58 protein-coding genes and 3 pseudogenes (2 of these 61 cut by a window edge) are annotated in these 54,624 nt (G+C 61.2%); 29 read left to right on the plus strand and 32 right to left on the minus strand.

The window, feature by feature from the left end:
• Positions 1–236, minus strand: partial view of an aldo/keto reductase gene (locus tag NKJ35_RS17175; protein ID WP_352648685.1) — the start only. 781 nt of this gene lie to the left of the window's left edge; only the first 236 of its 1,017 coding nucleotides appear in the window; its start codon is at positions 234–236; the stop codon falls past the left edge of the window.
• Between the two features lie 156 nt (positions 237–392).
• On the opposite strand from NKJ35_RS17175, the gene NKJ35_RS17180 reads away from it, so the two are divergent.
• The 3 genes and pseudogenes from NKJ35_RS17180 to NKJ35_RS17190 all read left to right on the plus strand — a co-directional run.
• The gene (locus tag NKJ35_RS17180) at positions 393–536 is read left to right on the plus strand and encodes an acyl-CoA dehydrogenase family protein (RefSeq protein ID WP_352648687.1); all 144 of its coding nucleotides are present in this window, start codon (positions 393–395) and stop codon (positions 534–536) included.
• Complete coding sequence (locus tag NKJ35_RS17185; RefSeq protein WP_352648689.1) at positions 533–1,297, plus strand: electron transfer flavoprotein subunit beta/FixA family protein; 765 nt, start codon at positions 533–535, stop codon at positions 1,295–1,297. The genes NKJ35_RS17180 and NKJ35_RS17185 overlap by 4 nt, the downstream gene beginning before the upstream one ends.
• Positions 1,293–1,850: pseudogene (locus NKJ35_RS17190) on the plus strand (acyl-CoA dehydrogenase family protein); the annotation flags it as partial. The gene NKJ35_RS17185 and the pseudogene NKJ35_RS17190, both read left to right, overlap by 5 nt.
• On the opposite strand, the gene NKJ35_RS17195 reads toward NKJ35_RS17190, so the two are convergent.
• Both NKJ35_RS17195 and NKJ35_RS17200 read right to left on the minus strand, forming a co-directional pair.
• Entirely contained in the window at positions 1,792–2,313 is a 522-nt protein-coding gene (locus tag NKJ35_RS17195) for an NAD(P)H-dependent oxidoreductase (RefSeq protein WP_352648691.1), read from the minus strand. The pseudogene NKJ35_RS17190 and the gene NKJ35_RS17195 sit on opposite strands and share 59 nt — an antisense overlap.
• A gap of 335 nt (positions 2,314–2,648) precedes the next feature.
• Positions 2,649–3,209, minus strand: a complete 561-nt coding sequence (locus tag NKJ35_RS17200) for a hypothetical protein (protein WP_502904645.1) — start codon at positions 3,207–3,209, stop codon at positions 2,649–2,651.
• Between the two features lie 80 nt (positions 3,210–3,289).
• On the opposite strand from NKJ35_RS17200, the gene NKJ35_RS17205 reads away from it, so the two are divergent.
• On the plus strand, positions 3,290–3,415 hold the full coding sequence (locus NKJ35_RS17205; protein ID WP_023722890.1) for a hypothetical protein: 126 nt from the start codon (positions 3,290–3,292) through the stop codon (positions 3,413–3,415).
• A gap of 62 nt (positions 3,416–3,477) precedes the next feature.
• On the opposite strand, the gene NKJ35_RS17210 is transcribed toward NKJ35_RS17205, so the two are convergent.
• Both NKJ35_RS17210 and NKJ35_RS17215 read right to left on the minus strand, forming a co-directional pair.
• Positions 3,478–3,936 carry a hypothetical protein gene (locus NKJ35_RS17210; protein ID WP_352648693.1) on the minus strand — a complete coding sequence of 153 codons (459 nt, stop codon included), beginning with the start codon at positions 3,934–3,936 and terminating at the stop codon, positions 3,478–3,480.
• Positions 3,937–4,061: 125 nt separating this feature from the next.
• Positions 4,062–4,664 (minus strand): hypothetical protein, encoded by a 603-nt coding sequence (locus NKJ35_RS17215; RefSeq protein ID WP_352648695.1) that lies wholly within the window; start codon positions 4,662–4,664, stop codon positions 4,062–4,064.
• 96 nt (positions 4,665–4,760) lie between these two features.
• Here NKJ35_RS17215 and NKJ35_RS17220 point away from each other — a divergent pair, with 96 nt between their 5' ends.
• The gene (locus NKJ35_RS17220; RefSeq protein ID WP_352648696.1) at positions 4,761–5,333 is read left to right on the plus strand and encodes a helix-turn-helix domain-containing protein; all 573 of its coding nucleotides are present in this window, start codon (positions 4,761–4,763) and stop codon (positions 5,331–5,333) included.
• Positions 5,334–5,444: 111 nt separating this feature from the next.
• Here the strand turns inward: NKJ35_RS17220 and NKJ35_RS17225 are convergent, their stop codons facing one another.
• Genes NKJ35_RS17225 through NKJ35_RS17240 form a run of 4 tightly spaced genes read right to left on the minus strand, consistent with a single transcriptional unit; the run spans position 5,445 to position 8,628 of the window.
• Entirely contained in the window at positions 5,445–6,761 is a 1,317-nt protein-coding gene (locus tag NKJ35_RS17225; RefSeq protein WP_352648698.1) for a sensor histidine kinase, read from the minus strand.
• Positions 6,758–7,303 (minus strand): putative pterin-binding protein, encoded by a 546-nt coding sequence (locus tag NKJ35_RS17230; protein WP_352648700.1) that lies wholly within the window; start codon positions 7,301–7,303, stop codon positions 6,758–6,760. Before NKJ35_RS17230 ends, NKJ35_RS17225 begins: the two co-directional genes overlap by 4 nt.
• Positions 7,293–7,985, minus strand: a complete 693-nt coding sequence (locus tag NKJ35_RS17235) for an FkbM family methyltransferase (protein WP_502900018.1) — start codon at positions 7,983–7,985, stop codon at positions 7,293–7,295. The genes NKJ35_RS17230 and NKJ35_RS17235 overlap by 11 nt, the downstream gene beginning before the upstream one ends.
• A gap of 13 nt (positions 7,986–7,998) precedes the next feature.
• Positions 7,999–8,628 carry a response regulator gene (locus NKJ35_RS17240; protein ID WP_352648702.1) on the minus strand — a complete coding sequence of 210 codons (630 nt, stop codon included), beginning with the start codon at positions 8,626–8,628 and terminating at the stop codon, positions 7,999–8,001.
• A 141-nt stretch (positions 8,629–8,769) separates the two neighbouring features.
• Between NKJ35_RS17240 and NKJ35_RS17245 the strand changes: the two genes are divergently transcribed.
• Positions 8,770–9,126, plus strand: a complete 357-nt coding sequence (locus NKJ35_RS17245) for a hypothetical protein (RefSeq protein ID WP_352648704.1) — start codon at positions 8,770–8,772, stop codon at positions 9,124–9,126.
• On the opposite strand, the gene NKJ35_RS17250 is transcribed toward NKJ35_RS17245, so the two are convergent.
• The 3 genes from NKJ35_RS17250 to NKJ35_RS17260 are packed head-to-tail and all read right to left on the minus strand — an operon-like array spanning position 9,109 to position 10,417.
• Positions 9,109–9,273 (minus strand): hypothetical protein, encoded by a 165-nt coding sequence (locus NKJ35_RS17250; protein WP_352648706.1) that lies wholly within the window; start codon positions 9,271–9,273, stop codon positions 9,109–9,111. The two genes, NKJ35_RS17245 and NKJ35_RS17250, sit on opposite strands and share 18 nt — an antisense overlap.
• Positions 9,270–9,818 carry a thermonuclease family protein gene (locus NKJ35_RS17255; protein WP_352648708.1) on the minus strand — a complete coding sequence of 183 codons (549 nt, stop codon included), beginning with the start codon at positions 9,816–9,818 and terminating at the stop codon, positions 9,270–9,272. The genes NKJ35_RS17250 and NKJ35_RS17255 overlap by 4 nt, the downstream gene beginning before the upstream one ends.
• Positions 9,815–10,417, minus strand: a complete 603-nt coding sequence (locus NKJ35_RS17260; protein WP_352648710.1) for a hypothetical protein — start codon at positions 10,415–10,417, stop codon at positions 9,815–9,817. The genes NKJ35_RS17255 and NKJ35_RS17260 overlap by 4 nt, the downstream gene beginning before the upstream one ends.
• Positions 10,418–10,484: 67 nt before the next feature.
• Between NKJ35_RS17260 and NKJ35_RS17265 the strand changes: the two genes are divergently transcribed.
• From NKJ35_RS17265 to NKJ35_RS17320, 12 genes are all read left to right on the plus strand, one after another.
• Positions 10,485–11,150, plus strand: coding sequence for a lytic transglycosylase domain-containing protein (locus tag NKJ35_RS17265; RefSeq protein ID WP_352648712.1), 666 nt, complete (start codon positions 10,485–10,487; stop codon positions 11,148–11,150).
• A 12-nt stretch (positions 11,151–11,162) separates the two neighbouring features.
• Positions 11,163–11,477 (plus strand): TrbC/VirB2 family type IV secretion system protein, encoded by a 315-nt coding sequence (locus NKJ35_RS17270; protein WP_023720448.1) that lies wholly within the window; start codon positions 11,163–11,165, stop codon positions 11,475–11,477.
• Positions 11,478–11,480: 3 nt separating this feature from the next.
• Entirely contained in the window at positions 11,481–11,774 is a 294-nt protein-coding gene (locus NKJ35_RS17275) for a VirB3 family type IV secretion system protein (protein ID WP_352453440.1), read from the plus strand.
• Complete coding sequence (locus NKJ35_RS17280; protein ID WP_352648714.1) at positions 11,771–14,173, plus strand: VirB4 family type IV secretion/conjugal transfer ATPase; 2,403 nt, start codon at positions 11,771–11,773, stop codon at positions 14,171–14,173. Before NKJ35_RS17275 ends, NKJ35_RS17280 begins: the two co-directional genes overlap by 4 nt.
• Complete coding sequence (locus NKJ35_RS17285; RefSeq protein WP_352648716.1) at positions 14,157–15,314, plus strand: transglycosylase SLT domain-containing protein; 1,158 nt, start codon at positions 14,157–14,159, stop codon at positions 15,312–15,314. The genes NKJ35_RS17280 and NKJ35_RS17285 overlap by 17 nt, the downstream gene beginning before the upstream one ends.
• Before the next feature lie 9 nt (positions 15,315–15,323).
• On the plus strand, positions 15,324–16,058 hold the full coding sequence (locus NKJ35_RS17290; RefSeq protein ID WP_352648718.1) for a type IV secretion system protein: 735 nt from the start codon (positions 15,324–15,326) through the stop codon (positions 16,056–16,058).
• A 182-nt stretch (positions 16,059–16,240) separates the two neighbouring features.
• Complete coding sequence (locus NKJ35_RS17295; RefSeq protein ID WP_352648720.1) at positions 16,241–17,284, plus strand: TrbL/VirB6 family protein; 1,044 nt, start codon at positions 16,241–16,243, stop codon at positions 17,282–17,284.
• A 66-nt stretch (positions 17,285–17,350) separates the two neighbouring features.
• Complete coding sequence (locus NKJ35_RS17300; RefSeq protein WP_352623353.1) at positions 17,351–18,070, plus strand: VirB8 family type IV secretion system protein; 720 nt, start codon at positions 17,351–17,353, stop codon at positions 18,068–18,070.
• Positions 18,067–18,864 (plus strand): TrbG/VirB9 family P-type conjugative transfer protein, encoded by a 798-nt coding sequence (locus NKJ35_RS17305; RefSeq protein ID WP_352648722.1) that lies wholly within the window; start codon positions 18,067–18,069, stop codon positions 18,862–18,864. Before NKJ35_RS17300 ends, NKJ35_RS17305 begins: the two co-directional genes overlap by 4 nt.
• Positions 18,864–20,327, plus strand: coding sequence for a type IV secretion system protein VirB10 (virB10, locus tag NKJ35_RS17310; protein WP_352648724.1), 1,464 nt, complete (start codon positions 18,864–18,866; stop codon positions 20,325–20,327). Before NKJ35_RS17305 ends, virB10 begins: the two co-directional genes overlap by 1 nt.
• A complete protein-coding gene (virB11, locus tag NKJ35_RS17315) occupies positions 20,324–21,349 on the plus strand; it encodes a P-type DNA transfer ATPase VirB11 (protein ID WP_352648726.1) in 1,026 nt (341 codons plus the stop codon). Before virB10 ends, virB11 begins: the two co-directional genes overlap by 4 nt.
• 11 nt (positions 21,350–21,360) lie before the next feature.
• Positions 21,361–23,508, plus strand: coding sequence for a type IV secretory system conjugative DNA transfer family protein (locus NKJ35_RS17320; protein WP_352648728.1), 2,148 nt, complete (start codon positions 21,361–21,363; stop codon positions 23,506–23,508).
• Positions 23,509–23,675: 167 nt separating this feature from the next.
• Here NKJ35_RS17320 and NKJ35_RS17325 read toward each other — a convergent pair whose 3' ends face one another.
• Positions 23,676–24,311 (minus strand): LysE family translocator, encoded by a 636-nt coding sequence (locus NKJ35_RS17325; protein WP_352648730.1) that lies wholly within the window; start codon positions 24,309–24,311, stop codon positions 23,676–23,678.
• 44 nt (positions 24,312–24,355) lie between these two features.
• Entirely contained in the window at positions 24,356–25,492 is a 1,137-nt protein-coding gene (locus tag NKJ35_RS17330) for a trans-sulfuration enzyme family protein (RefSeq protein ID WP_352648732.1), read from the minus strand.
• 86 nt (positions 25,493–25,578) lie between these two features.
• On the opposite strand from NKJ35_RS17330, the gene NKJ35_RS17335 reads away from it, so the two are divergent.
• Both NKJ35_RS17335 and NKJ35_RS17340 read left to right on the plus strand, forming a co-directional pair.
• The gene (locus NKJ35_RS17335; RefSeq protein WP_352648734.1) at positions 25,579–26,244 is read left to right on the plus strand and encodes a helix-turn-helix domain-containing protein; all 666 of its coding nucleotides are present in this window, start codon (positions 25,579–25,581) and stop codon (positions 26,242–26,244) included.
• 28 nt (positions 26,245–26,272) lie between these two features.
• Complete coding sequence (locus NKJ35_RS17340) at positions 26,273–26,677, plus strand: FMN-binding negative transcriptional regulator (protein WP_352648736.1); 405 nt, start codon at positions 26,273–26,275, stop codon at positions 26,675–26,677.
• Between the two features lie 185 nt (positions 26,678–26,862).
• Here NKJ35_RS17340 and NKJ35_RS17345 read toward each other — a convergent pair whose 3' ends face one another.
• The gene (locus NKJ35_RS17345) at positions 26,863–29,100 is read right to left on the minus strand and encodes a relaxase/mobilization nuclease domain-containing protein (protein ID WP_352648738.1); all 2,238 of its coding nucleotides are present in this window, start codon (positions 29,098–29,100) and stop codon (positions 26,863–26,865) included.
• The gene (locus NKJ35_RS17350) at positions 29,097–29,504 is read right to left on the minus strand and encodes a plasmid mobilization protein (RefSeq protein WP_352648740.1); all 408 of its coding nucleotides are present in this window, start codon (positions 29,502–29,504) and stop codon (positions 29,097–29,099) included. Before NKJ35_RS17350 ends, NKJ35_RS17345 begins: the two co-directional genes overlap by 4 nt.
• Before the next feature lie 337 nt (positions 29,505–29,841).
• Here NKJ35_RS17350 and NKJ35_RS17355 point away from each other — a divergent pair, with 337 nt between their 5' ends.
• Both NKJ35_RS17355 and NKJ35_RS17360 read left to right on the plus strand, forming a co-directional pair.
• Positions 29,842–30,567, plus strand: a complete 726-nt coding sequence (locus NKJ35_RS17355; protein ID WP_352648742.1) for a nucleotide-binding protein — start codon at positions 29,842–29,844, stop codon at positions 30,565–30,567.
• Positions 30,564–30,971, plus strand: coding sequence for a hypothetical protein (locus NKJ35_RS17360; protein ID WP_352648744.1), 408 nt, complete (start codon positions 30,564–30,566; stop codon positions 30,969–30,971). The genes NKJ35_RS17355 and NKJ35_RS17360 overlap by 4 nt, the downstream gene beginning before the upstream one ends.
• Positions 30,972–31,083: 112 nt before the next feature.
• Here NKJ35_RS17360 and NKJ35_RS17365 read toward each other — a convergent pair whose 3' ends face one another.
• The 8 genes from NKJ35_RS17365 to NKJ35_RS17400 all read right to left on the minus strand — a co-directional run bounded on the left by NKJ35_RS17365 (position 31,084) and on the right by NKJ35_RS17400 (position 40,865).
• Positions 31,084–31,425, minus strand: a complete 342-nt coding sequence (locus NKJ35_RS17365; RefSeq protein WP_352648746.1) for a hypothetical protein — start codon at positions 31,423–31,425, stop codon at positions 31,084–31,086.
• A 57-nt stretch (positions 31,426–31,482) separates the two neighbouring features.
• Positions 31,483–31,806 (minus strand): DUF736 domain-containing protein, encoded by a 324-nt coding sequence (locus tag NKJ35_RS17370; RefSeq protein WP_006339490.1) that lies wholly within the window; start codon positions 31,804–31,806, stop codon positions 31,483–31,485.
• 706 nt (positions 31,807–32,512) lie between these two features.
• The gene (locus tag NKJ35_RS17375) at positions 32,513–33,046 is read right to left on the minus strand and encodes a hypothetical protein (RefSeq protein WP_352648748.1); all 534 of its coding nucleotides are present in this window, start codon (positions 33,044–33,046) and stop codon (positions 32,513–32,515) included.
• 290 nt (positions 33,047–33,336) lie between these two features.
• Positions 33,337–33,756 carry a hypothetical protein gene (locus NKJ35_RS17380; protein WP_352595508.1) on the minus strand — a complete coding sequence of 140 codons (420 nt, stop codon included), beginning with the start codon at positions 33,754–33,756 and terminating at the stop codon, positions 33,337–33,339.
• Positions 33,746–34,006, minus strand: a complete 261-nt coding sequence (locus NKJ35_RS17385; RefSeq protein ID WP_352483438.1) for a type II toxin-antitoxin system prevent-host-death family antitoxin — start codon at positions 34,004–34,006, stop codon at positions 33,746–33,748. The genes NKJ35_RS17380 and NKJ35_RS17385 overlap by 11 nt, the downstream gene beginning before the upstream one ends.
• A gap of 62 nt (positions 34,007–34,068) precedes the next feature.
• Complete coding sequence (locus NKJ35_RS17390; protein WP_352648750.1) at positions 34,069–35,010, minus strand: DUF2493 domain-containing protein; 942 nt, start codon at positions 35,008–35,010, stop codon at positions 34,069–34,071.
• Positions 35,011–35,258: 248 nt separating this feature from the next.
• On the minus strand, positions 35,259–36,314 hold the full coding sequence (locus NKJ35_RS17395; RefSeq protein WP_352648752.1) for a DUF7146 domain-containing protein: 1,056 nt from the start codon (positions 36,312–36,314) through the stop codon (positions 35,259–35,261).
• A 12-nt stretch (positions 36,315–36,326) separates the two neighbouring features.
• Complete coding sequence (locus NKJ35_RS17400) at positions 36,327–40,865, minus strand: strawberry notch-like NTP hydrolase domain-containing protein (protein WP_352648754.1); 4,539 nt, start codon at positions 40,863–40,865, stop codon at positions 36,327–36,329.
• Between the two features lie 185 nt (positions 40,866–41,050).
• Between NKJ35_RS17400 and NKJ35_RS17405 the strand changes: the two genes are divergently transcribed.
• Entirely contained in the window at positions 41,051–42,241 is a 1,191-nt protein-coding gene (locus NKJ35_RS17405) for a DUF1173 domain-containing protein (protein WP_352648756.1), read from the plus strand.
• 267 nt (positions 42,242–42,508) lie between these two features.
• On the opposite strand, the gene NKJ35_RS17410 is transcribed toward NKJ35_RS17405, so the two are convergent.
• Positions 42,509–43,387: a LysR family transcriptional regulator gene (locus tag NKJ35_RS17410; protein WP_352648857.1), complete on the minus strand. Its 879-nt coding sequence runs from the start codon at positions 43,385–43,387 to the stop codon at positions 42,509–42,511.
• Between the two features lie 142 nt (positions 43,388–43,529).
• On the opposite strand from NKJ35_RS17410, the gene NKJ35_RS17415 reads away from it, so the two are divergent.
• Positions 43,530–44,441: a DMT family transporter gene (locus NKJ35_RS17415; protein ID WP_352642912.1), complete on the plus strand. Its 912-nt coding sequence runs from the start codon at positions 43,530–43,532 to the stop codon at positions 44,439–44,441.
• Between the two features lie 207 nt (positions 44,442–44,648).
• On the opposite strand, the gene NKJ35_RS17420 is transcribed toward NKJ35_RS17415, so the two are convergent.
• The 4 genes from NKJ35_RS17420 to NKJ35_RS17435 all read right to left on the minus strand — a co-directional run bounded on the left by NKJ35_RS17420 (position 44,649) and on the right by NKJ35_RS17435 (position 48,511).
• Entirely contained in the window at positions 44,649–45,173 is a 525-nt protein-coding gene (locus NKJ35_RS17420; RefSeq protein ID WP_352648758.1) for a DUF1419 domain-containing protein, read from the minus strand.
• A gap of 159 nt (positions 45,174–45,332) precedes the next feature.
• Positions 45,333–45,725: a hypothetical protein gene (locus NKJ35_RS17425; RefSeq protein ID WP_352642909.1), complete on the minus strand. Its 393-nt coding sequence runs from the start codon at positions 45,723–45,725 to the stop codon at positions 45,333–45,335.
• A gap of 86 nt (positions 45,726–45,811) precedes the next feature.
• On the minus strand, positions 45,812–46,288 hold the full coding sequence (locus NKJ35_RS17430) for a UCP036055 family protein (RefSeq protein ID WP_352642907.1): 477 nt from the start codon (positions 46,286–46,288) through the stop codon (positions 45,812–45,814).
• A gap of 72 nt (positions 46,289–46,360) precedes the next feature.
• Positions 46,361–48,511 (minus strand): ParB/RepB/Spo0J family partition protein, encoded by a 2,151-nt coding sequence (locus NKJ35_RS17435; protein ID WP_352648761.1) that lies wholly within the window; start codon positions 48,509–48,511, stop codon positions 46,361–46,363.
• Between the two features lie 190 nt (positions 48,512–48,701).
• Here NKJ35_RS17435 and NKJ35_RS17440 point away from each other — a divergent pair, with 190 nt between their 5' ends.
• Positions 48,702–49,322 (plus strand): DUF433 domain-containing protein, encoded by a 621-nt coding sequence (locus NKJ35_RS17440; protein WP_352642904.1) that lies wholly within the window; start codon positions 48,702–48,704, stop codon positions 49,320–49,322.
• Positions 49,319–49,699, plus strand: a complete 381-nt coding sequence (locus NKJ35_RS17445) for a DUF5615 family PIN-like protein (RefSeq protein ID WP_352648763.1) — start codon at positions 49,319–49,321, stop codon at positions 49,697–49,699. Before NKJ35_RS17440 ends, NKJ35_RS17445 begins: the two co-directional genes overlap by 4 nt.
• A gap of 377 nt (positions 49,700–50,076) precedes the next feature.
• Here the strand turns inward: NKJ35_RS17445 and NKJ35_RS17450 are convergent, their stop codons facing one another.
• Entirely contained in the window at positions 50,077–51,270 is a 1,194-nt protein-coding gene (locus NKJ35_RS17450; RefSeq protein WP_352648765.1) for a DUF932 domain-containing protein, read from the minus strand.
• A gap of 559 nt (positions 51,271–51,829) precedes the next feature.
• Between NKJ35_RS17450 and NKJ35_RS17455 the strand changes: the two genes are divergently transcribed.
• The gene (locus NKJ35_RS17455) at positions 51,830–51,934 is read left to right on the plus strand and encodes a hypothetical protein (RefSeq protein WP_352648767.1); all 105 of its coding nucleotides are present in this window, start codon (positions 51,830–51,832) and stop codon (positions 51,932–51,934) included.
• A 200-nt stretch (positions 51,935–52,134) separates the two neighbouring features.
• On the plus strand, positions 52,135–52,356 hold the full coding sequence (locus tag NKJ35_RS17460; RefSeq protein WP_352648769.1) for a hypothetical protein: 222 nt from the start codon (positions 52,135–52,137) through the stop codon (positions 52,354–52,356).
• A 489-nt stretch (positions 52,357–52,845) separates the two neighbouring features.
• Here the strand turns inward: NKJ35_RS17460 and NKJ35_RS17465 are convergent.
• A pseudogene (locus NKJ35_RS17465) lies at positions 52,846–53,111 on the minus strand (cold-shock protein).
• Positions 53,112–53,449: 338 nt separating this feature from the next.
• Here NKJ35_RS17465 and NKJ35_RS17470 point away from each other — a divergent pair.
• A pseudogene (locus NKJ35_RS17470) lies at positions 53,450–53,703 on the plus strand (Ros/MucR family transcriptional regulator); the annotation flags it as partial.
• A 163-nt stretch (positions 53,704–53,866) separates the two neighbouring features.
• Here the strand turns inward: NKJ35_RS17470 and NKJ35_RS17475 are convergent.
• Positions 53,867–54,624: the 3' portion of a LysR substrate-binding domain-containing protein gene (locus NKJ35_RS17475; RefSeq protein WP_352648771.1), read on the minus strand. 238 nt of this gene lie beyond the right edge of the window; only the last 758 of its 996 coding nucleotides appear in the window; its start codon lies beyond the right edge, outside the window — the gene reads right to left on this strand; its stop codon occupies positions 53,867–53,869.

A 54,624-nucleotide genomic window follows, 5' to 3' on the forward strand; every position in this document is an offset into this window, starting at 1 on the left:
TCGTCTCGCTCCTTCCAGCGCAGGGCGTGGCTCGTGCGCAGTTCGGCAAGCCCGTGGCCATACATCGGCGCGGTGTCGAAGAACCGTACGCCGGCGGCCCATGCGCGTTCGAACATAGCCCCGGCTGTGGCTTCGTCGATCTCGCGGAAAATGTTGCCGAGGGGCGCGGTCCCAAAGCCGAACGTCGTGACCTCAAGTTCTGTTCGGCCGAATTTCCTCTTTTCGCCAGGGTGCATGCCTCTCCTCCATAAGTAACCAGTTGGTGAATAAATAAGCACGGACCAAACGCCTGTGCAAGCAGCTTTCTTCCCGGTCTGAGATTTTTCCGACTTGACGTCTTGAGACTGGGGAATGTATATAACCGGATAGTTACTAAGTGGGAGTCGAGGGCCATGTATCTCACTGAAACGCAGGAGCAGGTGCGAGAGATGGCGCGCGCCTTTGCCGACGAAATGATCCGGCCCGTGGCCGAGGAACTGGACCGCGAGGAACGCGTTTCCACGCCCTCTGCTGACGAATTTGGAGTTGAGCCATGAAGATCTTGGTCCCAGTCAAGCGCGTTGTTGATTACAACGTAAAGATCCGCGTGAAGGCGGATGGCTCCGGTGTCGAGCTTACGAATGTCAAGATGTCGATGAACCCGTTTGACGAGATTTCGGTTGAGGAAGCGCTACGCCTCAAGGAAGCCGGCAAGGCTGAGGAAGTGGTTGTGGTGTCGATCGGTCCTGCGAAAGCCGAAGAGACGCTGCGCACCGCGCTCGCCATGGGCGCCGATCGCGCCTTGCTGGTCGAGACGGACGACGCCGTCGAGCCGCTCGCCGTCGCCAAGATCCTCAAGGGTGTCACCGAGGCCGAACAGCCCGGCCTCGTCATCGTCGGCAAGCAGGCGATCGACGACGACAGCAGCCAGACCGGCCAGATGCTCTCGGCCCTTCTTGGTTGGGCGCAGGCGACGTTTGCTTCCAAGGTCGAGATCGACGACGGCAAGGCACCAGAGGGCACAGCCAGGGTGACGCGCGAAGTCGACGGTGGTCTCCAGACGATCGACGTGAAGCTTCCGGCCGTCGTTACGACCGACCTTCGCCTCAACGAGCCGCGTTATGCGTCGCTGCCGAACATCATGAAGGCGAAAAAGAAGCCGCTCGACAAGAAGACGCCGGTCGACTTCGGCGTCGACACCGCCCCGCGCCTCAAGGTGCTGAAGACCCAGGAACCGTTCGGCCGCAAGGCAGGCGTCAAGGTTAAGTTGGTCGCCGAACTGGTTGAAAAGCTCAAGACCGAAGCCGGCGTGCTCTAAGCTCGGCCTATTCGGCATAGGCGTGCCGGAAGCCCTCGGCGGGCCGGGCTTCGACACGCTGACCTATGCCCTTGTGATGGAGGAGTTGAGCCGCGGATATGCTTCCGTCGCGGACCAGTGCGGCCTGGTCGAACTGATTTCAAGCCTGTTGGTGCGCCACGGTACTGAAAGCCAGCAGGCCCTGCTGCCGGAAATACTCGGCATGCGCTCGAAGGTCGCCTACTGCATCACCGAGCCGGAGGCGGGCACTGATGTTTCGGGCATCCGCACGACGGCCGAGCGCGACGGCGACGGCTGGCGTTTGAACGGCGGCAAGATCTGGATCCACAATGCGCCGGTGGCCGACTACGGTTTCGTGCTGGCGCGAACCGACAAGCAAGCCGGCAATCGCGGCATGTCGATCTTCATCGTCGACCTGCATGCGGCCGGCGTCGAGAAGGGGCCGAAGGAGCACAAGATGGGCCAGCGCGCCAGCCAGGTCGGCGCGCTGAACTTCACTGATGTGCGCCTTCGGGCAGATGCCCTGCTCGGCACCGAGGGGCGCGGTTTCCATTTTCGGCATCGATGAAATCGTCGGGCGCGCCGTAGACGCCGGTCGGAACGGTGACGGCGCCGAAAAAGCCGAACAATGGCCGGAGCTGATGTTCGAGCACCAGGCCATGGTATGGACTTCCGCCGGTCGCCGCGAGAAGCACGGTCTTGCCCGTCAGTGCACGATAATCGACGAGGTCGAACAGGTGCTTGAGGGCGCCGGTGTAGGATGCCCTGTAGACCGGCGTTCCGACCACGAGCAGATCGGCCTTCTCGACACGCTGGATGATCGCTTCGCCAGACGCGCCAAGCGCGCCACGAGACAGCCCGGCGAAAATCGAAGGCGCCGCCTCGGTGATTTCGATCAGGCCGGCGTCCGACGGGATACGCGACGCGACCGCCTTGACCAGCGCGCTCACCACCGCGGTGGTGCGGGATGGCGTACTAACGCCGCCGGATATGCCGAGAACCGAAATTCTTGCCACGTCGTCGATCTCCTGTTCCACCAAGGGGATGCCCGGTTGCCAAGACGGGATCGGACGATATTACACAATATCTATAGAGATAAGGAATTATCTTTTGATTTTTCCAAACCATTGAGAAAATCGGCGTGCTGACGCCTCATTAGCATGAGCTCTAACATCCGATTGGGGGGCGCAGACCGGCCAGGCTTGATCGTGGCGATCGGCGCTCCGTTGCCCGGTGCGGCCCGCGCCGCAGATTGTCACCACCGGCACGTCGCGCTTTTGGTCGTCGATCGGCGTCGCCGCCGTGATAGCTGCCGCGACCCCGAACTGCCGCTCGGCGCCGAAACGCCCGCTCACATCGAGATGCCCCGGGGGCTCGACCGTGTCAGATCGGCCTCGGCCCGCGCGCTTGGGACGATATTGGTCGTACCCCCGAGACTGCTGTTCGGCGCGATGCCATAAAGGAGCGCCACCGGTCTTTGAGAACCTCGATCGCTCGATATAATCGGTGAACAAGCGATAGGTCGGCGCGACCCCGAACACACCATCGAACGCGACCTCGCCAAAATTTCCTGCATTGATCGGAAAGCCGCGAATGTAGAAGGAATCCAATATCCCGCCGGTTGAATGGGTGCTCCGTACCAAGGATCATTGATCATCACGTCGTCCACCGTGCGTGCGCTCTGATCCTCGATCGTTTGCGCCGTGTAGCTGCCGATGTTGAACGGCGTATCCATAATGTCGCGATTGCCGAGCAGGCCCAGGCGCCCGCCTCGCGCGACTTGTCCGCCCGGATACGCTTCCGGCAGATTGTCGATCGTTGCGGTCAGGGGCAGGCCGCCCAGCCCCACCACCACGATGCGCTCGAGCACCGTACCATGGCATGTTCGTTTCATTGTTGACAGGTTAGTCATGCAAGACCTCCTGACCATCCTCACCCGGCTCTCGCCAGGCAAGGCAAAACGTTCTTGGTCCTTGGCGTGAGGGGACTTGGATGAGGAAATCTGTTGGGCTGTTCGCTGCGCTGGCCGTGATGGGTCAGGACGCCGCTGCGCAGGAGTCGACGGCTGATCGTCTGATGAAACTAGACCGGGAAGACGGTTATGCCGGACTTTTCTGAAACGCCGGTGGCTGGCGCTCGAGGTCAGAACATATCGGTTTTCGCTCGCCTTCCCCCTCGGCTCACTTGTGCGGCATACAATAGACGCCCTCGGACTCCATGAGTACCGCGCCGCCCTTCAACTCGCTCATTGCGCCGACCCAGGCTTCCGAATAAGTGCGGCTGGCATCCACGGCCGTCAGCCAAAGAACGCGATTGTCAGCCAGTTCGACTTTAACTTCCTGCTGCAAAGGGCTTGCCTGCACGGTCTGTTGATAGTGCCGTTTGATCCTGACATTGCTGGCCGGGAACTCAGCTTCGTTGCTGCCATAGTTCAGCACAAACCTAGTATGGTCCTCGGCCACTGTGCAACTGCCGTCACGCTCACACACGATTTTGGCGGCGGTCTTGCAGTCCCATTTCAGTGAAGCGGGCCACATCGGATTGTCCGCGCTCGATCGCGGCTTGTCGCTCTGGCTAGCCGCCGTCGAGACTGCCCATGTGCTCATTATCGCAGTCGACAGGAGAAGCGCCTTCAACACTTATAAAACCCTCCCCGATCCAGTATTCGCGTTGATCTTCGAAGCCATCGCTGTCGTCGGCGTGAATGAACGGACAGACACGCCTTGTGATCCTCATGGCGACTCATCCTGCGTGATCGCCTGGCTTATGGCATGTTGAGATTGAACCAGCTTTTCTGGCGCATGCCGTTCGCGTCGTCATACTCGATGAACCAGGGCTTTCCGCGCACCGGCCGAGAAATGGTGTAGTAGGTGGGGCCATTACCAAGGGAATGCCCTCTATCGTTGCCCGTGATCTGGATTTTTGCCGTCACCAACCTACCGTTGATTTCGATCTGGGCCTGTCGAGATCCGTTGTCATGGTCTTGGCCGAGACGACTATTCGTGAAAGTGGCGGGCAGGGTGAGCCTGTCGGAGCTGATACGGCAGATGTTCCGTTCTTGCCTCATTCCTCGCCGATCGGAGTCGTAGCTGCCAGCTGCTTGCCAGCCAGCTGGACAATCCTCATACTTCTCGAATCTCGCGGCGCTGGAGTTGGCTTGTGGACAGAGCGGCCAGTTAAAACCCGGCGCTTTCATCGACGCCATCAACTTGTAGATTGACGGGTGGCAAGAAGGAGTGGCCTGCCAGTCACCGGACAGGCAGAGGAGGACCTGACAGCCCCATTCCGATGCCTGTGATTGGGATGGAAGAGCCGCGGCGCCCACGACGACGGCGGCACCCACCAAGAGATATTTCAGCATGTTCATAGCCTTTTCCTCGCTGCGGATTCTGATACTTTACTATGGATCATCCGCGCGAAAAAGGACAGATCGAGAAGGCAGGTTGTGCGACTACATCGATTTATGAAACGAGACGACGCGGGCCTGGTCAACAACCCGTTGCGCGCCAACATTGCTCTGGCGCTCGAGCGGGAGAGAGCCAAGCGCGGCTTATCCCATATGCACATGGCCGAACTGTTTCGAACCGCCGAGGGCGAAAAACTGGCCTATCGAACCTACATTCAGACTGTGCGACAGAAAAACAATGTCACCCTGACGACGTTGCAAATCATGGCAAGCGGCTTGCATGTGTCAGTTGCAGACCTGCTCGCGGGCGGAAAAAAACTTACCGAATGGGCGCATCAGTTGGACGAAAATGCAATCCGCATGCGTCTGGCGCACATCATCGACATTGAGCGAAAACGACGCACTTTGCTCCGCTATGAGATGGCCGAGCTCATCGGCGTGGCGGAGGCGACATTCATGAAATTGGAACGCGCAAGCGGCAATATCAGCGTCGACACGATTGCCGCGATCGCCAAGGCGTTGAAACTTGATCCAGCGACGTTCCTTTTTTCCGATAAGGTCCCGCCATCAACTGATCTACCTGTTTCTGACGCAGCCGGAGGCGTAGGTTCTCATTTCAGAGTGTCGTGAACTTCCAGCGTCATCATCCGTCTAAGCTGGGCTACACAGAATGCCTGGCAGGTTTTCGCCGTGATAGCGCATACCGGTCCAATTCAGGTGAAAATGGAGCAGAGCTGGCAATTAGCCGCGCCACGTGTGTACCTTTTTTCGCCCGCGCCTAAGGAACGACTGCCATGAAGTGGCGGCAGTCGAATGCACCGGAATCCTGATCTCTACGGTTGTGCCGACACCGGGAGCGCTGTCGATAATGAGCCTTCCTTTCAGCGTCGAGACCATCTGGGAACATGCGGTCAGTCCAAGGCCAGTATGATTTCCAGCTCGCGTTGAAAAGAAAGGTGTAGTTGCCTTCACAACGATTGCAGGCGACATGCCTGCGCCGTTGTCCGCCACATCTAACACGAGGTAATTGCGCAGGAGGAAGGGACGTCGCTTGACTGTCGCGGAGATGAGAATTGGGGCGTTTCTGGTGCCGGATAGAGCGGCAAGAGCGTTTTCTATCAGCTCATTAACGACCAACCGTAACGGCGTCGCCGGAACAGGTTGCAGACGTGCTTTAGGATCGACCAAAACTTGCACCAAACTGCTGCGATCGTGCGCGAGATCCTCGAGGAGTGGGCCGAGCGCCACGGTGCTGGAATCTTGTGGCGCATAGGCGATCTGAAGGACACTGTTGGTGATCGATTCCAGTTCAGTAGCAGCACTGCGCGCAGCCTCAAGCATTTCGCCGCTCGGTTGCTTGTCTGGTTGTGCGTGCTCAAGGAACAGCCTCAAGGCTGTAACCCGCGATCGGGTCATATGCGCAAAGAGCGAAGCGAACGAGCGCATATGCTGGTCACGGCGATTGGCCAATGCATAGCGCTGATGGATAACGAGATAAAAGGTGGCACCCAGGCCAAGTGCGATGGCAAAGATGAACCAGTTGCGCGAGGCCGCAATGTCGATGCTGGCGGTCTGCTGCAAGGTGGCACTGTGATCAACGGTAGAGCTGGAAATCTCGTAAATTGACTGTTCCAGCTTGGCCATGTCGGCAATGGCTTGGGTGTAGTTTGTACGCGCTGACACAAGAGGGGCAATTTTCTGTTCGAGGGTTAGGCCAATCCGGCCCAGGAGTTCGGCATCGTGGTCGGGAAAAAAGCGGTTCAGATAGGGGAGGTTTTCCAACTGCGCGACGTTGACGTTCACCAACGCCATTTGTCGATCGATGTCCGCATCAAGCTTGCCCGTCTCGGCGGCAATGCGAAGATAGCCATAGACTCGTATAAGGCGCTCGCGAATCTGTGCCGCGCGCCACTGAATCTCGAAAGTCTGATTGAGGATGGCATCCGTCTCCTGACGGTAGCGGTTCGATTGCATGAATGTCCACGCACTCAGCCCAAGCGCTGCAGCCATACCGAGATACGGCAGAACAGTGAGCAAACGGCCGTTTAAGAACTTCATTGCGTGGCGCGCAGGATGACTGGGAAAAACACCCAGATCGAGTTTCTTGCGGGAACATATGAAGCGGGCAACTGGTCGAAGGGCCAAACAATGAAGATGGGGCCTTTCTCTACCATGCTGATCGGGCCGAAATCCTGGCCCGGCGGGCAATGCGAGCCGGCCTTGTCACTCTCGTTGCAACGACGTTCAATCGCCAGGATCGGATTATAAGACCGGATTTCGTCCATATGAATGTCGGAAACGAAGTTGTCATAGGCGACAACTTTGACCTCCTGCACGGCGGTGACTCCGGCCTTGGCAAGCACACTTGCAAGCAGCGGCCCACGATATTCGATTTTCTCGTTGTCGCTCGTCCAAGGCGTACGCGTGTCATAGGTCTGTTGTGGAAAGTCTGCCCGCAGCTGCTTTACTGAAAAAACGGCGACGGTCTTGCCGCCGGCGTCTTGAACCGACACTTCGTTGGGATCGAGCGGAATTTCCTCGGCGGCGCTGGCGAGCGGAAGGGCTACGGCAAACATGACGGCGAGAGCATTACGCAACATCTTCCACATCCTCGTATTCGCGGGGGCCATCGTTCTTAGCGAAGAGGACGCAAGGTCCTCGGGAGCCCCGCGGATCATAGGCAAATCCCTTGTCTGCTAGGGCAAGGGTGATGTTGCGGATGCCGTCAAGGCCATAGAGGTGGTCGTGCAGCTCAAGAAAGATGCGTTCGACGCCGGGCAGCTCGGCATCCTGCAGAAGTTCTTTCTCAGCTCCTTCAATGTCCATGACGAGGGCGTTTATTCGATGATCGGCGATGAAACGATCGACGTCGGCCGAGACGATCGAAAGTTCGCGCTCATATGGTCCTTGGTCTTTGTCCGTGGAAGACATCCAAAGGTCGCGGCGAACGTAGAAGGTGAAGGACCGCGGCGGGCCTGCTGTGAGGATACCCTGCGAATATGTGACATTGTCGAGATCGTTGGCCGCTATCACGCGCTTCGCTAGTTCCGCTGTTGCGGGATTTGCTTCAAAAGCCCACACCTGAACGCCGGGGATTTTCGCGATCAGTGCAGTGATGATGCCGATACCGGACCCTAGCTCCAGTACGCGATCGCGCGCCTTGACTGCCCTGAAGATCCACTTCGCTTCCTTCGCCTCATAGCTCTGGCTTTGAAGCGCTCTCCAGATAACCGGCGAAACATCCTGTGGTGCGACAGGAACCTTGATTCCATGGACGATCATGGGCGCAATTACCTCACAGACCTCGTGGGAGCGGATGGCCTTGCCGCATGAGCTTGGCGCGAGCCTGCTTGTAGTATTTCTCGGCCGAGCCGGCATCAATGGCCAGCCTGTCGGCCATGAGCGAAAAGATCTCCTTGCGTTTCACGCCGGGTTCGCGATGCGCCATCATGTCGATGGCCTCCTGTTCGCGCGGTGTAAGAACAGAAAAGCGATAATCGGGTTTGGTCATGACAACCCGCGACAGGCGCAACGAGAATCCCTTGGTGGAAATATCGTCCAGCACGTCCCTGAACACGCCGGGCGCAAGCCCGGTCTTGCCGAGATAGGCGGCAGCGCCGATTTGCCGGAAGCCATCCGCCTCGCAACGGTTGTCAGAACCGGTGACGACAACATGGATTGCACTGGGTGAAGCCTCGATGATCTTGTCGACGACAGCGACGCGGTCGCCCTGTGAGGTGGGATCAAAACCGGGCAAGCCAGGATCGATCACAACAAGATCGAAATGATTGTTTTGAAGCTCGGCAGTCGCGATGTTCAGCGTCTCCGCTCCCAGGACAATGCATTCTTCGAAGCTTGCTTGCACTTCGTTCATCAGTGCCAGACGCATAAGTGTCTGGTCTTCGACCACCAGGGCACGAAACATTGGAAGCCAATCCCTCTACGCAGGCGCCCACCGCCCCTGTCTCTCAGAATTGGTCGCTTCAAAAAAGGGATGATGTCATCCCTATTTTTCCTCACCTCCCGAGCTACCAGTATGTGACCGACGTACGCCAGGGCGAGGACGATGCCTATTCAACAGGTCTGCAGCAATGGACAGATGGAAGCGGCTGAAGACGTCGCAAAACTGATTGCGGAACATCGTCAGAGCGTTGCCGCGCTTGAATGTATCGGCAAGCGATGGATGGGGGCCGAAGGGCCGGACGCGATCGTGCTGGGTGAGAGGCTGGACGCGGTCATGGCGGAGGAGGCCGCTGTGCGAAGGCGTGCTGCCATTGCTCCAGTAGCCACTATCGCGGAAATGAAAATGAAGGCTGCCTACTTCCAACGGCTGACGGCTCATGGCTGGTGCGAGATTGATGTCGACGATTGGCGCGCGTTGCTCGGTTCTTTCGCTACTGCAGTCCTAGGAGAAGAGTGCTGAAATCCATGAGGCCACGGTATTCCAGGCCGCATAGAGTCCCGCAGGTACCAAGATGATCGCGATGAACGCAGCCGCTCCGCCAATGGCGCCGTCACCGCGTCCTTCCACAGGATAGTAATATCTGTGCGCTTCGTCGTCGTGCTTCATTGTTGTCTCTCCGACCGCTGGTTCAGCAGAAGTTGCACAGGATGCTGAAACGCTGTGCTCCACAAACCTGCACGTTTCATCTTAGCGTTGATTTCCGCGACGAGGTAGTTGTCATTGACGGCTTTGCCCTTTGCTGTCGCTGCGGCAAACGCGTATCCGGTGGCTATGAGCGCGGTGCCAACGTCGATCGTTTCGCCATTGAGCTGCGCACCGCACACTACAAAAACCGCCTTGTCGAGGGCGTAGCCGATTGGCTGGCATGTAACCGCGGCGCTATCGAAAAGGGCACCCAGGTGCGCCAGCGAGGTGTTTCCGCAATCGATTTTGTTCCCATTTGCCTCTTGGGCTGACGTCCCTCGAAGGCATGACTGGACGCCATAGAGGCGGAAAAGGTGATCTCCGTCACGCCAGGTATCACCGGTCAGCAGTTGAGCCGATTTCGATACCGCTAAGGGCGTTGGCACGGCAGACTCGGATGCATCCTGGGCCTGTGCCGATGCGCACAAACCAAATGCCGCCAGCACTGCGAAGCTCGCCTGTTTCATTTCTGAAACTGTCCACCGAGGTCGGCGGAATGCTCGAGATCGGGGCGCAGCGATTTGCCGTCCTTGTTGCGTCTGATTGCCGCCATGTCGAAAAAAACCATTTCGTCATCGTCGTAGGCGACGTTGTACGGGTCGTTTGCGTTGCCCGCACCCACGAGCGAGAAACATGACACAGCGTCGGGTTCACCCTTCTTGCTTTGCAGCACAAGTGTTTTGCAAAGCACGACAGACGCACGATCGTTGTAGATTACCTCTTCATAGTCCTGCGCGGCCTTCGTGCAGTCCCATTGCTGCGTCTTGTACGCAATCTTCGGTTTGGGGCAGGCCGCAAGGCCGCGCAGCCGGTACGTAACGCCGTTGATGACGCGCTCGGTCGCCGACGGCACCTTGACCGGCGAGATGAGGGTCGCCGCATCGCGCTGAAAGAGCGCGCCTTTTGCATCGTAGCGTTCATAGACGAACACCTTCTCGCCCGGCTTCGCAAACTGGAGCAGGTAGTGCTCCGACGGCTGCGCGAAGGCACTCGGGGCGTCGACGCCTGCAGCATAAGCCACGGTGCCCTGGAGCAGTAGAACCGTGCAAAGGGCCGCCTGTTTCATCGAAATCCGTCCTTGCGATGACATACCGTGTTGACACTTTACTAGGGCTGCGTGTAGCCATAGTAAAGTGTTAAATTTTGGCGACACTATGAACGCTCGATTCGCTCTCCTGCTCACCCTATGTGGCGCCATGATGCCGTTCAAAGCGCACGGCCAGGAACTCGCATCAGACCGCGTAGCAGTTGCCTTTGCAACGCCGGCAGAAGCCATCGCGGCGCAAAGGCCGGCGGCGTGTACCACCGGAAATCGTGCTGAGGTCTCGCGACTTGTGCGTTCAATCGCGCAGGAGGAAGGGTTCGACACCGATCTGGCCGAGGCGATTGCATGGGCCGAAAGCGATCTCGGCGCCAGTCAGGGCCCTTCCAAGGCCGGAGCGCTGGGAATCATGCAGCTGATGCCAGGCACGGCGGCCGATCTCGGCGTGAGCGACCGTTGCGACATAGAGGCAAATGTCCGGGCTGGCCTCCGTTATCTGAAGTCACTTTACGACGAGTTCCAGGATCCGCTGCTGATGCTGGCGGCTTACAACGCCGGGCCCAACAGCGTCTACAAGGCGCAGGGCATTCCGGTGAATCCGGAAACTGCAGAATACATCGTGAAAATACTGAACCGCTGGAAGTTCGGCGGTGTCGTGAAGAAGTCTGCCCTGGCCAAATCCGAAACGCTCGCGGCCGCTCCGCCAGCAAGCGAGGACGCTTGGCAGGACGGTCATGTCATGGATTTCGGCAACTGAAAGGAGCCAAGGGTGGAATACAGAAAAGCGGGCAAATTTGCCCTGAAACTGGCCTTGGCCTCAGCGGTCGGAATAGCTCTCGCGCCAGCCACTGCGTACGCCCAGTCGGCGGCACCAGTGGAAAATGTGCTGGAATGGTTCGTCGGAGTTCTGCAGGGCAACATAGCGCGCTCATTCGCCATCATCGCGGTCTGTTTTCTCGGCTTCCTCGCCATGACGGGCCGCCTGGCGTGGATGATGGCTTTTTCCATCATCATTGGCATCGCTCTGATCTTCGGCGCCGCCCAGCTTGTGGATGCGGTTCGCGCGACCGCCGGGGGCAGCTGAGACATGGACGACGAGGAGGTCTATGTCGAGCCGGTCAGCTTGCCACTGACACGCCCCCCGATGAAATGGGGCGTGCGCTATGAGGTTTTCGCGCTGAACGGCATCCTGGCGGTGGTCGGCTTTATCGCCACGAGCAGCTTCATGCTCGGCCTTGGCGTGTTCGGCGTGGTGCATCTGGTCAGCGCATATTTGTGCCAGCGCGACCCCTACATGTTTCATATTTACGAACGGCGCATCTCCAAACGCGGAGCGGTGGCGAACCTAACTTTTTGGGGCGCGAGGAGCTATTCCCCATGAGCCTCGATGCTGATCTTAAATTTGGCCGTGAGCGCCGGCGTGAAAAGCCCGCGGCGATGCACGTCCCCTACCTTCGCCATGTCGATGACAACCTGATCGTGACGAAGAGCGGCTTTCTGGTCGGCGTCATCCAGCTCAGTGGCCTGCCCTTCCAGACGATGGACCAGGCCGAGTTGAACAGCCGCCTGTTCAACCGCAACACCACGTTTCGCAATCTCTCGACGTCTCGCTTTGCCGTCTACACTACCATCATCCGCCGCCACGTGACGCCGGAGATCGAAGGCGATTTTGACAATCCTTTCGTGGCCGAGCTCGACGCCCGCTACATGGATGAGCTTGGGGCGAAAAACCTTTTCGTCAACGAGGCGTATCTGGCGGTCATACGCCGGCCGATGGTCGGCCGTGTCGGCTGGGTGGACAAGGCACTTAACGCGTTCCGCATCACTACCGCAGGCGAAGAAACCCGCGAAGAGGCGATGGCCGAACTGCATGACGTTCTCGACGGCGTCGTCAAGGATTTTACCGCTTATGGTGCGCGTCTTCTCGGTGTCGTGAAGCGCCGCGACAGCTTCTTTTCCGAGCCGGCGGAATTTTTGGCGAAGATCCTCGCCGGCGGCGTCGATGTGGAAATGCCTTTGCCGCGCATGAGCCTTGGCGATGTGCTGGCGACGCGGCAGCTGTTTTTCGGCAAGTCCGCGCTGGAACTTCGCGGACCGGACGCTGGCAACCTCGGCGCCATGGTGTCGATCAAGGAATACCCACCGTTCACCGCGCCGGGCTCATTGGACGGTCTCTTGCGCCTGCCGCATGAGTTTGTCCTGACGCAGAGTTTTGCGATCGAAGACCGTGTCACGGCGATGCGCAGGATCAACACCATCGCGAACCAGGTTGAGGGATCGGACGAGGCGGGCACGACGGTCGAGGAGTCCGTCCACGACGGCGCCGACAAGCTGGCCGGTGGCGAAGTCGTCTTCGGACAACATCACATGAGCGTCATGGCCTTGGCATCGGACATGACTGGGCTCAACCGTGCGCTATCCGACATTACGGCCGAACTTTCGCGCATGTCGATCGTGCCGGTCCGCGAGACACTGAACACGGAACTCGCCTTTTGGGCGCAGCTGCCGGGAAATTTCAGCTACATCGCGCGACGTGCGTTGATCTCGTCGCTTAACTTCGCCGGCCTTTTCTCAGGACACAATTTCCCGTCCGGCCAACGTGAGCGACTGCATTGGAAACGCCCTATCGCTTTGCTCGAAACGACCAGCCAGACGGCCTATTACTTCAATTTCCACGTTCACGATGTCGGGCACTTCACGGTGTTCGGCCCGACTGGTTCGGGCAAGACCGTGGTGCTGTCCTTCCTGATGGCGCAGGCCATGCGCATCATGCCGAGGCCGCGATGTGTTTATTTCGACTATATGCGCGGCGCTGAGATTTTTGTTCGGGCGCTCGGCGGCCGCTACGAGGTGATGGAGCCTTCTCAGCCGACCGGGTTCGCGCCATTGCAGCTTGATGACACGGCAGAAAACCGTTCTTTCCTGGAAGATCTGCTCATCTACATTCTGACGCCGGAAGGCGGCGCGCTTGACGTGGCGGAGATGCGCGTCATCAACGCCGCCGTCGACATGATCTACAAGATTCCGCGCGAACAGCGGATCTTCGACCTGCTGCCGGAAGTGCTGCGGGGCTCGCTGATGCCCGACATGAACGATCTGGCCGCGCGGATACAGCCTTGGCTCGACCCGAAGGACAAGGGCTGGCTTTTCAACAATCCCGTCGATCTGGTGGATTTCTCGAAGCACGTTGTCGGGTTCGACATGACCAAGATCCTCGGTGACAGAAAGCTGCGCTCGGCGGCCTTGCTCTACATCTTCCACCGTCTTGAGGACGTCATTGACGGCTCGCCGATCATGCTCTTCCTCGATGAAGGCTGGAAGCTATTGGACGACGAGGTTTTCGCCGCTTTCATCAACGAGACGCTGAAGACCATTCGTCGCCGCAACGGCGTGGTCGGCTTTGGCACGCAGACGGCGGAGGACGTCGTCAATTCCTCCATCTCGTCGTCGCTGATCGAGCAAACGAAGACCAACATTTTCTTCCCCAACCCGAAGGCGAGCAAGGAGTCCTACATGGAGCGCTTCTCGCTGACAGCGAAGGAATTCGAGTTCGTGCGCCGCACCGCCAAGGAAACACGCACCTTCCTCGTCAAGCACGACAGCGACTCGATCGTCGCCAAGCTCGATTTGTCGGCGATGCCCGATCTCATCAAGGTCTTGTCCTCGAACGAAGCCAACAGCAAGGAATGCGCAAGGCTCCGGGAGACCTTCGGCGACGAGCCAGAGATGTGGCTGCCATACTTCTGCGGATGGGAGAACGAGCATGACGAAGCGGCTTAGCAGCGCTTGTCTGGCCCTGGCTCTCGCGACGGCGGAAAGCATGAGCGTGGCTGTCGCTCAGATCGCGGTCATCGACGGGCAGAACCTCGACAAGCGGCAAGAGGACGAGCAGCACAGCACGAAGTCGAATGACACCAAGAAGGACGAAACCGACAGGAAGAAAAGCGTCGTCTGCACCTATTCGAACAAATACCGCTCACAGATGTTTCGCCGGTCGCCGGCCGACGCCTTGCAGCGCGACGCGGGCAACGTGAAGCTAATCCGCTATTACGCGCAAAAATACGGCGTGCCAGAAGGCCTGGCGCTCTCCGTCGCCTATCAGGAATCGCGCTTCGACACATGCGCCGGGAGCCACACCGGCGTCAAAGGCGTCATGCAGCTGACCAAGGGCACCGGCAAGTCCATGGGACTGGACCGCGACGTGAACGAGCAGAATGTCGAAGGCGGTGTCAAATATCTCGGAATGGGCGTGAAGCAATGCGGGGCGACGAATTACAGCTGTCTCGCTTCCTTCTACAACGGATCGAACGAAGGGGAGCAGAACCAATGGGCCGGCGGCGTCGGCCGTTGGAACAGCTACTTCAACGACTATGTGTCGAGCGGCAAGGCTCCGGCCGCCGCGCCGCCACCGTTCTCGATCGTAACGGCCGACGGCGCGGGCGGCACGGCCCAGGACACCGCCATGGGCACGGTGAGAAAGGCGGCTGGCGGCCTTGATGCAAGCTCATCGCAGATCGGCGCCAACAATGCGGCGATCGACGCCCTGGCGGGCAACGTTGGCCAGGTGACCGAATACAAGGACGCCTGGGAGCTGAATTCGTCCGCTCGGGGGATCAACGCGGGTGTCACCAACCAGTACCTCGCCCAGGCGGGGGATTTTACGGCGTTGCTGGCCCAACTTCTATCGTTGCAGAATGTTCAGGCATCGCAGTCGTCCAGGCTGGTGCAACAGCCGAAGAGCGGCTCTCCAAACCCGTTCTCTTGTGATCCCGCGGAATTGGAGCGGTTGAGGATCGATCGCGGCCGGTGGCTACCATGCGCACTTGATAACGCGGGGGCAAGCTCGGCCGACAGCCGCTCGATGATCATCACCAGTGATCCTGCCGGCGCTGCCAGCGTGATCAATTCTCTACAGCAATAGGAGGCTGACATGAAGAAATTCGCGATTGCTGCCGGCATGGCGCTTTGGACCAGCGCTGCCTTTGCACAGATTGCGGTCATTGATGGCGCCAATCTCGATGTCGCCCGCAAAAATGCGGAGAACACCAACTCCATCATGGATTCGAACAAGGACATTCTGAAAAAGAGCGAGGAGATCCTGCAGGCTCTCAGCGGCAGTCGTGACGGTTCGCTCGGGATCGGACAGATGGGCCTTGGCGGCAATATGTCGATTGCCCAGGCGCCGTCGTTCGGATCGATCCTGAACGGCGGTGCGCTTTCGTTTGGCGGCCTTTCGCCCGAAATCCAGAAAATCGCCGGCGCCGTCATCAATGGGCTCCAGCTGGTGAAGCAGCTCCAGCAGATTGCCGGCAAGGAGACCAGCGCCGTCAACACCGCCTATGGCGGCAGCGTCAATGTGGCCTCGCTGCTAAGCGCATTGACCTCCCAGGCTTCGCAGGGCGTTACCCAGCGCCAACGGTCTCTGCAGTCAGCGAGCGGGCAGATCGGGCAGTCGCAGGACGTCAAGGGTTCGGTGGACCAGAACACACGAATGCAGCTGGAAAACGCGCGCGCGGTCAACGAATTGATCGGCGTCCAGAACGGTGCGGTCGCGGCCCTGAATGAGAAGCTGAAGGGAGATCTTCTTCGCCAGAGCCAGGTGCAGAAGATGATGACGCCGCGCAACGTCAATCCATTCGCGGAATTTGGCAAGAGCGGAGGCTAGCACTTGTCGAGGCGGCTGTTGCGCATATGCTTTGTGATTGGACTCGGAGCCGTGCTTTTCGGATGCGCAAATCGCGAACTGAAAGCGCCGTGCGGGCCTTTGGCGTATGCGCACGCCGACGAATGCGGCGCGCTGAAGCCGGTCAATTCAACGCCATTCGCCAGCATCATTGACGAGGATCCATGAACGGTCTCGCCGCAAGCATTCTCGGTGGCATTGACAACATCGGCGAGGACTTCGTTCGCACCGTCTATATGCAGTTGGGCAATGCGATAGGCAACGTCTTCACCCTGATGCTGACCCTCTATATCGTGTGGTGGGGCTATTCGATCCTGAGTGGGCGTGAGTCGATTTCGCCAATCGAAGCGGCCTATCGCCTCGGCCGCGCCGTCATCATCTATCTGCTGCTGACTGGATGGGGCACATTTTCCGCGACGATCTATCAGCTCGTGCAAAGCATTCCAGACGAGGTCGGTAAGGTGATCGTCGGGGCCGTGTCGCGGGCCACCGGCAATCAGCTTAGCGACCAGGCGGCAATTCCGGCGCTTATCGACAATCTCTACCAAGGGGCCCAGGACGTCGCCAATCAGGTCTACAGCGGATCTTTCTATGACATTTTTGGCGCGCTCTTGTCGCTGCTCGTCCTGCTGTCGGCCATCATCTTCGCAGCGCTTGCCATTGCCGCGATCATCGCCGCCAAAGTGATGTTGTTCATCACGCTGGCCTTGGCGCCGATATGGATCATCCTTTGGCTTTACCGATGGTCCTCGCGCATGAGCGAAGGCTTTCTTTCGCTGACCACCTTCCTGATGATCCAGCAAATCCTGATCTACGGCTTTCTCGGTTTCTACTTCTCGCTCGTCAATGCGGCGCTGAACACCGCCACGTCCGGCGGAGCGACCATGGACAGCAAAATGTCGCTGGTGCTGCCTTTGGTGCTGGTGACGATCATCGGCATCTACGTTCTCATGCAGATACCCTCGATTGCTTCGATCCTGAATGGCGGCGGGTATCTCAGCACCGTGGGCGCCTACAACCCTTATAGAAACTTCGGCAGAAACGCTGTGCGCTATTCCGGCGCGCGATGGGCCGCAGGCCGCGCCGCTCGCGGCGCCCGGCAGCTAGCGGCAAACAGTTTTCGATCTTCGCGAGCAGCCAGGGCGGATGCCGCAACCCGGTCCGCCATCCAGCAAGGTGCGCGCGATAACTCCAGACCTCTGGCCTAGAACACAAGAACGATCACCGATCGCGGCCTGGATCAGGATGCGTCGCGCAAACGAGGCAATGGTAAAGTGTCAAATCCAGTAGAAGCAGCTGCTGACCGCAGCAGCGACCTCGTCGACAGGCGCTATTACAGGGCGGGCGCGACCTGGGAAGACGACACGCACAGGTCAATGCGCCGATCGCGTACATTGGCCTGGATCGTCAGTGGCGTTTCCGGACTGGTCGCGGTGCTGTCGCTGCTGGCGCTCGTGCTCATCCTGCCGCTCCGACAGTTCGAACCGTACGTTGTGGAGGTCGACAAATCGACGGGCTACCTCGAGATCATGCGCGCGCTGAAGCCTGGAGATTTATCGCAGAACGAGGCCGTCACGGCGGCCAATCTTGTGCGTTACATCAGGGCCCGCGAAACCTACGATTCGCGAGAACTGAAACAGAATTACGACCTGGCACAGCTCTATTCGACCGACGCCGCGTCCAAGGATTTGACATGGCTTTTCACGCCTGCAAACCCGCAATCGCTGGACAAGGTTTATGACCGCAATGTCACTGTCTCGGTCGAGATCAAGTCAGTTTCCCTGCTCAATCGCAACACAGCCTCGGTGCGCTTTGCCACGATGACGCGGCGGGACAATTCGTCCACCACCGACAATTGGGTGGCGGTGATAAAATTCCGCTACACCTCGACGCCGCTCAAGAACGAATGGCGTTTCGACAACCCGTTGGGATTTCAGGTTACGGATTACCGCCGCGACCAGGAATCGGCACCCGCTGCGGGGAGCCTGCAATGAGATGGCGCGTGGGCCTCGCGCTGTCGGCCGCCCTTCTGCTCGGCACGATGCACGGCGCGGCCGCACGCGACGGCCGCATCCGATATGTCACCTTCAACAATGACGACGTGACGTCGGTGCGCGCAGCTCTTGGCATTTCGACCATGGTCGAGCTCAGCCCGACCGAAGTCATCGAAACCGTGTCGGCTGGCGACACGAAAGGCTGGTCGATCATCCCCAAACGCGGATCGCGGTTTCTGTTCGTCAAGCCGCTGGAGCGCGATGCGTGGACCAACGTCAACGTGGTCACCAACCGGCGCGTCTATTCCTTGCTGCTGCAGGCGACTGACAATGATCGGGACCGGGCATCCTTCCAGGTCCGGTTCAAATACCCCGACGAGGATATCAACGCGCGCCTGCTCTCACAGGCCAAGGAGAGCGCCGCCGATCCGGATTTGAAGGACCTGAATTATGCCGATCTCAACTACGACTACGCCTACAAGGGCGACGACAGCCTGAAGCCGCGCACCGTATTCGACGACGGCACCAAGGTGTTTCTGGAGTTCAAGGGCGACATTCCGGCGATCTTCGTTGTCGACGACAAGCGTCAGGAGTCGCTGGTCAACGTTCGCACGCAGGGCAAATACACCGTCATCGACAAGGTCGCACGGCAATTCACCTTGCGGGCCGATGGCAAGACGCTCTGCCTCTACAACCGGGCGCGACCCAACGAAATCGATCCGGTCGAGCAGGTCTACGGCCCAACGAAACTGACAGGCGGTTCCACGGTGTTCGGAACCAGCGGAGGGCGGTGATGACCCAGATCGACTATAACCAGCTGGACGGCAGCCCGACGGTCGCACGCCGCGGTGCGGGCGTGGGTACCAGGATCGCCCTGGTCGCCCTCGGCGTGGTGCTGGTTGGCGCGCTGATATGGCTGAACTGGCCTCGAGAGCCGGTATCGCGCGATGTTCGCAGCGATGGCGAGGAAAACTTCAACCCGCCCGAGTTCCGCCCGCCGGCGTTGAACGAACCGCCGCAACCTGCCGACGGCACGATCGACCAGATCGTGGTGCCGCCACCGGCCGCCGACCAGAACGGCACGCAACAAGCCGATAATGTCGATCAGACCGTGCAGGAGGGCGCGGATCTTGATGCGCAGCGGCGCGCGCTGGAGGCGCAAATGGCGGCCGAGGAAGCTCGCCGCAAGGCCGAGGCGGAAGAAGCCCGCCGCAAGGCCGCGGCTGAGGACGAGGCTCGCCGTAAGGCAGAGGCCGCCGAGCATGAAAAAGCGGTGTGGGCACGCCTGCGGTCGAACCAGATGGTGACGAATGATCAAACCGGCTCGACGGATGCCGGTGCCCAGGCGGCACAGGTCGAAATCGCGGCCGACGGTCAGATCATCCCGGTTCCCGGGGCCGACAGTGATCCCAACCAGGCATTCCTGGCGCAGTCTGAGGCAAGTTCTTCCAGCATCGTCAAAGCCAAGGTTTTCCGACGCACCGATGCGTTGATCCCTGAAGGAACGATCATTCGTGGCTATTTGGAAACCGCGATCAACACCGACCTTCCCGGCGCCGTGCGCGCTGTCGTGCGTGAGGATGTCTTCTCGCTCGACGGCAGGCGGATCCTCATTCCGAAGGGCTCGCGCCTGACCGGAGAATACCGCTCGGGGCTGGCGCGCGGTCAAAAGCGTGTTTTCATCGTCTGGAGCAGGGTCATCCGCTCGGACGGCATTTCCGTCGATATCAAGTCGCCTGGTGCAGACGCGCTCGGCCGCGGTGGCATGGGTGGCCGGGTCGATACGCACTGGGTTGAACGCTACGGCAACGCCATCATGCTTTCCGTGGTCGGCGGCGTCTCTGAATATCTGTCCTCGCTTGGCGATAGCAGCCAGAACGGACAACAGCGCCAGGTGTCGACGATCGATCCCGTGACCGGGGAGACCACGACCGTGACTTATGGCGGCAATGGCTCGCAGCGCGACGCCCGCAGCATCGCGTTCGACAAATCATCGACCGCCCTGCAGCAGCTTGCGCAAGAGGCGTTTCGCGACACGCAGAACATTGGCCCGACAGTCTATGTCGACCAGGGCACCTCGGTCGTCGTGCTGGTGCGGCGAGATCTCGATTTCTCGGACTTGTACGCGGATCCCATCCAGGACGAAGTGGCGCGCCTGAAGGCAGGTGGGCGACCGAAGACGGCGATCGATCCGACGCCTCTCTACACGACGCCAAAGGATAATTTCTATCCCGGCTATGGGAGCCCGGTGAAATGAATGCCGTGCATCCCCTCCCCGACCCGTGGGCGAGAGCCCCGGTCCTGCGCGCTCATCTGGAGCCGATATGGTCCTATTTGAACGAAGACGCGGTGTCCGAGATTGCGATTAACAGGCCGGGTGAATTGTTCATCGAACGCCTCGGCGCGAAGGAAATGGAGCACGTCGTCAAGCGCGAGGTCACGCCCGGGTGGATTAGGCATATCTCGACAGGCGTCGCTTCGGCGACCAATCAGGTCATCAACGAGGAAAAGCCGGTCCTGTCAGCTGCTTTACCCTCGGGAGAGCGCATCCAATGCATCTTGCCGCCCGCGGCTCCCGAAGGCGGAGCGATCTCGATCCGCAAGCAGGTCATCATGGATATGAGCCTTGATGCCTACAACGATCTCGGCGCATTCGAAAACACCGCTATGGGCAGCGGCCTGGCGCTTTCAACCGAGGAAAAGCGACTTGTCGAAATGCTGCATGACACGTCGCCGATGGACTTCCTGCAATATGCGGTGCGCAACCGTGTCTCCATCGTCGTTTCAGGCGGTACGTCGACTGGCAAGACGACGTTTTTGAATGCACTCTTGAAGGAGATTCCGGCCCATGAACGGGTCATCACGATCGAAGACACCCGCGAACTGAGGCTGCCGGCTGCCAACAACGTCACCCTGATAGCCTCGAAGGGCGACCAGGGCCTTGCCAAGGTCTCCGCCCAACAGCTGCTCGAAGCCTCCCTTCGCATGCGACCCGACCGTCTGCTATTGGGCGAGTTGCGCGGCGCTGAAACCTTTGCGTTCCTCCAGGCGATCAACACCGGCCATCCGGGTTCGCTCACCACCGTTCATGCCAATTCCGCCCGGTCCGCCTACGAGCGCCTGGCGCTCATGGTCATGCAGGGCAACTCGGGCCTCTCACGAAGTGAAATCCTCGACTACCTGCGCGAGGTCATTCCAGTGGTCGTCCAGATGGTCCGCACCGAAGGCGGACGGCGCGGCATCAGCGAGATTAAGTTCACCAAGGCCGAGACGATCTAGCGAGCCCATGCATGCAGAAAGTCGCAACAGCAATTTTCATGATGCTCATGGCGATGGCCCTGGGTGTCCTGCTCTTCACGGTCGCCTATGCCGCGACTGATTGGTACCGGACCGGCTCCCACGTCCTGTTCCACCAGCTGAACGCCAATCCATTGCCGGTCGTTCGTCACGCCTGGGCGGATACAATGGCGAGGAATTTTGGCCGGGTCCAATACGCCATTGCAGCGGGAGCATTAGGGTTTCTTGCGCCCCTGCTCAGCCTGTTTCTCATGCGCCCGACAAAGCGCAATGACTCTCGCTTCATGACGATGGGCGACGTGTCGAAAACCGGCCTGACGAAAGTGGGCGGCGTCTTCGTCGGCCGAGCCGGCGGCAGGCTTGCCGAAATTTTGTCGCCCGGCCGCGATCAGCGCTCCGGCAAGATCCGCTTGAGGCAGCGCAAGCTGGTCGGCGGCAAGAAATTGTGGATTGATGGCGATGATATCGGCGGCTTCGTCATAGGCCCGCCGCGCTCTGGTAAAGGCACGTCTCTCATCATCCCGAACGCATTGACCTGGCCGCATTCGCTCGTGGTTCTCGACCTGCGGGGCGAGACCTATGCGGCAACCGCCGGCTACCGTTCCACCATGAGCCGCGTGGTGCGTTTGGCGCCGGCTGACCCCGACGGCAATACCGCATGCTACAATCCGATGGACTTCATCTCGCTGGATTCGGCACAGCGCGACATCGACCTTCGCAACATCGCTGCGGCGCTGTTTCCGCGACCGCCCTCAAATGCAGATCCCTATTGGGTCAACGACGCCCGCCTCCTTTTTACCGGCATAGCGTCCTTCGTCATGGAATCACCTGCGATCCCAAACGAGAAAAAGACCTTCGCCACAATCCTCCAGATTATGAACGGTGCCGAGCAGCCGCTCCTGGAATTCATTGGCTCGCTGCGCGAGGAACGCCGCCGCGAATGTTCGCATTTCACCCTGCAAACCCTGCTGCCATATTTCGAGATGTCTGAGCGGCAGTTCTCCGGGATCTACGCCGGCGTTCGCACCGGCATGGCCCCGTTTCTCAACGAGCGCCTGATGCGAGCTACGTCGCGCAGCACGTTCGATATTCGCAAACTCAAGCGTGACCGGATGTCTCTCTATCTCGACGTGCGGCGTGAGCAGATTACGTCGCTTGGACCGTTGTTCAACGTCCTGATTACGCAGATGATGAACTTCATGTCGGAAACCATGCCGCGTCCGGACGAGCATCCGGTGCTTGTGCTGCTCGACGAGTTCCAGAACCTCGGCAAGCTCGAGAACGTGACCGAAATGGCGAGCGTGCTCGGCGGCAACGGTGTTTCGATGTGGTTTTTCGTGCAGTCGCTGAAGGCTGTAGACGAGATCTATCGCCAGGAAGGGCGCAAAACGCTCATCAACGCCGCTCGCGTGCAGATCTTTTTCGGTGCGCAGGACGCGGACGATCTGCGCTACGTTTCCGAGCAGCTCGGCGAAACGTCGGACGTGCAAAAGGACGTGACGCGCACCAAGGCAACGTTGTTCGACACTTATTACACGCGCTCGGAGCACCGCAAGGAAGTGCGGCGGCCTCTGATGCGGCCAGATGAAATCCGCACCCTCGACAAGAACAAGGTCATCATATTGCCGCGCGGCGAACTGCCGATCCTCGGCACCCGCAATTTCTATTTCGCCGACGGCCAGCTCGCCAAACGCACGTTCATGCCCCTGCCCGCCTCTGTCCACGCTTCGCGCACGAAAAGACCTGCGTTGGACGCTTCCGCGGCGGTTCCATCTCCTGCGCTCCCGACGATTGTGCCGACAGCACCCGCGTACCGCTCAGGCCTCTTGCAGACGCGCCTGCGGCGCGGCGCGACATTTGCCGCAAAAGCAGGCCATATAGCTCCGCCGCCGGGCCGGCGCGCAATCCCGAAAGAACGGCTGAAATCAAGAGACGCTGCGGCCGTGCCAGCTTATGCCGCCGTGGATTTTTCCGCTTTGGCCGCCAAAGCGGTGACAACACGCATAGCGCCCGAAAAAGAAGCGGCGGTTGCGGCGATCCTGAACAAGGTGCGGTCTCTGCGCGCCAACGCATCCGACACCGAGACTTTCGATCGAAATCTGAGCATCGTCGAAGATGCTTTGCCTGATCTAGTCGATTAGCCCTAGCAATCTACGGCGATCGCCGACAGCGAGCCTCCCCCCAGCCGTAACAGGCCGCAGTTTTGTGCCAGCCGCCACGTAAAGCGGTGCCAGAGATACCCTCCGCACCCGGGACTTGACCCCTCGCTCCCCCTCCTCGTCGCGAGGCAGTTGTTCGGGAGATTCTTTCAGGTTCGCCAAAGCAGGAGCCGCAGCCCTGCAAAACCAAAGGCGGCGGCTAAAACAACTTCAATGCCTCGCCGCGCCCGACGGTACATCCTCACCATGGGCTGCGTGGAAAACACGACGGCGTACCCGCAGAATATTGTAACGCTCAGCACCGCACATCCCGCAAGGATGACGATGACATCTGTATGCGAGGCGTCCGGTCCAAGCCCTAGCGTTACCAGTGCAATCCAGGCGAGGATCGATTTCGGATTGCTGAGGTGCATCAGCAAACCGCGCCTGTAGAGACCGAGCCCTGAGATCTGCCGGGGTGCTGTACTAGGCGTGGCATCATGCCGGTCCGGTGTCAGAGCACCCCTTCCTGCCTTGAAAGCTAAATAGAGCAGATAACAGCCTCCAAGAACCTTTAGAATCACCAGCGCCTGGGCGTAGCTTGCCAAAAGCGCGGAGATGCCTGTCGCCGCCATGATGCCCCAAAAAATCGATCCGGTGACGACGCCGGCTGACAAAGCAAGGGCTGCCTGGCGCCCTTGCTGCATTGCCGTTCCCATGATCCGCATTGTGCTGGGACCCGGGCTCCCCGCTGCAACGACGTAGGCCGTATAGACAATTAGCAGGTGGTTCAGATGGTTGAGCATCTTGGATCTTTCGCCGGTCTCTCACGCCTGATTCATTTCGGGGACTACGCCCCAGACGTCGCTCTGAGAGCCTGCATCAGGTCGTCAATAATGTCCTGAGGGTGCTCGAGCCCCACGGACATTCGCAGCAATCCGCTTGGCGCTTTGGACTTCGCACCCTCCACGGATGCGCGATGCTCGATCAGGGAGTGCGTCCCGCCAAGGCTAGTCGCCCGGACAACAAGCTTGAGGCGGCCGGCCACGGCCATCGCAGCATCGGTTCCACCTTCGACGACAAAGGAAAGCATCGCTCCGTAACCGCTCATTTGCCGCGTAGCCAGCTCGTGTCCCGGATCATCTTGCAGGCCTGGAAAAAGCACTTTCTCGACGCGGGGATGGGACGACAGGGCCTCCGCAACCTTCTCGGCGCCTTCGCAATGAGCGCGCATGCGGATCGGCAAGGTCTGCAGCCCTCGCAGTGCCAACCAACAGTCGAAGGGTGCCGCGACGCTGCCCTTGTGTTTCTGGACCATACGTAGCGGGCGAGCGAGGGGTGACGCGTGCGAGACAACAACGACGCCCGCCATCAAATCCGAATGGCCACCAATGTACTTTGTTGCCGAGTGCATGACCGCGTCCGCCCCAACTTCGAGGGGCCGTTGAAGCACTGGAGTTGCCCACGTGTTGTCCACTACGGCCAAGGCACCTGCCTCGTGCGCGATTTTGCAGATGGCCGGAATGTCGACAACGCGGATCATCGGGTTTGACGGCGTCTCGACCCATACGAGGCCAGTCCGCTGTGACGTGACCGCGGCGCGCACCGCATCCAGATCGCGCATATCGACCGCGCCGAAGTCGAAGCGAGAGCCGATATCGGTTTCGTCCATCAGCGAGCGGATGCCAAAATACATATCGTCAGGAAGGACGATCCGTCCCGTCGAGGGATGGCTCTCAAAGACCTCAGTGATTGCGGCCATGCCCGACGCAAAGGCTATCCCTTCGTGTCCTCCCTCGAGCGCGGCCATCGCCGACTCGAATGCATTGCGCGTCGGATTTGCATCGCGAGTGTACTCGAACCCAAATGGAAATGAGCCGTCGGCGCCGCGCTCGAACGTCGTGCTGGTATGAAGCGGTAATGAGACCGCCCCGGTTGAAGGGTCAACACCTCGACCGCTATGGATTGCCTTCGTTTCAAAGCGCACTGGCCAATTCCTGTTTAAGGCGCGGTTGCAATTTTGCGCCGGTCATTATATTGACCGTAAGCGATGCAAGAGCCCAAGTCAACATAATGACCGACACCCCGACACCTCTGGAGACCGAGCAGGCGCTCGGCCAGGCGATTGCGATCCGGATTGGCGATCTTAGGCGCGAGCAAAACCTGACTCTTGATAGATTGGCCAAACTGACCGGCCTGTCGAAAGGGACGGTTGTCGCGCTTGAGCAGGGCAAGGCAAATCCGAGTATCGGTATCCTTTGCCGTCTGGCAGCAGCGTTTTCGCTATCGGTTGCCGATTTGCTGAACGAGGCGCCTTCCATGGCCCCCGACCTGCCGATCGAACGGAGCGTGTCCAGGACGCTTTGGACGAGCGCCAAAGGCAGCCGGGCACAGCTTCACACATCGACCTCGGGACGCACGATGTTCGAACTTTGGAGCTGGGTCCTCATGCCGGGTGATGTGTTTGCCGCCGATGCGCACAGTCCCGATACGCGCGAACTGGTCTCGGTTACCCAGGGCTCGCTCAAGGTCACGGTGGGCAGCCACGAGATCATTCTAAATGCAGGCGAGAGCGCGCGCCTCGTTACAGATCAACCTCACTCCTATGCCGCGGCATCTGACGTGCCCGCCCACTTCTCGATGGCGGTTCTTGAACGCGGCGGACAGCGGGCCCCCGCACCCTCTTCGCCGGCAGCGAAGTCGCCCCTGGCTGTCTCGCAAGACCTCGCTGACCACTGACAACAGCCCTAAAGCAGGAGATCCCCCTTTGTACGTTCCTCCGCATTTCGCCGTGCCCGATCAGAACGCCCTCTTTGATCTTATCGAAAAACACCCGTTTGGTATCCTGATCACCCACAGCAACGGCTCCCTCGACGCTGTTCGGGACGACGAGCGCTATGTGCGCCGCAACGTCGCGAAGCTCACTCAAATGCACGAGGCCAACCAGCCGGCCCCGTGGAAGATGGGCGACGCGCCGAAGGATTTCATTGACACAATGGCAAAAGCGATCGTGGCCTTGGAGATCGAGATCACCAGCCTGGTTGGAAAATTCAAGCTCAGCCAGAACAAGGAGCTGCGCGACATCCAGAACGCCGGGGAGACGCTGACTGCTCAAGGCGCTGTTGAGGTGGGCCAGGCGATGCTCGCAGCGGCAGCGGCCAAATCCCAATAGCAACTATCTTGTCCCGACAAAGCACAGGTGCTGGATTCCCAACGGGTGACCTTGAGCCGGAAACGGGACCAGGATCTGACAACTGCGATGCGGTAGCAATTTCGATATCATGCCCGCACGAACGAGCCTCGGCGACATTGTCCCTGCACCGTCCCGCGCCTTAAGGGCCGGCAATCGATCTTTGCTCAGCGCTCGTAATCGTAATCATTTGAGCGCTGGGTCTTGCGGTCCTGTTCTTCAGCCTGCTGAGCCTTCTGCTTGTTGGCGTCCTTCTGCTTGGCTCTCACCTTCTCCTGCCCGGTGCCTGTGCGCGGCTCCTCAGGCTCGCGGGGATCGGCCCGAGTTGGAAGGTCGCGCCCTCGCGCCTCGCGCTCGGGTATCGGCTCGCCACCGCCACCACGACGCTGCTGCTGCCGCTCGAATTGCAGCCGCGCGAGACGGTCGTGCATCTTGTCGTTCACCTCTTCACGATACTGTTCGAACTGCCCTTGATGCGCCGGCGGCAGCGTCTCGCGCATGTTGTCCAGAGCCTGATTGACGCGGGCCATCTGACGCCGCATTTCCAAGGGGGTTTGCGCCATGTTCAAATCTCCTATCAGTGCATTCAATTCTCTCATACCCGGATGAGACAGGAAAGACTTCTGCCCCGATTGATCAGCTCCGCGACCCGCGGCAGGACCTGGTTGCCCCTCACCTGTCCGATCGCGACGGAACCGCAGAAAATTGTTGCCGATCGATTCCGCTGCCGTGAGAGCCTGACCGACTATGCCCGCGGTCCGCATCGTCGTCACAGTCTTTTGCCATGCGGCAGCGATTGCATCGCCGTTAACGACAAGGGATTGCCCATCGATACGGCGTTGCCGCTTGGCCTCCACTCGCTCGATCGTCCTGGTGCTGACCTGGTAGCGCGGATCGCTCTGCGCGCGGCTATAGGCTCCGGCATGCTCCTTCGTGAATGGCCGCGTCATCGCATGATCCATGCGCCGCGTTGCCACCATCGCAATGCCGTTCTCGCGTGCTTTTTCCGCAAAGGTCTCGCGCCAGGCTGCGAGATCAGGCTTGTAGAATTTCAGGCGTTCGCCGTCGGCTGACCGTGCCTGCACCATCGCATGGATATGGACGTGCTTGGTGTCCTTGTGATGCGCGAGGACGAACTTGTATCCTGACGCGCGCTCCTCGAGCACGCCGCGCGCCGCGGCCATGACGGCGTTGGCATCGGTGCCGGCCCTTGCCGAAAAAAGCAGGTGATAGGCATTGCGGCGTTCACGCCCCGAAAACTGCGGGCGCCATTGTTCATAGACCGAAGCGGCCGCCTTGGTGGAATTCTTCACCCCGGGTACAGGCTCGCCATTTGCGTGGCGAACCTGGCTGTGGGTGCGGATGAACTTCTGCAGGAAATATTTCGCTTTGGGTTCACGGCTGACGGCCGCCGTTACCTCCGCCTTGGCGACCACCCCCGCCGCGCCCATGGCTTCAGACAACCGCGCCTCGATCCTGTCGAGCGCCTTGCTGCGCGAATTCTCCCGACCGCCGGCAAGCACCTTGGCGAGCGGTCCTGCCCGCTGATCGGTGTGCGCGTAGACCTGCACCGTCTGTCCGTCCTGAGCATAGATGAACGGTTTTGCGCCGAAGGCCTTGGTCAGCGCCTCGCTCAAGGCGGCATCGGTGACCTGGCCGGCGAGCTCGAAACGAACCTCGATAAAATTGGTGTTTTCCAAGGGCGGTTCGAACGTCTCGCAAAACGTTTCCAGGAACGCCTTTCGCGCGCCGCCTGTCGCAAGAACCTGTCCATCTTCGTCGAAGATCTCGATGTCGTGTTTCTCGCCTTTTTCGTCCTCGCGCTTGCCGATGTAATTGAGCAGCCGCGCGGCGGCTTCCCTGGTCGACGGAGGATTGGGCATGACCTTGAACACGGCAGGCTGCGCACCCGCCGCATAGCCTGCCCTCGCCGCCACGGCCCGCGCCTGATAGCCCGCCCGCGCCGCTCGTCCTGTGCCGCCAGAGCGGCCAGCACCACGGCCGCCGCCCCCGCCGCGCCGCTTCCAATCTTCCTCCTCCTCTTCCGGCCGGAAACCGGCGAGCGTGGCGCCATAGACCATGATCGGCGCACTAGCGGCCTTGGGCGAACTCGCAGCAGCAGTGGACTTCGGTGCCCTGCTGGACATGGAGCTCCCCGCCGCCCCCAATCCTCCCGGCGACGAACGAGGGGCGTTCCTGCCGCCACCTGCCGTCGAGCCGGCTTGACCTTGCCGGAGGCGTTCGCCGCCACCGGTCCTATAACTCTTCATCGCCTGGAATTCACCGGCCGCGCGTCCGGCTCCCGTCACAGAATTGCGGTCGTCCAGCTCCTCCCGCTTCACGCCCGACCCGCCCCGCAGATAGCGTTCGATTTCGGCCGCGTAGCCGGCAAGACGACCGCTCATGGCCTGGCCTCCCTCGCCTTGCGAGACTCGACGGTCATCGTTTTCAGTTCCTCGCGAAACTGCCGCACGAGGTCGCCCACCGCGATCAGCGCCTGCTCAAGAGCCTCATCATGGGCGACACGGCCGTCGTTCATAGCGCGCACGGCCTGATTGAAATTGATGCCGACGCGCCGCAGCTGATCGGTCATGTCCACGATCGCCGGCCGCAACGCCTCTGATGCGATAGGCAGATGCCCGGCCCCTGCCCGCACCAGGCGCCGGACGACCTCGCTGACGGTAACGCCGTCCCGCTCCGCAATGGCTTTGAGGTTGGCCAGCTCGTCAGCCGAAAACCGGATGTGCGTCACCTCGCCGTAGCGCCGTGACGCGTTCTTTACCGCTGCTTTCTGGACGTCTGCATCCATCTCTCAAGCCCGCTTGCGGGCGCTAAGGCCCGCCAGGGCCGCGCCGCCTATTTTGTGTATCACAAAATAGGCTATCCTGCCAATAGTGAGCAAAGGATGCGTTAACTTGTTTCCATGTTAACATGGAAACATCAGCCCTCTGCGCAAGCCGGAATGCGCAGTCGATGGGAAATGCGCAGTCGATGGGCCACCGGACCTGATAGCAGCTGCGCAGAAACTGCACCTTTAGCGAGCCCTTATCGGTGCGCGCCTGGGTTGCCAAACCAGTCTTCCCCGTCGACAATGTCACATGTTTCGCCCGTGATTTTGTTTCATGTATCCATGATGATTTGTTTCCATGTTAACATGGAAACAAGGAGACAACGCCGGAAGGAGGCCCCCCATGATTATCTGCGCTGCGATCCCCAAGGGCGGCACTGGCAAATCGACGATGCTGCGCACTCTCGCATCCGTCGCGCTGCATCGGGGCTATTCGGTTACTCTTATCGACGGCGACCGGCGGCAGAACATGAACCGCTGGTTCCAGATGCTGGGCGAAGCTGGCAATCGTCCTGACAGGCTCCAGATGGTGAGCGCGATGACCCCGCAGGAAATCCTCCGCGCCGCAGCCACTCACAACGGCGAACGCTCGGTCGTCTTGATCGATACGGAAGGCACCACAAATGACAACCTCATGGCGGGGCTCTTCGCGGCCGACATTGTCGTCGTGCCGGTCTATTTTGCCCTCGACGATGTGACCGCCGCCATCCAGATCACCGACCACTACATCCCGCTGGCGGTCGAGAGCCGGGGTAGACCGCTGCCTGCGATATTCGTGCTGACCAAGCAGACCATCATCGATGGCAGGGCGCGAGCCCTGACAGAACTGCGCGCCATCATCCAGGCCAACGGCACGCCGATTGCGGAACACGTCCTGCACAATCGCGTTGCCTACCGCGACCTTCAGACCGGGCAGACCCTTTACAGCCCCGAGGTGCCCGACGCGAAGGCGATTGCCGAGAGCGAAGGGGTCTTCGATGACCTTCTGCAAACCTTCATCGAAGCCACAAGGAACGCGGCATGAGTGAAGAAACCGCACCCAAAGTCGGTGACGACAAGAAAGCCCGCATGATGAAGGCGATCTCCACGCAGCCGCCGGCGCTGCCCAGCATGTTCATCCCACAGAAGGCCGAGCCATCAGGGATCAAGGAGCAAGCTACGCCCCAGATGCAGGAACCGACAAAGCCATCCCCGGCAGTCGGGCCCGATTTCCGCAAGCTGCTGCGGCAGGGTCAGAAAAAGGACCCCATCGCCGGAAAGAAGATTCGCGAGGAGGAGATGATCCGCTGCGGATACTATCTGACGGCCGTGGAGCAGCGCCAGTTCAAATTGCTGGCGATCAGCAACGGGCACAGCATGACCGAACTGCTGCGTAAGGCCGTGCAGGATTATATCCGCATACATAAGCACAAACTGCCGAAGGAATAATCGGCGGTATGGAGTCGCTGTCGCATGCTGTGACGGGTGATGTTCCTGGCTCTTTGCGACGCGCAAAAAAAAGGGCCCGCGACGGAGTATCCCGTCGCGGGCCCTGAGATGCCTACTTGGGTTGGTTGAGGTGTTTCAGCAGTTGCCCGAGGATGCCTTCCCGCTTCGGACGCCCGCTTGCCGCCGCTTTGTCGTCGACCAGCTTTGCGACCAATTTGGGCGACAGAGGCATGAAGTCGTAGCCGTGTGAGATGGCTGCGCGGTGAAGATCCTCAAGCGTTTCGAACGCGCGATCGTGGGTGCCGAGCCAAAGACCGGGCTCGTCGGTTTCTTGGTGGGGGAACGCTTGCAGGAAGTAAGTCCGAAGCGGTGGGTCGTAGCCGATGACAGCGTCTGGATCCGAGCGGACCTGTCCGGGGACGGTGCCAGTGACAGCGATGGTGTAGCGGCTCATTGCAACCTCCTTTTGCCGGTGGGGAGCCGGCCCCTTGCGGGGCCGGCCACCGATGCCTCACTGGGGGTTGTTCCAGAGGATGACCTTCTTGTTTTCCTCGCCACCCGGGGCGGGAGCGAGATTGCCGAAGATGACGCCGATCTCGGGGGCTTCCAGCTTGACCGAGAGGTATTCCTCGCCCGAACGCTGGGAGATGCGGTGCCAGCCGGCTCCGATCTCGAAGCCCGTGCGCTTGTTGACGATCCGGTAGTCGGGCGCGTCCTCGCGCGACTTGTTGGTATTCGGGATCAGGGTGATCGGGGCGTTGACCCGGAGCGTGGCAAAGACGCCTTCCATCGAGCCGTCGGACTTGGTGGTGAGGTTTGCGATCGTGGTGGCCATGGTAGTTCTCCTTCGGTTGCATCGGGGCCATTCCCGATGGCGCCAAAGGAGAGGGCCGTCCTGCTGCGGTCATCTCGGCGAAAATTCTGGAAAATTCTATTTGCCGAAAAACAGCGGGCAGGCCCTTCGCCTGTCCGCAGACAAAAACAGAAATCGAATTTTCCTGAATTTTCGCCGAGTGTACCCCCAACGGGGGTTGACCGCACAAAGCAGGCGGTCGTCTACAAAGGCGACATGAAACGGGAATGGCCCCGGATGGGACCGAAGGAAAAGAACTCAGGCCGCCATCGCTAGACCGCCGACGCAACGCTGCCGGATCGCAGGAACATGCAGCAGCCTCTCGGGTCATGTCGTCGGCATCGCCAACACATCGAACAGCAGCCCGGCGCGTGACCGCCTGGCGTGTTCGGTATGGCGGCACAGCGGTTTCGAGATCGGAGCCGACTGGCAGCGAAGTTCACGCCCCTCGGGGACGAGCCTCGCAGCCAGGTTGGATGACCCGGCACGCCAGGATGTTCGGCACGCTTGCCCCGCCTCAGAGGCGAGAAGCGTCAAGATGATCATCCTGCACAACGCCCCGCGGCTCTGCGCGGGCCGGTTTCGAAAGGGGTCGGCTCCGGCCGTTATAAAAGTGGAGTAGGCGGCGCGGGGCCGGATCAAGCCTATCGGATCGGACCGCCGGGCTGTCGGCGGGACCGCGCGTACATCATCCCGGCAACGCCAGACGCTCGTCCGGCATCATGCGGGCTTCGGCCTGCCGGCGAATGTCCATACCGGCATGGCGGAGTATGGCGCACCAGTCTTGCACATTGTACGTCGTCGCCACGCTGCCCCTGGCCAGATCGTAAATGACGCACGGCTTGTTCGCGATGGCGAGCCGAAGCACGTTGACGGCCGTGCCCGGTGATGCGCCGTCCCAGACCATCATCCCAAAGTCGGCGCGCCGCACCATCTCCCGGTCCTTGGCGGCGTGGAACCAGTGCTCGTGAGCTCCTTCAGGAGAAGGAACATGGTAGGCGGCCCAGTCGCCCAGATTGTTGCGGGGTTCCTTGCCGGCATGGAAGACCCCGACGTGCTCGTACTTGTAGCCGGCGAGCAGGCCCTGCGCCTCGGCATCGGCTCCAGGCGCGTCGCCAACCAGCACGCCGTGCTCGGCAGCAACGATTGCGCCGATGCGAGCGATGGCAGATTCCGGCAGCTCGAATATCTCGCGTGATCCACCTATGAATATCATCGACATGGTGACTTTCCCTTCTCTCCCGCGTCCCCCGCCCCGCGCCGGCCGCCCTCTCCCCTGGCCCTGCGCGAGGGATCGTCACCCGAAGGCCGAGACGGCAAAGCTGGCTCGGGAAGCGGCGGGACGCCGCGACGAGAGCCCGGCCGGCCGCAGGCCGGCGCGCCCGGATCCTGCAGCTGCCGGAGGCGCTACGCGCATCTGGCTAGTTGCGCTTCGCGCTTGGAGCTAGTGGTCTTTGTCGGCCAGCCAGAGGCTCACGTCCTGGATCGAGCGCATGGCCGCGAAAGAGAACGTCAATCCAGACGGCTGACGCGGCGGCCCTCGCTGCGCGCTTCGATAAAGGCGCCTGCGATTTTCATCATGAATGCCTTGCTGAAACGACCGAGGGGCTTACCGTCGGCTTCGATGTACCAGGAGCGTTCGGCAATATCGTAGTTGTATTCGTCAACCACGATCCAGCAGCGTTTGAGATCGGTCAGACCGGCGCGGCGGCACTCGATAGTGGAGATTTCCAAACCGACCCGATCGCTGGTTGGTGGTTGGGTGGTTATCGCCAGGAGCGCGAGATGGGTCAGGCCATCTCTTGCGCCGCGGACAGCGATGACCACGCAGGTGGGCCGGCTCTTGCGGCCTTCCGTTTCGCCGCGCTCGTGTTGCCATGCCCAAAGATACGGGTAGGAGATCACCTGACCAGGCAGAAATCTACCGCTCATCATCGTATCCTTCCCCGCGCGCCAATCGGTCGATCTCGGCGGCGAAGAGTTCCGTGTGTTCCTCCGGCATCTCGGAGACACGGTATGCGCGGCGGGGATCGCCGCCGATGCGCATCCGTTCGTAGTGCTCGTAACTCATCAGCACGAACCGGGGTTTCCGGTGCTTGGTAAGAATAACGGGTTCGCGGCTGGCAACGTCGGTGACGTCGCCAACCTGCTTGTTGAGATCCCCCGTCGTGAACTGGCGCATGGCTGGACTCCTTATCGATCTCCATATTATCTAGATTTTATAGATTTGCAAGAAAACGGCGCTCACGCGCCGTCCTCCGCGAACCGCCACACGGGGATGCCGAGCCGACGCGCCTTGTCGGCAAGGTTCTCGGTGATGCCGGAACCGGGAAAGACGATCAGGCCGTAGGGCACCACCGAGAGAAGCTGGTCGTTGCGGCGGAACGGAGCCGCCTTGGCGTGTCGGGTCCAGTCCGGCTTGAAGGCGATCTGGGTGACCTTGCGGTTCTCGGCCCAGCAGGCGGCGATGCGTTCGGCGCCACGCGGGCTGCCGCCGTGGAGCAGGACCATGTCGGGATGCTTCTCGCGGGCCTTGTCGAGCGCGTTCCAGATCCGGTCGTGATCGTTGCAGTCGAGACCACCGGCGAAGGCGATCTTGGTGCCGGCTGGAACGAGCACCTCGGTTTCGGCATGGCGGCGGGCGGCGAGGAAGTCTCTGGAGTCGATCACCGCTGCGGTCATCGCCTGGTGGCTGACCTTGGAGCCGGTGCGCGGCCGCCATGCCGATCCGGTCTGCGCCTCGTAGAGGTCGGCGGCCTCATCGCGCATGATTTCCAGCACGTTGCGGCGCTCGATGTAGGTTATGCCCTCGGCGGTCAGCCGTTCCAGCTCGACCGACTTCACCTCGGAACCGTCCTGCTCCTGTTGGCTCGAACGCTGCGCCTCCTCGTTGCGGTCGAGGCTGCGGGCGACGCGCTCGGCGGCGCGGTGGAAGACGTTTGCGAAGGACCAGAGCAGGTCGTCGAGATCGGGTTCGAGCCTGGTGTCGCCGAGCATGCCGGCGAAGGTCTCGACGATGCCGGCGAGGCCAGCCCGGATCGCCTCGTCGTCGGGCAGCGGGCGGGGATCAGGTTCGTCCTGCTGCGGGCGATGGCCGTACATCTGTAGTTCGAGGATGACGCGGTCGGTCGGCGAAGAGGCGTGGTAGGGCTCGTAGGCGTCGTCGAAAGGAAGCTCGTAAGTCATGGCGGTGTCTCCGTCGGTTTCGGCCGCGCCCATCGCGGCCTGACAGCGCATCCCGGCCGCGCCCCGGGCGCGGCCGCACCGAAGGCCGAAGCGCGAGCGGAGGACGGCGCAGCCGTTGCGGCCGTGAACGGGGGGTGGCAGGGGTCGCCTCTCAGGCAGGCCGCGGGCGCGGCCTCTCTGGTGGAGCGCCGCCATGTCTGCAGGCTGTCCGGCGACGCCGCGCCGGCCCGCGTGCCGGCCCGACCCGTTCATCCGAGCGGCAGGAAGAGACGGGCATCCTCCGGGACGAGCTGGTCGCTGAGCCATGCCGCGAGATGGGCCGGGCCGAGATGACGCAGGTCGTCGTTGAAATCGCCGAGCTGCGGCCGCAACACCAGGGCGAGGATTCCGGCTTCGCCGGCTCGCTGGCTGAGACGCTCGATGCCGTGCCGGCCGGCGGCGTCGGCATCGGCCGCGATGTAGAGGCGACGGCAGCCGGGCGGAAACGTCAGGCCGGCGAGGTGATTGGCCGAAGTGGCCGCGGCAACCGGCAGCGCCGGCATCACCACCTTAAGCGACGCCATCGTCTCGAACCCCTCGCCGGCGGCCATGACCGGGACCGGGGCCCCGGGATCAAGGCCGAGCCAGATGGCGTTGCCCAAGAGATGACCCAGTGAGCGGCGTGGATCGGCGAGTTGCGCCTTGCCCTGACCCGAGGGATCAAGCCAGGTGCGTTGCAGGCCGGTGATCTTCCCGTCGAAGCTGGTGACAGCGGCAATCAGCGCAGGAAGGGTCCGCGTCTCGCCGGTCACGAAATCCCGGTAGTAGCAGCCGGGATGGAAGCGCAGGGCGCGCTCACGCGGGGAGAGCAGAATGCCGCGGCCGGCGAGGTATCGTTCGGCCGGCGTGCCGGCGATCGGCTGCGACATGGCGAACAGGCGACGCGCGGCGTCGGGGGAACCGCGTGACGCGGCTGGCTGGCGCTGCGCGCCAAGGGGCTGGGGCGCAGGCTGGCGCGATGGCAGCGGCATGGAGAGGAAGCGACGTGCTTCGTCCGCGACCTCGCGGAAGTCGACCAGACCACAGCTCAGCTCGATGACGTCGAGCAGGTCGCCATGTTCCCCCGACGACTCGTCGACCCACTTTCCGGCTGCCTTGCCGCCCACCGCTTTGAGCCGCACATGCATGGAGCGGCCGCGCGTGTTGCGGACATCGCCGACCATCCAGTAGTTGCCGGAGCGATGGCCGTTGGAGAGATATTCGCGGCACACCGCCTCGGCATGTTCGCCAAGGCGGCGTGCCAGCTCGGAGGCCGAGACAGTCATGATCGTCTCCCCTCACGCCGCTGCCGCGCGGTCGGTGACGCCGACCAGTGTGTGGCGGTCGAGCAACGCGGCGAGGATGGACGGCCCTTTCTCGCTCGTCGGGATGAACAGTCGGAGCTTCCAGGAGATGATTTCGGAGATCAGCCCCAGCGCCTTCAGCCGGGGAACCATGGCATCGGTGAAGCCGATCAATTCGACACGGTAGTCGTTCATGACGCGGCTGCGGCGCAGAATCAGGCCACCGGCGAGTTGCAGTCCGACTCTGCCTTCCACGAGCTCGGTCCAGGCATCTCCCGGCGCGAGCTTGGGGACATCGTCGAGACCGAGATTGCGGAACATGGTCGCGACAAGCGTCGGCGCGATGTGACGGCCGATGATGCGTTCGCCGGCATCGGTCTGGATCCGGTAAACCTGACAATCATGGTCCGGCAGCCGCCGCCAGATCGGCAGCAGCAAACCCGTCACGATGTGAAAGGTGCTGGTGGTGAACTCCGGGACGGCGGTGACTTCTGCCTGCCACAGCTCGCAGAACAGTTTTCGGTCGGCCGGCTGCCAGTGTGTTTCGGCAAGGGCATCGAGACCGAAGCGCAGTTCGTCCGTCGGCCGCAGCAGGCGCACTCGGTGTTCGACGGTTCCGTCGTCGAGCATCAGGCTGGCCGTCGGCAGCTGTATCGCCGCGCGGTTCGACCGCGCGTTCACCAACAAAACCGATTGCGGTTCCGCCCGGACGATGGCCAGCGCGTCGACGAGGCTGAGCGGCCGCATACGGTCCTTGCGCGCGACGATGAGCACATGCGACTGCGCGCCGGAAACCGGGTGCGCGTAGACGGTGCGGCGATCGGTGACGACGATGCTCTCCGCCGTGATGGTCTCCAGTCCCCTGTCGTAGTTGCCGGCAGCGATCGCGCCCTCGACCTTAGCCGCCATTAGCTGCTCGAACACCTCGAACAGCAGATTCTGGGTTTCGATGCGCAGCGCCAGCAGGCGGTTGAGCCAGGTCGTGATCGGCGGCAGGTCGTCACGCAGCCCGCCCTCGTCAGTCGTCAGCGACAGCCCGGTCACGGTCTCGAAGGTCGTGAGCGAGCAGCCTTCGATCCTCCCCTGATGCAGCAGCATGTAAAATTGGCGAAGTGCGGCCCGCGCGTAGGGGCTTTCGAGATTGTCCTCGGCACGGAACAGCCCTGCCCCGCCGGTCTGGCGCTGCCCGCGCGTGATCGCGCCCAGCGTGTCGAGCCGTCGTGCGATCGTCGAGAGGAAGCGTTTGCCGGCCTTCACGTTGGCGGCCATGGGCCGGAACAGCGGCGGTTGCTTCTGATTTGTGCGGTGGGTCCGCCCGAGACCCTGGATGGCGTTGTCGGCGCGCCAGCCGGCCTCGAGCAGATAGTGCTTGCGCAGCCTCTGGTTCTTCACCCCAAGATCGGCATGATATGAGCGGCCGGTGCCGCCGGCGTCGGAGAAGATCAGAACGCTCTTGTCGTCATCCATAAAACTCTGGGTTTCGGCGAGGTTGGCCGAGCCCGGACGGTTTTCCACGGCCAGCCGGTCGATGCCATCGCGGCCGGCCTTCCTGACGATGCGGCGGGACCGGCCTGTCACCTCGGCCACGGTGTCGGTGCCGAAGTGATGGATGATCTGGTCCAGCGCGCTGCCGACCGGCGGCAGCGATGCGAGTTTTTCGACCATTTCGTCGCGCCGGCGAACCGCCTCCCGGCATTGGACGGGATTGCCGTCGGCGTCGTGGACCGGCCGCGAATAGACGTTGCCTTCCGCGTCCGAATATTCCTCGAACAACTGGGTGGGGAAGGAGTGCACCAAGTACCCGCCGACATACTCGCGCGGCGTGACGTCGACATGCAGATCCGACCATTCCCCGGTGGGGATTTCGGCAAGGCGTCGCTCCATCAGCGCCTCCCCGGTCGAGACGATCTGTACGACCGCCGAATGACCGTCGGCGAGGTCCTGTTCGATCGCGCCGATCAGCGTCGGCGTCATCATCGAGGTGATGAGATGGCTAAAGAAACGCTGCTTCGTGCTCTCGAAGGCCGAGCGCGCGCCTGCCTTGGCGTTGCGGTTCAGCGTGCCGGACTCACTGGTGATGTTGGTCGCCTCGAGCGCGGCGGTCAGGTTGTTGTGAATGACCTGGAATGCATCTGCATAGGCGTTGTAGATGCGGATCTGTTCCTCGGTCAGCGCGTGCTCGAGCAAGACGTATTCGACCCCGTCATAAGAGAGCGAACGCGCCGCATAGAGGCCGAGCGATTTGAGATCGCGGGCGAGCACTTCCATCGCCGCGACACCGCCATCCTCGATCGCGGCGACAAATTCGGCGCGGTTGGCGAAGGGAAAATCCTCGCTGCCCCAGATGCCGAGACGCTGCGCATAGGCGAGATTCTCGACCGCGGTGGCACCGGTCGCGGAGACGTAGACGACGCGCGCGTCGGGAAGGGCGTGCTGCAGCCGCAGTCCCGCCCTTCCTTGCTGCGACGGGGCGACGTCGCCACGCTCGCTTTTGCCGCCAGCTGCGTTGGCCATGGCGTGGGCCTCGTCGAAGACGATGACGCCATCGAAAGATTTTTTGGCCCCCGACGGGTTTCCTCCAATCCTCGTCGGGTTTTCTTTAATCGCCGTCGGGCCTTCGGCCCTCCCTGACTCTTGGGCCACCCAGTCGAGGATCTGGGCTATCCGGGATTTCTTGCCCTCCCGTTCCTGCGAGCGGAGCGTCGCGTAGGTCGTGAACAGGATGCCCTCGGCAAGGCGGATCCGTGTGCCCTGCCGATAACGTGACAGCGGCTGGACAAGAAGTTTTTCCTGGCCGAGTGATGCCCAATCGCGCTGGGCGTCTTCAAGCAATTTGTCCGACTTGGAAATCCAGATCGCACGGCGGCGGCCCTGCAGCCAATTGTCGAGGATGATGCCGGCGACTTGCCGTCCCTTGCCGCAACCGGTCCCGTCACCCAGAAACCATCCACGGCGGAAGCGGACAGCGTTCGCAGCACCCTCTGGCGCAGCCGAGACGACATCGCAGGTCTCGTCAACCGTCCAGGCGCCGGTGAGATGGCCGCAATGGGCTTCGCCGGCATAGATCACGCTTTCAAGCTGGGCGTCCGACAGCAGGCCCTCGTGGATGATCGCATCAGGAAGAAGCGGCCGATAGGAAGGTTTTGGTGGCGCGACGGCGGCCATTGCGGCCGACTGTACGAGGGGCGTCGGATGCGGTTTGGCGCGGGGAATGTCGATCGACTGGAGCGCGTAGGGTTCGTAGATTGAATCGGTGAGCCGGCCGCCCTCCTCCGGCATCCAGTCGCGCAATTCGTAGGCAAGGGGAACAGCCGGCGTGCTGTTTGCCATGACCTGGCGAGCGGGCTTTGCTCGTGCCATCGTACGGACCGGTTGGATGGCCTTCGGAGCAGCCATTGAGACAGCGAGGGGTGCGGCTCTCGCCCCCGATCGAGCAGCCATGTGCATGGCGGCATTGCGCGGGATGACGTTGGACAGCGCGCCGATCGAATCCGGAAAGCCGCCCGGTGTCCGAGGCGGCAGATCCGTGATCCAGGAGAGCAGCGTTTCGACATCCGTGGCCTTGCCGGGCGACCGGACGAAGCTTTTCGGGTCGGCGGCCGGTACCTTGTCGATAATTGTCAGGCGCGTCTCAGTGGTGGTGCCATGGCGGGCGTAGACACGGCCGTCGATCACCGCGGTGAAGATGATGGTGCCTTGCTCCTGCAGGCGTTCGAAGGCGCCCCGCCATTTGGGGTTTTCCGGAGACAGCCCGGTGCCTGTGATGGCGAGCAGGCGTCCGCCCTGACGCAAGCGTGCGAATGCGGAGGAGAGGTGCCGCCATGCCGCGTCGGCGACATGGCCGTCGACATAGGCGCCGACGCTGAAGGGTGGATTCATCAGCACGACGGACGGCTCGATGGCGACGTCGAGATGATCGTCGATATGGGCGGCGTCGTGCCGAGAGACGGGCAGGCGCGGAAACAGCAAGCCGAGGAGATCGGCCCGCGTCGCGGCAAGTTCGTTGAGGGCGATCGAGGCGCGCGCCATCTCGGCATTAACGGCGAGCAGACCCGTGCCGGCCGAGGGTTCGAGAACGAGGTCGCAAGATGTGATCGCCGCGGCGTGCGCTGTGACGAAGGACAGCGGCAAGGGCGTGGAGAGCTGCTGCATCGCGTGACTCTCGTCGGACCGTCGCGTATGCGTGGGAAGAAGTTCGGCGATGCGCTTCATCCTCGCCAGCGTTGCCTGCGGCGTGGTGGAACGGGACAGGATCGCGGGGCCGAACTGGCGCAGAAACAGCACCTGGGCGACTTCGAGCGCCTCATAGGCGTCCTTCCAGACCCATAACCCTTGCGCATCGCTGCCGCCAAAACTTGTCGTCATGGCGGTGCGCAGTGCGGCGGTGGTGACAGGCTCGCCCTGCTCCAGGAAAGGCAGAAGCCGCATTCCCGCCTGATGGATCGCCTGGGCGGTGCCGATGACGTCTTGTGCCGGCGCGGCGAGGGAAGCGGCCGTACGTGCGACGATTGAGGTGGTCGAAAGAATGTTCATGGAGATATCCTTCGCGAGAGGGGAGTGGCGCCCGCGCCGGCACTCTCTCCGCGCCAGCCGGGCCGCACTTCTCCCGGCTCCCCCCTGCCTCTGGCGCCGATGCACCAATCGGGTTGCGCTCTGCGCAAAGCCATGACTTGAATGCCCGGACAGCGATGCGGCGGCGACCTGGAGCTGTGGAGGTGATGCGACGGTTCAGAATTGGCAGTGCGGTTTACGAGGAGGGGGCGCCTGACCTGCAGGCGGCGCTGGCGAACGCCTATGCCCGCACCGAGCGCCCGCTATGCCTGTGCCGCGAGCCGGGCTGCCCGATGTACATCGCCCGCATCGGCGACCTTCACCTGATCAAGCGCATGCCGCTGAGCGGCGGCGGGCATGATCCATCCTGTGATTCATATGAATCGCCTTACGAGCTGTCCGGGCTGGGCGCGCTGATGGGCAGCGCGATACAGCTCGATCCGCAAAGCGGCATGGCGGCCCTCAAATTGGACTTCAGCCTGTCGAAGACAGGGAGCCGGGCAGCGTCCGTGCCTGCTGGCCAGAGCTCCGCCAGTGTAACCGGAGACCCCAGGAGGATGTCGCTGCGTGGCCTCCTTCATTATCTCTGGCACGAGGCCGAATTGACGGTCTGGACATCCCGATGGGCTGGCAAGCGACATTGGTGGAATGTCCGCTGGCACCTTCTCGAGGCTGCCGGACAAATGACGGTGAGGGGCGGACCGCTCGCGGATATCCTGTTCGTGCCCGAGCCGTTTCGCGCCGAGAACAAGGAAGCGATCGAGCAGCGTCGCAATGCGATTCTTGCACCTGCGCTCCCGCCGAAATCCGGCCCACGAAAGTTGCTGGTCCTGGTCGGCGAGGTGAAGGAATTCATGCCCGCCCGATCGGGTCAGAAACTCGTCATCAAGCATTTGCCCGGTTTCCCCTTCATCATCGACGATGGATTGCACCGCCGCTTGCAGGCACGTTTCGAGAAAGAATTGTCGCTGTGGGGAGCAGATTCCAGCTCGCATCTCGTGGCGATTGCGACCTTCGGACTGAACCCGGCCGGCCTTGCAATTGTCGAGGAGGTCGCGTTGATGTTGGTATCCGAGAACTGGATCCCTTACGAGACGATCCCGGAGAAGAGGCTCGTTGACGCGCTTGCCCGCCTTCGGGAGAAAAGCGTCAAGGGATTGCGCTACGACCTGCAAGCCGACCAGCCGATCGCCAACGCTTTGCTCCAGAACAGGCAAGAGCCGATGGCGCTCTTTATCGTCCCCGCCGGTGCGGACGAAGCGTTCGAGGCGTCGTTGCAGGATATGATCGCGAACCGGCCGGAGATGGGTGCGTGGATCTGGCGGGTCGGTGACGGGGAGATGCCGGCCCTTCCATAGGCTGGGACGACATCTAGGTTTCCATCAATGCCGTGAATTGATTGGCGGCCATCGATTCAGACAATGCGTTGAACAAGGATCCCCGCTGTCTTGGACCATGACGGTTTGGTGGGGGATGACCAGCGATCATCTTTTCGGTGAGCATGCTGCGGGTTTGCGAAGATCCGTAGCGCGAGGACAGTGGGCGCCTGATACTCGGCATGCCATTCGCCCTTGCCGAACCCCGCGTTGCGACAGGGAACAACGCGACCGTAGGACCCGAGAAATCTAGTTCCGTGCAACGCCAAACACTGAAAAGTCGAAGGTCTTCACATAATCGCGGAATGCGGCCTGCGCCTTGGACTGGTTCTTCAGGTTGGGAAAGATCAGCATCATCTCATAGGGTGGAATTTCCCACCCAGGCAGCAATTCCAGCAGGCGGCCGACCGCGACGGCCGGCTGGCATACATAAGCGGGAAGGAGAGCGACACCGCCGCCCGCGATGCAGGATTGCAGCAGAAACCCCATGGAATCCGAGATCGCAGCCGGCGGCGGTCGTAGGACGATCGGTGTGCCGTGTGACAAGAACACCCATTCGGGCTGCGCATCGTGAATTAGGCAGCGGCGATACAGGAGATCGGTCGGTTCCCGAAGAGGACTGCCAGCCGCCAGATAGGCTGGGGCGGCGACGAGAACCCGTTTGATCGAGGAGACACGCCGCACGATCAGATCCTGACCTGTGCTCGTGCCAACGCGAAAGGCGAAATCAACCCCCTCGCGGATGATGTCAAGATGCCGGTTTGTGGCGATCAGTTCGACGGCGATGCGGGGAAACTGCGTGGTAAATCCGTGTAGGAAGGTGGGCATGAAATAGGTGGCTGTTACCTCTGGGCAGGTGATCTTCAGCGTCCCGACCGGTTGTTCCTTCAGATTGGTCATCGCCATGTTCGCGGCCGAAACCTCTGCGCGAACGCGGCGGCAGTATTCGAGATAGACTTGGCCGCTGCCGGTAAGGCTCACGTGCCGGGTGGAACGGTTGAGGAGCCGCAATCCCACACGGGCCTCTAGCTGGGCGATGCGTTGGCTGACGGTAGATTTGGGCATCCCGATCCGCTCCCCGGCGCGGGTAAAGCTGCCCGTTTCGGCGACTTCGGCCAAAAGGATCATGTCGTCCACGCTGTCCAAAATCGGGCACCCCTTTTCATGTCGCCGCTCATTGTACAAGAACACAGACAATATTTCCGTATAAACACAATTGTTGGAACGTTCTCGGCTCGCTAGCCTGGGCGAACGAAGCAGAGACGCGAGAATGTCGATTAGTCAGACGGCCCGCAAAGTGGACAGGGTGGGCATCGCCGTTGCGGCGATGGTTTTCACTAACCTGACGCTTTCCATCGCGGATGCGATCATAAAGGTCACGATCTCGGACGTGCCGCTGTCGCAGTTCGTTTTCCTGCGGTCCTGCGTCACGCTGCCCTTGTTGATCTCGATCCTGAAATGGCGCTTTCCACAGGTGTCGTTGCGCCCAGCCTATCCTGGATGGGCCATCGTGCGAAGCAGCCTGCTTCTGTCGAGCCTGCTGACCTACTACGCTTCGCTACCGTGGCTCGATTTTTCGATGGCGGCGGCGGTGTATTACACGATCCCGCTGTTCATTACTCTTTTTGCGGCCATCTGGATCAGGGAACCTGTCGGAGTGCAAGGTTGGGCCGGAGTCGCCCTCGGCTTCGTCGGTGTGCTGCTCATGCTGAAGCCGCAGGCCGGTGATGTTAGCATTTATGCTGTGATGCCGCTGGTTTCCGCGATTCTTTACGCTCTGGCGATGGTGCTGACGCGTACCAAGAGCCGCGGCGAAAACCCCTTCGTTCTGGCGCTGATCTTCAACCTGTTAGCGATCGTTCTCGCGGGCGGCGCGAGCCTGGCGACCGTGACGGCCGGGAGCGAGGGCGGGCAAAGCCTGTTCATCGGCGAGTGGATTCCAATGGGCTGGACCCAATGGGCACTGATAGGGTTTTTGAGCATGACGATGCTGATCGGCAGCATTGGCACGGCCATCGCCTACCAGTGGGGACCATCGTCGATCATCTCGACCTGGGACTTCTCCTACCTGGCCTTCGCAGTGCTATGGGGCGTCGTGCTGTTTTCGGAACGTCTGGATGCGGCTTCAATGCTCGGCATCGTTCTCATCGCACTGGCTGGGATTATCGTCATCCGGCGTTAGCCCACGCCTCCCCGTTCGCAAAGTAACGATGTCGCTATCTGGGTGGAGGCGCTGATCCCCACCGAAGCGGCGGTCGCGACCCATCACGGCGGGGATGCTGACTGTGCATACAGGCGTCAGGACATTATTACGGCTGCCTAGGAGGGGTCTGGATCGCTATCGCCTCGCCTGCGTCGCTCGGGAATTGCCTGCAAGCGGCTGTCGATCTCATCGTCCGACAGGTCCTCGAGCAGTTTCAGGATCGTGCCATTGCCACCATTGTTGAGCGAGAATGACGCGTTTGCCACTCCGCGGCCCAAGTGCCGGGATTGATCTCGCCGGCGATCCCCTCGAAGTCGGGAGCGTCGTGTTCCAGATCGCCTCGAGCTGTTCCGCGCGGGTCATGCTGTCGCTCGCGCCGGTCTCGTGGGCGATGATGGCGGCGCGCATCTTGTCAGGGGACTGCCGATCCGTGAGGTCGCAAAAGCCATGAAACCAGCGTTCGCGGCCCCTGATCCGGATCGCGAAGAATACGCTGGTCACGTTGCCGGCCTTGAACTCCGACGTGCCGAACAAGCCGGTGCGCATGAACAGCGGTGGCAGCAAATCGAGCCTGAAGTGATATTCTGACGCGGGGATTTCGAACCACTCGCCTGAATAGGGAGTGCCGGAAAGCGGATCGATGACGGGAGTGTCTTTGTGTCGGCTGAACAGTTGGAACATCTGCTCGCGGGTGGCGACGCCGTCGAGCACCTTCCTGAAGGGTGGATGTGCGGTGATGGGGTTCTCCTAAACGCAGGTCGGCCAGGCGCGGCATGAACCGCGTCGCCGCAACTGTTTGGTGGTGTTGTGGCTGTCGACTGGCCGAGCCTGCGGTCGGCGCGTGCACCGGCGAGATGGGGTTTGCAGGCTTCAGGCGGCGCGTCGCTCGGAGGAACGCGAAGCGCCTCGAACAACCCCAGTGATGGCACGCACGGCGGCGGCGAGCGCCGGGATGTCGTCAAGCATGCCGAGCGCAACGAAGTGGTTGGCCCCGCCGACATAATCCTTGCGGCCCTTGCAGGTGCGGATCAGGACGCCGTGACCTGAGGACAAACCGAACTGGCCGACCTGGATGTAGGCGCGGTCGTGGTGCAGGGTAATCTCACCGGAAACCGCTATGCCCGCCTTGTTGGAGCGCAGGTCAAAGCAGCCCGAGGGCAGGTTTAGTTCGGCGGCGAGTTTCTTCAGCCGTGAACGGGCTATCGTGTGGAAGCGTCTCTTGTGCTGCTCGTCATAGGAGCAGCTTCTGTTCCAGTCGAACATGTCGATCTCCATGAAATGGAACAGGCCCGCGATCGCTCGCGCGATCCCGGGCCCGTTCGTCAGGGTGGTTCTATGCGGTGAAGTGATCAAGCGGCCGTGCGGCCCTCGATGATGTCGGCGCCGACCTCATCGGCGGAGACTTCCTCGAGATAGGCCCGACGATACTGGTTGTTAGTGAGCCAGCGTTCGGCAGCCTCGCGATCCTTGGCGAGATAGAGCAGTTCCGGGCTGTCCCCGAGTTCCTGCAGGACGCGGACCATGCCGATCATGGGACGCTCGATGACCTCGAATCGCAGGTCGGTCTCGACGGACCAGGTGCGCCTTACCGAGACGATGATGATGCCGCCCTGCCCGAAATCGCCCTCATGCAGGGTGAAGTAGGCCGGCGAGCTATAGGTCGCGCGCTCGCGCGGCGGTTCCTTCCTGACCAGGCGACCGAGGCCGTTGCGGCTCTCCCAGGCGGCGAGCTTCTTGGAAAAGCGAGCCGGCGGCTTCGCCGCGCCGTCGCTGTATCGGATAAAGCTCCCCAATGGGGCGGATTCGTACACGATATGTGCGGACATGCGGGTTTCTCCATGTCGGAAAACGAAAAACGGCCCGGCGGAGTGCCGGGCCCGGTGCGAGCGTGAGGCCGATTATTCAGCGGCCTGGAGGTGGTCTGCCTCGTCGCCGTCGATGGTCACCGGCTCTTCGGAGGACGGATCCGCATCGTCGGCGAGGAAGGCCGGCAGCTCGGTGGCATCGCCGTCGAGCGTCACCTCGTCCGACATATCGCCGGCGACCCCGTCGCCAGCATCGGTGGCCACTTCATCGACCTCAAGGCGCAGCGGCTCGGGCAGCCAGTTCGATCCTTCGAGAAGACGCGCGGCTTCACGGGCCATGATGTCCTTCTTCATGTGGTCGATCAGCTGCGCGGAGTCTGCGCCACGCGCTTCACGGACAGCCTGTAGAATCCGCGCCTTGGTGAGCCGCCCCAGGAACTCGACTGTAGGCGTCCAGCCTGCGTCGACCATGTCGAACTGGAGGGAACGGCCGAGCACGTCTGCATGCTCGAGCGCCTTCGCTCGCCTGTTCCAGGGTTCGACCACCGCATTGAGGGTCAGCGAGACGCAGTGCGCGAACAGCGCCTTGCGGCTTGCGTCGTCGAGGCCGAGAAGGAAGTCCCACAGGCCTTCCGCTTCATCGGGCAGATCGCGATCCCAGGCTTCGTGCCGCTCGGCGATCTCCTTGGCCCAGGACGTCTCGGCAAGACCCTCAACCTGGCTGAAGCTGCCGCTCTTCACGCTGATCTCCAGGCACGTGTCCGGCGCGAAGCGATAGAAGACCTGCAGGACGAAGGCATGGAGTGCCGCGACGAAGGCAATGTCGACGTCACCGGCGAGCGCGTTGCGCAGTGCCAGCGTCCGCTGCGCGGTCAGGTCGAAGACCAGCCGATCGGGCAGCGGCTTGATGCCGTCGTCCTCGCCGTCGTCGTTAGAGCCGTCTTCCACCGGCTTGCCGTTGACGTCAACACCATCGCCATCATCGTCGCCATTGGCTCGGGGTTGGCCGTCGGCGCCCCCTTTCTCGCCCTCATCGACGTCGCCGGTTTCGGTCCGCGGCTCGTCCTCGGACCGCACGAAACCGCCTTCGACCTGGAGCTTGCCGTCCGCGGCAAGCGTAACGAACACACCGGCGATGGCCTTCTGGGCGGGATCGTAGCTTTGAGGACGATCATCGATCGCATCGAGCTCGGCGCCCAGCTGGTCGAGCTTCGCCTCGATTGCCTCGTCGGCGTCCTCGGCCCGGGCATAGTCCGCATCCAGCTTGTCGTATTCGGCCTTCAGCGCGTCGTAGCGTTCGATCTCGTCGGCGCTGAGCTCCTGCGCCTCGGCATAGATGCGCCGCATGCCGGAGGTATGGCCGTAGGGAAAGCTGATCGCCGCCTCGGCCCATTTCCACCCTTCGGCGCGGATCGCCTCGGCATCCATCTTCAGCCTGTCGAAGACAAGCTGCTCGAGGAGCGCCGCATCCTGGAACCAGCCACCAGAATCCTGCTCGAAGAGATCGCGCAGGATGACGCCGCCGGCCGCCTCATAGGCCTCGGCGCCGATATAGACGGCCCGGCGATCATCGGCCCGGACCGTGGTCTCCGTCAGCAGGCGCCTGATGTAGTACGGTTCCTGCGTGTGCGAGCTGGAGATTCGCTCCCAGACCTGCTTCTGGCGCGCGTGATCGTCCGAGATCGAAAACGCCATGATCTGTTCGAGCCGGATTTCGTCCTTCTCGTAGAGGTCGAGCAGCATCGGCGACACCGATGCCAATCGCAGGCGTTGCTTCACCGTCGCCGGCGACACGAAGAAGCGGGCGCCGATCTCCTCCGAATCCAGACCCTGGTCGCTGAGCGTCTTGAAGGCTCGGAACTGGTCGAGCGGATGCAGGTCGGCGCGCCGCAGGTTTTCGGCAAGCGAATCCTCTTCGGCCGAGGTCTCCTGCCTGCGGTTGACGATGCAGGGGATTGGCTCGTTCTTCGCCAGGCGCTTTTGCTTGATGAGGATGCCGAGCGCGAGATAACGCCGGCCGCCGGCGGGCACCTCGAACGCGCCGGTCTCCTCGCCCTCGCCGTCGAGCACGGGACGGACGTTCAAGCTCTGGATCAGCTTTCGCCGCCCGATGTCCTCGGCGAGCTGCTCGATAGACACGCCGTCCTTGATGCGGCGGATATTCCTCTGCGACAGCCTGAGCTTGTCATAGGGAATGTTCTCCGCGGCGTTCATCGCAATCTTCTGAATGGCGTTCTTTGCCATGGTCAGGTTCTCCATGACGAGCGGCCCGGGGCCTCTCCCCGAACCTCCAAGCCCGTCAGGAACCTCCCCTTCCCCCTCTGCCTCCAGGCCTCACACCGGCGCCGGCCGCCTGCCGCCTGCCGCAAAGCTTCGCTGGACTGCGGACGGCAGATGACTATATATCTTCCATGAACGTGGAAGGATTATTGTCATGCCGGGGTTTAGTACCGAAGTGCTCACCGCCAATGAGGCGGCGGCGGTAACGCAGGTGCCGCTCAAGCAGGTGCATCGCATCATCGATGCCGGATTGCTACGCGGCCGTGTCGAGACACGCCGCGGCAGCCGCGTCATCATCGGAGCGGGTCTCGTCGGCCTACGCCTCGCCTGGCTGACGGCGGAGACGCTGACGCCTGCCGCGCGGCGGCGGATCGTCGAGCACGCTATTGCCGATGAAGCTGCGCCCGTGGTCGCGGACGATCCGCTTAAGGTCGACCTGAAGCCAATCACCGCCGGGGTAAGGACCGGCCTCAGCCGGCTGAGGAAAGCAAAGGCCATGGTGGCGCGCGATCCAGCGGTACTTGGCGGTCAGCCGGCTTTTGTGGGAACACGCGTGCTTGTTCATGACGTTGCCGACATGCTCGCCAATGGCGATACGCCCGAGACGATCCGTGCCGCCTATCCGCAACTGACTCTCGACCAGATCGGGCTCGCGGCCGACTATGCGCTCGCCTATCCGCGGCGTGGCCGTCCGCCGGTCAAGCCGGCGTGGCGCAGTACGGCAGCGAAGTCGAGCCGCACAATCCGTCTCGACGATCTGCCGGCCGTTTCGTGAAATTCCTGATCGACGAATGCCTGAGCCCAGAGCTTGCGAACGCGCGAACGGGGTTTTCCCGAGTCGAGCCATGTGCGCTGGCTGGGCTCGCCGGCGCCAAGGACCATATGGTGACCCGGCGCGCGGTCGATGACGGCTATGTGCTCGTCACGCACAACACGACCGACTTTCGCGGCCTCTATCGCGGCGAGGAGCTGCATGTCGGGCTGGTCGCCTTCAACATCGCCCCTGGCCTGATGAGCCTCGATCTCCAGCACAGGCTCTTTCATCTCGCCCTTTCGGAGCTCGGTGGGGAGGAGGCATGGAACGAAGTGCTGGAGATTACGGTGGATGTCGCGCGTACCATCACCATCGAACGGTTCAACCTCCCCGACTGACGGACCTCCTCGTTCGTTTCCTGCAATCGGGCTGCCAGAAGCCGCCGCTCGCACAACGAAAAAGCCCGCCGCGGGAGGAGATGCGGCGGGCTTGATTTGGACGACAGCATTCGGGAGGAATAAATGCCGTCCCGATCGCCAAGGTCGGGAGGAGGTGACCCGGACGAAACTTGATACCGACAAGCTACTCCCTTCCACGCTCCCGAGAAGCATTAATTGTGCATAGCAGCATTGCGATTTTGTGCAGCGCACACCTGGACCTGAAAGATGTGTTTGCCAGACCGGCAGCGCAGGCCGTGTGCTGCGCGCCGCAGCGATGCAACGGCATCGGCAGCCCGGTGACGTTACCCACTCCCGCGGCGCGCAGCATTGCGGTATCATGCTGCCAGATCGTGAAGCTTCTTGGCCTTGCCCTCCATCTCCAGGCGAACATCCTGATGCGACTTGTCGCGCGCCACCCGCGTAATGCCCTGCACGAAGTCGAAAATCGAGGCGGGCGGGTGCCCTTCCTCCGAAAGCACGGCATCGATGATCTTCGTCGTCTCAGCCTTGGAGAAGCCGCGCTTGCGCAGGAAGCTCTGGCGATCTTCATCGTCCCGAGCGACGACACGCTCCCGCGAAGCCTTGATGCCATTGACGAACGGCATGGGCGAAGACTCCGCGAACCGGATCAGCGCTGGCTCGGCTTCCAGGGCAAAACGCGAGGCGGCATATTTAGAATGCCGGATAGTGATTTCCTCGAAATCCTCCACGCCCCAGAGGCAACGATTCTGGCACACTGCACGTAGATAGAAGCTGGCGATTCCAAGCGTGCGGGCGCCGACCTCCGAGTTCCAGCAATAAAACCCCCTGAAAAAGACGTCGGGCGAGCCATCGGGCAGCTTGCCGGCTTCGATCGGATTCAGGTCGTCGACGAGGAAGACAAAGACATCACGGTCGGACGCATAGAGCGTCGTCGTGGCATTGGAGATGTCGACATTCGGATTGTAGATTCCCGTCGACCAGTCGAGCACGCCGGGCACCTTCCAACGCGTGTCGCCGGTACCGTTGCCGGCGATTTTTTGGACGGCCGCGATCAGCTCTTCATCGAAAATCCTGCCGTAGTCCGGACCTGTTACCGCTCGCAACTCGAGGCGCCCGTTCTTGATTTCCAGCGTCTTCACCTGTTCGCGGTGGTTGAGGAGACCATGCTGAAGGTTGATCGCCGCGAGCGGGGCCGGAAGCTGGCGCAGATAGGTGGCCGGCGCGCCTATCAGGCTGGCGAGTTGGCCAAAACTCCAATGCGTGGGGGCAACTGGGGCAGGCGCATCGGGCAGCATTAGCCTCAGGCGCTCCGGATCGTCGCGGCTGGCCTCGACGCGGATTAGCTCACTTTCGACGGTGCGCGTCTTGCTACGTTCGGACCGCCATTTCACCGAATTGTGGAGATTGGTGAGAGAAAGGTAGCGCTCGTCGGCCGGGCGGCTAAACCACTCCGACGACACCCGGCCGATGCGCTGGCCGCGGCTGACCTCGACCTTGTAGCCTCGATGTTCGTTGCGTGTGGGCGTGTGAATTTCCATCTGTGTCATGGTTGGAGCTCCGCGGCGGGCGCCGGGAGCCGATCTCCCGGACCTCCACCCGCCACCCGCAATCCCGTCCGCCCTCTGCCTCTGTCGGCCTGTCCGCGCCGAAAGAAGCGCTGGCGCAACGGCAGCGGCCGCGTCAAGGCTGACACACAAAGGAGGGAAGGCTCGGGCTTCAGGAAAGCCCGCCATGGGACCAAGCGCCGCTTCACCTTCCGGACGCGACAGAATTCCGCTGTGCTTTCTTGCGCAACAAGACCGGGACCCATCCGGATTCAGATAGCGCCCTGCTGAAATTGGACAGGGCAACTTGTGTTGAGATGAGCAACTGCAGGTTCTCTTCGGGCCCTAGCCAATACATGTCTAAATCGACTCCACGTCATGATACGCGAAGACCGTCTCGGGGTCGGAGCTGAGAGAGTAATTGCATGTCGAGCAGGTTGGTCCGGCCCGTGGTGGTGCAAGTTGGCCGGCATGACCGTGAGCGCGTCATATTCGATGTGAACGACGCTGCCACGATCCTGTTGCGGAGTTTCCTTATCAGACGAAGAAGCGAAAACTGGCTATGGATGCATGTCTTCAGGTTCTGCGTGGTGAAGCTCAGCCGGCGGTTGGGAGACGGGCCTTCGTTGTAGGGGCGCTAGAAGCGAAAATCCTACGCAGCGACTGAGGTCCAAATGATAGTATCCTCGATGGCTTCCAAAGTGACTTAGGAAAGCAGAGCTTCACGCGTCGCTTCGATGACCGCGAATTATGCAGCCGAAGCAGAACATCGAGTCCTGCCATCGTGTGAAACAACCCCGACGTTCATTTGCTTGACTCGACGACGGTCAGGAAGACGGCAATATTTACGTCGATCGGAGATAGCATATGCGAGATTTGCCGAGCGACATCGATGCTGACGTTGTGATCGAAGTCAGTCGGCTTCTCGATGACGCCGAGGATCTCTCGCCTTTGCCGGTGCACGAACTGGTTAAACGAATTCGTACGATACTGCATACCCGCCTTTCCGATCACGCCATCGAAGAGTTGGTCGTCGAGATGGCGAAGAAACGTGGGTTGCCCATGGTCTTCGACAAGCCCGCAGCATAGTCAATTCTTCCACATCACTTGGAAATATCGGCGAAAGCTGGCAGCGAATTGCCATTGCCCTTCGAATGACCGGCAAGAATGGCAGGTCGAGAAGACGGCCAGGGATCAGTTTGCCGCCTGCCGGGCTGGCGACGTTACACCGTCGGCTTGACAGCTCTCATCATGGTTCTCATTTCACCGGTGACGTGGCAACGCGATATTTGACGATTCTGGGCGGTAGATCGCCCAACCAGCGGCCGGACGTCGTCGCCTCAGTTTACCCGTTTCTCGCGCACAAGAAAAAAGCCGGACCAAAGGGTCCGGCCAGGTATGAAGGTTAAACCTCCAGAGGGGAACGCGCCGGACGAATGGGAGGAAACATCCGACGCAGCGCGCATATAGGTCAGCAAAGGTGACACTTCAACGACGTGCCGGTAGGCCACCGGACTTGATCGTCTTGGTGCACTGAAGTTGCGTGCTTGATGCGCTTGCCGAAATCACATGGCTGGTTCAGCCAGCCTTGCTCAGGTTGCCGGCCGACGATTTGCCGGTCCGCCGATCCTGTTCTATCTCATAGTTGACCTTCAGGCCGTCAACGAGCGTCGACAGGCCAGCGCGCTCGACAGCAGAATAGGGACAAACACGTCCTGTCCACCACTGTCGGGCTGAATGAAGCCAAACCCCTTGGTCGCGTTGAAATGCCGCCAGCTCAACCACGCCGCGGGACTCGATTGTTTCCGGCGTAGGTCGAATGGCTGTTTGGTTTTGTGGAACATCCAAATTAGCTGACGCGAGAGCTGAGACCGAGCTCTACGCCCAACCCACGTGATCCGATTTTGCGAGCTTTACAAACAGGTCAAACCAAAACCGATGCTAGGGTTCACCTCGATGGCCAAGCGTCTGGAACGCACAATACGCGACCGACGTCGTCGCGTCTTTGCCGTGTTTGTCGATCGCAGCGTCAATCGCAGAACTCCCATCCTCGTATTCCGCTATCGTGAGTTCTCACGTTGACCTCCTCAAACCTGCCCAGGAAAATTAATATTTGGGCGGCCCTGCGTCACCCCTGCATTTCAAGAAATCACGTCGATCGTAATGGAGACCCGATCAGTTCACATGGGACTACATCATCTCCCTTGAGGACGGAAAGAAATTCAAGTCGCTGAAGCGCCATCTGTCGACCCATTACGGGCTGACGCCGGATGAATATCGCGCCAAATGGGGTCTGCCGGCTGATTATCCCATGGTTGCCCCGAATTACGCCGCCGCGCGCTCGGCATTAGCCAAGACGATCGAGCTCGGCCGCAAACCAAAAGAGCCGCACGCGCCGGAGCCGAGAAGCGGAGCCGCAAGAAGGTCGCAGCTTGATTGATCTCTAGGGTCATTGTGGCGCGGGCAGCCAGAGGCACAATCGACGCATGAAAAGCGGGGCCAACCCGCCTTCCCTTGCACACAGCCTGCGTTTTTGCCAGCTCTTCAACCGTAACGTGCTGTCAATCTTCGTGTTGCCATGTCTTGAACGCCGAACTGTTCACGCCATTGGCGCCGCTTTGTCATCCCGTGCCCCGAAATGAGGCCGTCGTTCGAAGGATATGCGCAGTTGCTTATCCGCCAGAAACCGGCGAGCCAGATCGGTGTCGCGCTTACCCACGCGTGACACCCAGTCCGAAAACAGGCGAACCGCGCGCCGGTTCATATGCCGCGAAGGACAGACCAGCCAGTAACCCGGAAACTCGATGACCTCGAACTCCGTCGAGACCGGAACCAGAGAACCCGACGCCAGATCCTCGAATGCAATGGACGTGCTCTCCAGGACCACACCTGCACCGTCCTTCGCCAGTTGAACCGACATTGACGAACGGTCGAAACGATAGGGATACGTCATTCGGGCGCCCTGGATACCGTTGCGCGGCAGCCAATAATCCCACCGGAAATAGGCCTTCACACTGTCGATCAACCGCGCATGGCGAAGCTGCTCGCGCGGATCCGGTGAGATAGCGCGCAGTTCGGCAAGATAAGAAGGCGAGCACATCGGCAGGATCAGATCGTTGACGACGCAATCCGAATAAAGGCCGGCCCAGCCGCCATCGCCATAACGAAGATCGAGATCGATGACCTCCGTTTCGAAATCCGAGAAATTGGGCGTGGCGTCGACGCGCAAGTTCCAGCTCGGATAATCCTTGCTGAACTCGGCCAACCGAGGCGCCAGCCATTTCTCACCGAAGGAAGGACTGACGCGCAGGCTGAGCTGAAAGCTTTCGCGCTGCCGCACAATGGCATTACGCACCT

The sequence above is a fragment of the Mesorhizobium sp. M0136 genome (genome assembly GCF_040322515.1).
GTDB lineage: Bacteria > Pseudomonadota > Alphaproteobacteria > Rhizobiales > Rhizobiaceae > Mesorhizobium.

Excerpts from the sequence above, each read along its gene's own strand:
- NKJ35_RS17380 (WP_352595508.1), bottom strand. The coding sequence starts at position 33,756 with ATGAGCGGTAGATTTCTGCCTGGTCAGGTGATCTCCTACCCGTATCTT.
- NKJ35_RS17245 (WP_352648704.1), top strand. The coding sequence starts at position 8,770 with ATGCCTATTCAACAGGTCTGCAGCAATGGACAGATGGAAGCGGCTGAA.
- NKJ35_RS17250 (WP_352648706.1), bottom strand. The coding sequence starts at position 9,273 with ATGAAGCACGACGACGAAGCGCACAGATATTACTATCCTGTGGAAGGA.
- NKJ35_RS17220 (WP_352648696.1), top strand. The coding sequence starts at position 4,761 with ATGAAACGAGACGACGCGGGCCTGGTCAACAACCCGTTGCGCGCCAAC.
- NKJ35_RS17385 (WP_352483438.1), bottom strand. The coding sequence starts at position 34,006 with ATGCGCCAGTTCACGACGGGGGATCTCAACAAGCAGGTTGGCGACGTC.
- NKJ35_RS17405 (WP_352648756.1), top strand. The coding sequence starts at position 41,051 with ATGCGACGGTTCAGAATTGGCAGTGCGGTTTACGAGGAGGGGGCGCCT.
- NKJ35_RS17235 (WP_502900018.1), bottom strand. The coding sequence starts at position 7,985 with ATGATCGTCCATGGAATCAAGGTTCCTGTCGCACCACAGGATGTTTCG.
- NKJ35_RS17290 (WP_352648718.1), top strand. The coding sequence starts at position 15,324 with ATGAAGAAATTCGCGATTGCTGCCGGCATGGCGCTTTGGACCAGCGCT.
- NKJ35_RS17305 (WP_352648722.1), top strand. The coding sequence starts at position 18,067 with ATGAGATGGCGCGTGGGCCTCGCGCTGTCGGCCGCCCTTCTGCTCGGC.
- NKJ35_RS17180 (WP_352648687.1), top strand. The coding sequence starts at position 393 with ATGTATCTCACTGAAACGCAGGAGCAGGTGCGAGAGATGGCGCGCGCC.
- NKJ35_RS17390 (WP_352648750.1), bottom strand. The coding sequence starts at position 35,010 with ATGACTTACGAGCTTCCTTTCGACGACGCCTACGAGCCCTACCACGCC.
- NKJ35_RS17370 (WP_006339490.1), bottom strand. The coding sequence starts at position 31,806 with ATGGCCACCACGATCGCAAACCTCACCACCAAGTCCGACGGCTCGATG.
- NKJ35_RS17425 (WP_352642909.1), bottom strand. The coding sequence starts at position 45,725 with ATGTTCGACTGGAACAGAAGCTGCTCCTATGACGAGCAGCACAAGAGA.
- NKJ35_RS17345 (WP_352648738.1), bottom strand. The coding sequence starts at position 29,100 with ATGAGCGGTCGTCTTGCCGGCTACGCGGCCGAAATCGAACGCTATCTG.
- NKJ35_RS17400 (WP_352648754.1), bottom strand. The coding sequence starts at position 40,865 with ATGAACATTCTTTCGACCACCTCAATCGTCGCACGTACGGCCGCTTCC.
- NKJ35_RS17435 (WP_352648761.1), bottom strand. The coding sequence starts at position 48,511 with ATGGCAAAGAACGCCATTCAGAAGATTGCGATGAACGCCGCGGAGAAC.
- NKJ35_RS17280 (WP_352648714.1), top strand. The coding sequence starts at position 11,771 with ATGAGCCTCGATGCTGATCTTAAATTTGGCCGTGAGCGCCGGCGTGAA.
- NKJ35_RS17455 (WP_352648767.1), top strand. The coding sequence starts at position 51,830 with ATGGATGCATGTCTTCAGGTTCTGCGTGGTGAAGCTCAGCCGGCGGTT.
- NKJ35_RS17325 (WP_352648730.1), bottom strand. The coding sequence starts at position 24,311 with ATGCTCAACCATCTGAACCACCTGCTAATTGTCTATACGGCCTACGTC.
- NKJ35_RS17375 (WP_352648748.1), bottom strand. The coding sequence starts at position 33,046 with ATGTCGATGATATTCATAGGTGGATCACGCGAGATATTCGAGCTGCCG.
- NKJ35_RS17275 (WP_352453440.1), top strand. The coding sequence starts at position 11,481 with ATGGACGACGAGGAGGTCTATGTCGAGCCGGTCAGCTTGCCACTGACA.
- NKJ35_RS17395 (WP_352648752.1), bottom strand. The coding sequence starts at position 36,314 with ATGACTGTCTCGGCCTCCGAGCTGGCACGCCGCCTTGGCGAACATGCC.
- NKJ35_RS17200 (WP_502904645.1), bottom strand. The coding sequence starts at position 3,209 with ATGACTAACCTGTCAACAATGAAACGAACATGCCATGGTACGGTGCTC.
- NKJ35_RS17355 (WP_352648742.1), top strand. The coding sequence starts at position 29,842 with ATGTTAACATGGAAACAAGGAGACAACGCCGGAAGGAGGCCCCCCATG.
- NKJ35_RS17205 (WP_023722890.1), top strand. The coding sequence starts at position 3,290 with ATGAGGAAATCTGTTGGGCTGTTCGCTGCGCTGGCCGTGATGGGTCAG.
- NKJ35_RS17185 (WP_352648689.1), top strand. The coding sequence starts at position 533 with ATGAAGATCTTGGTCCCAGTCAAGCGCGTTGTTGATTACAACGTAAAG.
- NKJ35_RS17215 (WP_352648695.1), bottom strand. The coding sequence starts at position 4,664 with ATGAACATGCTGAAATATCTCTTGGTGGGTGCCGCCGTCGTCGTGGGC.
- NKJ35_RS17255 (WP_352648708.1), bottom strand. The coding sequence starts at position 9,818 with ATGAAACAGGCGAGCTTCGCAGTGCTGGCGGCATTTGGTTTGTGCGCA.
- virB10 (WP_352648724.1), top strand. The coding sequence starts at position 18,864 with ATGACCCAGATCGACTATAACCAGCTGGACGGCAGCCCGACGGTCGCA.
- NKJ35_RS17440 (WP_352642904.1), top strand. The coding sequence starts at position 48,702 with ATGCCGGGGTTTAGTACCGAAGTGCTCACCGCCAATGAGGCGGCGGCG.
- NKJ35_RS17350 (WP_352648740.1), bottom strand. The coding sequence starts at position 29,504 with ATGGATGCAGACGTCCAGAAAGCAGCGGTAAAGAACGCGTCACGGCGC.
- NKJ35_RS17460 (WP_352648769.1), top strand. The coding sequence starts at position 52,135 with ATGCGAGATTTGCCGAGCGACATCGATGCTGACGTTGTGATCGAAGTC.
- NKJ35_RS17230 (WP_352648700.1), bottom strand. The coding sequence starts at position 7,303 with ATGTTGCGTAATGCTCTCGCCGTCATGTTTGCCGTAGCCCTTCCGCTC.
- virB11 (WP_352648726.1), top strand. The coding sequence starts at position 20,324 with ATGAATGCCGTGCATCCCCTCCCCGACCCGTGGGCGAGAGCCCCGGTC.
- NKJ35_RS17430 (WP_352642907.1), bottom strand. The coding sequence starts at position 46,288 with ATGTCCGCACATATCGTGTACGAATCCGCCCCATTGGGGAGCTTTATC.
- NKJ35_RS17450 (WP_352648765.1), bottom strand. The coding sequence starts at position 51,270 with ATGACACAGATGGAAATTCACACGCCCACACGCAACGAACATCGAGGC.
- NKJ35_RS17335 (WP_352648734.1), top strand. The coding sequence starts at position 25,579 with ATGACCGACACCCCGACACCTCTGGAGACCGAGCAGGCGCTCGGCCAG.
- NKJ35_RS17415 (WP_352642912.1), top strand. The coding sequence starts at position 43,530 with ATGTCGATTAGTCAGACGGCCCGCAAAGTGGACAGGGTGGGCATCGCC.
- NKJ35_RS17410 (WP_352648857.1), bottom strand. The coding sequence starts at position 43,387 with ATGATCCTTTTGGCCGAAGTCGCCGAAACGGGCAGCTTTACCCGCGCC.
- NKJ35_RS17240 (WP_352648702.1), bottom strand. The coding sequence starts at position 8,628 with ATGTTTCGTGCCCTGGTGGTCGAAGACCAGACACTTATGCGTCTGGCA.
- NKJ35_RS17260 (WP_352648710.1), bottom strand. The coding sequence starts at position 10,417 with ATGAAACAGGCGGCCCTTTGCACGGTTCTACTGCTCCAGGGCACCGTG.
- NKJ35_RS17285 (WP_352648716.1), top strand. The coding sequence starts at position 14,157 with ATGACGAAGCGGCTTAGCAGCGCTTGTCTGGCCCTGGCTCTCGCGACG.
- NKJ35_RS17225 (WP_352648698.1), bottom strand. The coding sequence starts at position 6,761 with ATGAAGTTCTTAAACGGCCGTTTGCTCACTGTTCTGCCGTATCTCGGT.
- NKJ35_RS17295 (WP_352648720.1), top strand. The coding sequence starts at position 16,241 with ATGAACGGTCTCGCCGCAAGCATTCTCGGTGGCATTGACAACATCGGC.
- NKJ35_RS17365 (WP_352648746.1), bottom strand. The coding sequence starts at position 31,425 with ATGAGCCGCTACACCATCGCTGTCACTGGCACCGTCCCCGGACAGGTC.
- NKJ35_RS17360 (WP_352648744.1), top strand. The coding sequence starts at position 30,564 with ATGAGTGAAGAAACCGCACCCAAAGTCGGTGACGACAAGAAAGCCCGC.
- NKJ35_RS17320 (WP_352648728.1), top strand. The coding sequence starts at position 21,361 with ATGCAGAAAGTCGCAACAGCAATTTTCATGATGCTCATGGCGATGGCC.